Origin of the sequence: Pseudomonas sp. (assembly GCF_049590575.1) — a bacterium.
GTDB lineage: Bacteria > Pseudomonadota > Gammaproteobacteria > Pseudomonadales > Pseudomonadaceae > Aquipseudomonas.
The window spans coordinates 1-40,896 of sequence record NZ_JBAWDE010000238.1 but is presented as its reverse complement, the minus strand read 5'-3'; the positions used below and the strand labels follow the sequence as shown (position 1 = coordinate 40,896).

Annotated in this window: 34 protein-coding genes and 2 pseudogenes; 21 read left to right on the top strand and 15 right to left on the bottom strand. The window is 60.5% G+C overall.

Annotated elements, in window-relative coordinates:
- The 4 genes from WBR57_RS16435 to serC form a co-directional block, all read right to left on the bottom strand.
- On the bottom strand, positions 1-775 hold a 775-nt coding region (locus WBR57_RS16435; RefSeq protein ID WP_424084731.1), incomplete at its 3' end, for an aminotransferase class III-fold pyridoxal phosphate-dependent enzyme.
- A gap of 24 nt (positions 776-799) precedes the next feature.
- Positions 800-1,645: a YggS family pyridoxal phosphate-dependent enzyme gene (locus WBR57_RS16430; protein ID WP_424084730.1), complete on the bottom strand. Its 846-nt coding sequence runs from the start codon at positions 1,643-1,645 to the stop codon at positions 800-802.
- On the bottom strand, positions 1,645-2,898 hold the full coding sequence (locus WBR57_RS16425) for a benzoate/H(+) symporter BenE family transporter (protein WP_424084729.1): 1,254 nt from the start codon (positions 2,896-2,898) through the stop codon (positions 1,645-1,647). Before WBR57_RS16425 ends, WBR57_RS16430 begins: the two co-directional genes overlap by 1 nt.
- 122 nt (positions 2,899-3,020) lie before the next feature.
- Complete coding sequence (gene serC / locus WBR57_RS16420) at positions 3,021-4,103, bottom strand: 3-phosphoserine/phosphohydroxythreonine transaminase (RefSeq protein WP_424084728.1); 1,083 nt, start codon at positions 4,101-4,103, stop codon at positions 3,021-3,023.
- 136 nt (positions 4,104-4,239) lie between these two features.
- On the opposite strand from serC, the gene WBR57_RS16415 reads away from it, so the two are divergent.
- A complete protein-coding gene (locus WBR57_RS16415; RefSeq protein ID WP_424084727.1) occupies positions 4,240-5,736 on the top strand; it encodes a PLP-dependent aminotransferase family protein in 1,497 nt (498 codons plus the stop codon).
- On the opposite strand, the gene WBR57_RS16410 is transcribed toward WBR57_RS16415, so the two are convergent.
- Positions 5,733-5,909 (bottom strand): hypothetical protein, encoded by a 177-nt coding sequence (locus tag WBR57_RS16410; RefSeq protein ID WP_424084726.1) that lies wholly within the window; start codon positions 5,907-5,909, stop codon positions 5,733-5,735. The genes WBR57_RS16415 and WBR57_RS16410 overlap by 4 nt on opposite strands.
- Positions 5,910-5,940: 31 nt before the next feature.
- Positions 5,941-7,239: a serine hydroxymethyltransferase gene (locus WBR57_RS16405; RefSeq protein WP_424084725.1), complete on the bottom strand. Its 1,299-nt coding sequence runs from the start codon at positions 7,237-7,239 to the stop codon at positions 5,941-5,943.
- Positions 7,240-7,499: 260 nt separating this feature from the next.
- Between WBR57_RS16405 and WBR57_RS16400 the strand changes: the two genes are divergently transcribed.
- The 6 genes from WBR57_RS16400 to WBR57_RS16375 all read left to right on the top strand — a co-directional run bounded on the left by WBR57_RS16400 (position 7,500) and on the right by WBR57_RS16375 (position 14,078).
- The gene (locus WBR57_RS16400) at positions 7,500-8,714 is read left to right on the top strand and encodes an MFS transporter (RefSeq protein ID WP_424084724.1); all 1,215 of its coding nucleotides are present in this window, start codon (positions 7,500-7,502) and stop codon (positions 8,712-8,714) included.
- A gap of 147 nt (positions 8,715-8,861) precedes the next feature.
- Positions 8,862-9,824, top strand: a complete 963-nt coding sequence (locus WBR57_RS16395; RefSeq protein ID WP_424084723.1) for an AurF N-oxygenase family protein — start codon at positions 8,862-8,864, stop codon at positions 9,822-9,824.
- Entirely contained in the window at positions 9,821-10,888 is a 1,068-nt protein-coding gene (locus WBR57_RS16390; RefSeq protein ID WP_424084722.1) for a 2Fe-2S iron-sulfur cluster-binding protein, read from the top strand. The genes WBR57_RS16395 and WBR57_RS16390 overlap by 4 nt, the downstream gene beginning before the upstream one ends.
- 37 nt (positions 10,889-10,925) lie before the next feature.
- On the top strand, positions 10,926-11,672 hold the full coding sequence (locus WBR57_RS16385; protein ID WP_424084721.1) for a glutamine amidotransferase: 747 nt from the start codon (positions 10,926-10,928) through the stop codon (positions 11,670-11,672).
- 38 nt (positions 11,673-11,710) lie between these two features.
- The gene (locus tag WBR57_RS16380) at positions 11,711-12,079 is read left to right on the top strand and encodes an antibiotic biosynthesis monooxygenase family protein (protein WP_424084720.1); all 369 of its coding nucleotides are present in this window, start codon (positions 11,711-11,713) and stop codon (positions 12,077-12,079) included.
- Positions 12,080-12,314: 235 nt separating this feature from the next.
- Positions 12,315-14,078, top strand: a complete 1,764-nt coding sequence (locus tag WBR57_RS16375) for a sensor domain-containing phosphodiesterase (protein ID WP_424084719.1) — start codon at positions 12,315-12,317, stop codon at positions 14,076-14,078.
- 29 nt (positions 14,079-14,107) lie between these two features.
- On the opposite strand, the pseudogene WBR57_RS16370 reads toward WBR57_RS16375, so the two are convergent.
- The 3 genes and pseudogenes from WBR57_RS16370 to WBR57_RS16360 form a co-directional block, all read right to left on the bottom strand.
- Positions 14,108-14,542 (bottom strand): annotated as a pseudogene (locus WBR57_RS16370) (methyl-accepting chemotaxis protein); the annotation flags it as partial.
- Between the two features lie 153 nt (positions 14,543-14,695).
- A pseudogene (locus tag WBR57_RS16365) lies at positions 14,696-15,331 on the bottom strand (PAS domain-containing protein); the annotation flags it as partial.
- A 216-nt stretch (positions 15,332-15,547) separates the two neighbouring features.
- Positions 15,548-16,006: an Hsp20 family protein gene (locus WBR57_RS16360; RefSeq protein ID WP_424084718.1), complete on the bottom strand. Its 459-nt coding sequence runs from the start codon at positions 16,004-16,006 to the stop codon at positions 15,548-15,550.
- A 552-nt stretch (positions 16,007-16,558) separates the two neighbouring features.
- Between WBR57_RS16360 and WBR57_RS16355 the strand changes: the two genes are divergently transcribed.
- The 7 genes from WBR57_RS16355 (at position 16,559) to WBR57_RS16325 (ending at position 28,574) form a co-directional block, all read left to right on the top strand.
- On the top strand, positions 16,559-19,048 hold the full coding sequence (locus tag WBR57_RS16355; RefSeq protein ID WP_424084717.1) for a LuxR C-terminal-related transcriptional regulator: 2,490 nt from the start codon (positions 16,559-16,561) through the stop codon (positions 19,046-19,048).
- 176 nt (positions 19,049-19,224) lie between these two features.
- Positions 19,225-21,303, top strand: a complete 2,079-nt coding sequence (locus WBR57_RS16350) for a hydantoinase/oxoprolinase family protein (RefSeq protein ID WP_424084716.1) — start codon at positions 19,225-19,227, stop codon at positions 21,301-21,303.
- 12 nt (positions 21,304-21,315) lie between these two features.
- Entirely contained in the window at positions 21,316-22,974 is a 1,659-nt protein-coding gene (locus WBR57_RS16345; RefSeq protein ID WP_424084715.1) for a hydantoinase B/oxoprolinase family protein, read from the top strand.
- Between the two features lie 238 nt (positions 22,975-23,212).
- Positions 23,213-23,959 carry a hypothetical protein gene (locus WBR57_RS16340; RefSeq protein ID WP_424084714.1) on the top strand — a complete coding sequence of 249 codons (747 nt, stop codon included), beginning with the start codon at positions 23,213-23,215 and terminating at the stop codon, positions 23,957-23,959.
- A gap of 342 nt (positions 23,960-24,301) precedes the next feature.
- A complete protein-coding gene (locus WBR57_RS16335; RefSeq protein WP_424084713.1) occupies positions 24,302-25,636 on the top strand; it encodes an MFS transporter in 1,335 nt (444 codons plus the stop codon).
- 91 nt (positions 25,637-25,727) lie between these two features.
- Entirely contained in the window at positions 25,728-27,761 is a 2,034-nt protein-coding gene (locus tag WBR57_RS16330) for an avidin/streptavidin family protein (RefSeq protein WP_424084712.1), read from the top strand.
- Positions 27,762-27,986: 225 nt separating this feature from the next.
- Positions 27,987-28,574 carry a hypothetical protein gene (locus tag WBR57_RS16325; RefSeq protein WP_424084711.1) on the top strand — a complete coding sequence of 196 codons (588 nt, stop codon included), beginning with the start codon at positions 27,987-27,989 and terminating at the stop codon, positions 28,572-28,574.
- 79 nt (positions 28,575-28,653) lie between these two features.
- Here WBR57_RS16325 and WBR57_RS16320 read toward each other — a convergent pair whose 3' ends face one another.
- Entirely contained in the window at positions 28,654-28,980 is a 327-nt protein-coding gene (locus WBR57_RS16320) for a hypothetical protein (RefSeq protein WP_424084710.1), read from the bottom strand.
- 136 nt (positions 28,981-29,116) lie between these two features.
- Between WBR57_RS16320 and WBR57_RS16315 the strand changes: the two genes are divergently transcribed.
- Positions 29,117-29,326, top strand: a complete 210-nt coding sequence (locus WBR57_RS16315; RefSeq protein WP_424084709.1) for a hypothetical protein — start codon at positions 29,117-29,119, stop codon at positions 29,324-29,326.
- A 139-nt stretch (positions 29,327-29,465) separates the two neighbouring features.
- Positions 29,466-29,747, top strand: a complete 282-nt coding sequence (locus WBR57_RS16310; RefSeq protein ID WP_424084708.1) for a hypothetical protein — start codon at positions 29,466-29,468, stop codon at positions 29,745-29,747.
- A 16-nt stretch (positions 29,748-29,763) separates the two neighbouring features.
- Here WBR57_RS16310 and WBR57_RS16305 read toward each other — a convergent pair whose 3' ends face one another.
- Complete coding sequence (locus WBR57_RS16305) at positions 29,764-29,961, bottom strand: hypothetical protein (protein WP_424084707.1); 198 nt, start codon at positions 29,959-29,961, stop codon at positions 29,764-29,766.
- Between the two features lie 153 nt (positions 29,962-30,114).
- On the opposite strand from WBR57_RS16305, the gene WBR57_RS16300 reads away from it, so the two are divergent.
- A complete protein-coding gene (locus WBR57_RS16300) occupies positions 30,115-30,720 on the top strand; it encodes a cysteine hydrolase family protein (protein WP_424084706.1) in 606 nt (201 codons plus the stop codon).
- An 18-nt stretch (positions 30,721-30,738) separates the two neighbouring features.
- Here the strand turns inward: WBR57_RS16300 and WBR57_RS16295 are convergent, their stop codons facing one another.
- Positions 30,739-31,161, bottom strand: a complete 423-nt coding sequence (locus WBR57_RS16295; protein WP_424084705.1) for a hypothetical protein — start codon at positions 31,159-31,161, stop codon at positions 30,739-30,741.
- Positions 31,162-31,344: 183 nt separating this feature from the next.
- Here WBR57_RS16295 and WBR57_RS16290 point away from each other — a divergent pair, with 183 nt between their 5' ends.
- The gene (locus tag WBR57_RS16290) at positions 31,345-31,758 is read left to right on the top strand and encodes a hypothetical protein (protein WP_424084704.1); all 414 of its coding nucleotides are present in this window, start codon (positions 31,345-31,347) and stop codon (positions 31,756-31,758) included.
- Between the two features lie 102 nt (positions 31,759-31,860).
- Here WBR57_RS16290 and treS read toward each other — a convergent pair whose 3' ends face one another.
- From treS to WBR57_RS16275, 3 genes are all read right to left on the bottom strand, one after another.
- On the bottom strand, positions 31,861-33,924 hold the full coding sequence (treS, locus tag WBR57_RS16285; protein ID WP_424084703.1) for a maltose alpha-D-glucosyltransferase: 2,064 nt from the start codon (positions 33,922-33,924) through the stop codon (positions 31,861-31,863).
- A gap of 43 nt (positions 33,925-33,967) precedes the next feature.
- Positions 33,968-36,847 (bottom strand): hypothetical protein, encoded by a 2,880-nt coding sequence (locus WBR57_RS16280; protein WP_424084702.1) that lies wholly within the window; start codon positions 36,845-36,847, stop codon positions 33,968-33,970.
- Between the two features lie 204 nt (positions 36,848-37,051).
- Positions 37,052-37,834, bottom strand: coding sequence for a helix-turn-helix domain-containing protein (locus WBR57_RS16275; protein ID WP_424084701.1), 783 nt, complete (start codon positions 37,832-37,834; stop codon positions 37,052-37,054).
- A 187-nt stretch (positions 37,835-38,021) separates the two neighbouring features.
- Here WBR57_RS16275 and WBR57_RS16270 point away from each other — a divergent pair, with 187 nt between their 5' ends.
- The 3 genes from WBR57_RS16270 to WBR57_RS16260 form a co-directional block, all read left to right on the top strand.
- On the top strand, positions 38,022-39,647 hold the full coding sequence (locus WBR57_RS16270; protein WP_424084700.1) for an APC family permease: 1,626 nt from the start codon (positions 38,022-38,024) through the stop codon (positions 39,645-39,647).
- Between the two features lie 13 nt (positions 39,648-39,660).
- On the top strand, positions 39,661-40,587 hold the full coding sequence (locus tag WBR57_RS16265; protein WP_424084699.1) for a 4-hydroxyproline epimerase: 927 nt from the start codon (positions 39,661-39,663) through the stop codon (positions 40,585-40,587).
- Between the two features lie 40 nt (positions 40,588-40,627).
- The coding region (locus tag WBR57_RS16260; RefSeq protein ID WP_424084698.1) for a dihydrodipicolinate synthase family protein at positions 40,628-40,896 on the top strand (269 nt) is incomplete at its 3' end.

Genomic DNA, 40,896 nt, shown 5'->3' with positions numbered 1-40,896 from the left:
GGCACGCGCCGATGGGGTAGCCGTTGCCCAGCGCTTTGGCCAGGGTGATGACGTCCGGCTCGACGCCCGCATGCTCAAAGCCAAACCAGCTGCCGGTGCGACCCAGGCCGGTCTGCACTTCATCGATCATCATCAGCCAGTCGTGTTCATCGCACAGTTGGCGCAGGGCCTGCAGGTAGCCGGCAGAGGCCGCATGCACGCCGCCCTCCCCCTGCACCGGTTCGACCAGCACCGCGACGATAGCGGGGCACTGCGCCGCAACCTCGCGAAGCGCCTCGATGTCGTCGTAGGGCACGCGCACAAAGCCCGGCATCAGCGGCTCGAAGCCGCGATGCACAGCGGGGTTGCCGGTGGCTGCGAGGGTGGCCAGGGTGCGCCCGTGAAAACTGTTGTCCATCACCAACACTTGCGGCTGGGTTACCTGCCGGGCGTTGGCGTGCAGGCGGGCGAGCTTGAGCGCCGCTTCGTTCGCCTCCGCTCCGGAGTTGCAGAAAAACGCGCGTTGCATGCCCGAGAGCAGGCACAGGCGTTCGCCCAACTGCTCCTGCCATGGGATGCGAAACAGGTTGGTGGTGTGCAGCAACACGGTGGCCTGTTCGGCAATGGCCGCGGCAATTTCGGGGTTGGCATGCCCCAGGCTCGTCACCGCCACACCGGCGATGGCATCCAGGTATTCAACGCCCTCGGTGTCCCACAACGAGGCGCCCTGGCCGCGGCTGAACGAAACCGGTTGGCGGGCAGAGGTGTGCATGAGGTAAGCGGGTGCAGCAGACATTGCAGGTCTTCCTGTAGAGGGGTATCAACGGGTGGGCGTGATCGACGACAACGTGTCCTCACCGAGAGGACGGGCATCGGCGGTCGGCCAGTAGTACGCATCCGGCATGGCTCGGGCGCCGAAGATCGCTTGCCCGACGCGCACCACGGTCGCGCCCTCTTCAATGGCGATTTCAAAGTCACCGGACATGCCCATCGACAGCTCCTGCAGCGACACCCCATCAGGGGCGCCAGGCCGCAAGCGGTCGCGCAATTCACGCAGCCGCACGAAGCACGGGCGCACTCGCACCACGTCGGCCGAGAACAAAGCCAGCGTCATCAGCCCGCGAACCCGCAGGGTCGGGAACGCGGGCATGGCCTCCAGGAAGGCCGCCACGTCATCGGGCAGCAGCCCGTATTTGCTCGCTTCGCCGGAGGTATTGACCTGGACGAACACGTCCATCTGTCGCCCTTCGATGCGCAAGCGACGGTCCAGCGCCTCGGCCACCCGCAGGCTGTCCAGGGCCTGGAACTCGCTGGCGAAGCGTGCGACCTGCTTGGCCTTGTTGGTCTGCAAGTGGCCGATCACCGACCATCGCAGGTCCTGCAGATCGGCCATGGCTTCCCACTTGCGCTGGGCTTCCTGCACCTTGTTCTCGCCCAGCAGGCGGCAACCGGCGGCATAGGCCAGACGCAAATGAGCTTCATCAAAGGTTTTGCTGACCGGCAGCAAGCGCACACCGGCCGGGTCCCGCCCTGCTCTACGGCACGCCTCGACAATGCGTTGCTGCACCGCGGCCAGGTTGCGACGAAAGTCTTCGACACTGACGGCCTGCGGGTAACGACCATGGCGCGCGTGCAGGGCGTGGAGGTCTTCGGTTTGATCAGGCATCAGCGGGTCGCTCCTTTGGCAGGCACGGCAACCACTTCGGCCGGTAGCACTGCGGCCTTTTCACGGCGCGGCAACCGCCCATTGAGCACGGCGTAGGCCACCAGGCCGATGACCAGGCCCCAGAACGCGCCGCCGATGCCCAGCAGGGTGATATTCGCTGCGCAGGCCAGAAAGGTGATCAGCGAGGCTTCCCGCGATTTCACGTCGGCCATGGCGTTGGCCAGGCTCGCGCCGAGCGTGCCCAGCAGGGCCAGTCCGGCCAGGGTGGTGATAAAGGTCGCCGGGAAGGCCATGAACACCGCCGCCAGGGTCACGCCGAAGATCCCCACCAGGATGTAGAAGATGCCCGCGGCCACGCCTGCGATCCAGCGCTTGGAGGGGTCTTCGCAGGCTTCCTTGCCCGTGCAGATGGCGGCCGTGATCGCCGCGATGTTGAACGCATGGGAACCGAACGGCGCCATCAGCAGAGAACCCAGCCCGGTCACGCTGAGGATCGGGTTGGCACTGGTGTTGAACCCATCACTGCGCAGCACCAGCATGCCCGGCATGTACTGCCCCGTGAGGGTGATCAGAAACAGCGGCAACGCCACGCTCAACAACGCATTGATCGAGAACTCAGGCCGTGTGAACACCGGTGTCGCAAACTCCAGCGCCAGCCCCGTGAAGTCCACGCGCGCCTGCATCAGCAGAAAGCCAAGCCCCAGCAGCAGAATGCCGACCACCGCGTAGCGCGCACTCAGGCGCTTGAACAGGATGTAGGCGCCGATCAACACCCCGACCAACAACGGGTCGACGCTCATGCTGGCGAACGCGCCGATGCCGAACTGCAGCAGGATGCCGCCCAACAGGCCCGCCGCCACCCCCGGCGGGATCAGCCGAACGGCCTTTTCAAAGTAACCGGACACGCCCAGCAGCACGAACGCTGCCGCCGAAATCATGTAGGCCCCAATGGCCTCGGCGTAGGGTGTGGTCGCCAGGGCGACGATCAAAAATGCCGCCGCCGGGGTCGACCAGGCGGTGATGATCGGCTCGCGGCTCACCCAACTGAGGAACAGCCCGGTCACCCCGACCCCGATCGACACCGACCAGACCCACGACGCGGTCAACTCCGGGCTGAGCCCGGCGACCTTGGCGGCCTGGAACACCAGGATGAAGGTGCCGCCGTAATTGACGATCACCGAAATCAACCCGGCAACCACCGGGTGCAGCAGGTCCCGAAGTCGCAGGGACGAGGGGGATTGAGTAGATGACATAGGTCTTGGCTCCTTGCTGGACGATGTATCCGCCGCGGGTAAGCGGGCATTTATAGCGGTTCAATGGCAGGTTTTACCCCTACGCTTTAGCGCAGCAGACCAGACCACTTTGCGTGGTCGGGTCAGCCATGCTCGCGCGCAAACACGTTCATGAAATCGCACAGCGCCTCGACCGCCGGCACTGACACGGCGTTGTAGAGGCTGGCGCGCAGGCCGCCGACGCTGGCGTGGCCTTTGAGACCATTGAGGCCGGCTTGCTCGGCGCGTCGTAAAAAGGTTTTCTCCAGCGCCACATCAGCCAAACGGAACGGCACGTTGTTGATAGAGCGATACGCTGCCTGCACGCGGTTGCGATAAAACCCGTCACTCCCATCGATGGCGCGGTAAAGCATCTGCGCCTTGGCCTGGTTGCGCTGGTGCAGGGCCTGCAGACCACCGCTGTGCTTGATCCACTTGAGCGTCAGGCCAGTGAGGTACCAGGGGAAGGTCGCCGGGGTATTGAGCATCGACTGTGCATCGCTGATGCGCGCGTAGTTGAGAATATCCGGGGTAAAGGCGTGGGATCGCTCGAGCAACGCCGGGTCGACGATGACCACCGTCAAGCCGGCCACGCCCATGTTTTTCTGCGCGGCGGCGTACACCAGACCATGCCGGGCGATGTCGATCGGCTTGGACAGCAGGCTTGAACAGGCATCGCACACCAGTGGCGCGTCGGTCGCGGGCGTGTCGATGAACTGCACGCCGTGTACCGTCTCATTCTCGGTGTAATGCAGGTAGGCGGCGTCGGGGTTAAGGCGCCAGTCCGAGGCGTGGGGGACGCGGTCGAAACCCGACGCGTGGGCGCTGGCAACCACGCGCACATCGCAGTAGCGCCGTGCAGCCTCAATCGCCTTGCCCGACCAGAGGCCCGTGTGCAGGTAATCTGCGGTGCCTTTGTCGCCTATCAGGTTCATCGGCACTTGCGCGAACTGCAGCGAGGCCCCCCCTTGCAGGAACAGCACTTTGTAGGCAGGCGGCACCCCGAGGATATCGCGCAGGTCCCGTTCGGCCTCGCTGGCCACGGCCATGAACACCTGGGAACGGTGGCTGATTTCCATCACGGACATGCCGGTGCCGGCAAAATCGAAGAACTCCTCGTGCGCCTGAGTGAGAACATCTAACGGCACCGCGGTGGGGCCTGCGCTGAAGTTGTGGGACCGAGCCATGGTTGCGTAACTCCTGTTCAAGAACGCTCGCCCGGTGCGGCATCACCGAGGTCAAGCCCTGGGGTGGCGAGGGCCCGAGTCTACGGATAAACTGGCCTGCTTTTACCGGCCATTTCATGGAATGAGAGCAGACCACATGGCAAAGACCTTCGAGCTGGAAACCCTGAAGATGCGCCTCAACGACGCAGAATTTCAGCTGCTGGACCTGCACCAGCGGATCCAACGCGCACTCCGTGCGCTGATTCTTGACGGCGCCCTCGGTCCCGGCTTGAAACTGCCCGCCACGCGGGTGCTGTCCAAGTCACTGGGGTGTGCCCGCGACACCGTCGAGAACGCCTATGTGCAGCTGCATCGGGACGGGTTTATCGTGCGCCGCGAAGGTGCCGGCAGTTACGTCTGCGACACCGTGGGCGTCGAACTGCGCGGTGCCGGCCGCCGACGCCTCAAGGCTCAGGAAGTCAGGAGCAGCGTCGCTCCGCCAGGTGCCGAACTCAGCCAGCGCGGGCGGATGATCTTCGACACCGGCGGCGTGCGCGATCAGCAAGTCATCAAGGCCTTTGCCACCGGCCTGCCGGAAACCCGCAGCTTCCCCACGGATGTCTGGGAGCGCCTGCAACGCCAGGTCATGAAGGACTATCGCGCGAGCGTGCTGCTGCATGGCGACCCACAAGGCGCCGAGCCCCTGCGCAAGGCGATTGCCACCTACCTGAACCTCGAACGCGGCGCCAAATGTTCCCCCGACCAGGTCCTGGTATTGAGCAGTACGCGTCAGGCGTTGTATCTGTGTGCGCAATTGCTGGTGGACGCCGGCAAGCCGATCCTGCTGGAAAACCCCGGCTACTACGGCGCGCGCAAAGCCTTCCAGATCGCCGAAACCAAAGTGGTGCCGATCGATGTCGACGCACAGGGCATCCGCACTGACCTGCTATACGCCGACCGCAGCGGCGCCCATTGCGTGTATGTCACGCCTTCTCACCAGTACCCCACCGGCGCGACGTTGCCGCTGGAGCGGCGTCTTGAGTTGATCAATTGGGCGGCGCAAAAAGGCAAGTGGATCATCGAGGATGACTACGACAGCGAGTTCCATTACGACGGGCAACCCACGGCATGCGTGCAGGGCCTGGACAAGTACCAGCGCACGCTCTACATCGGCACGTTCAGCAAGACCCTCTACCCCGGCCTGCGCATGGGGTACATGGTGCTGCCCCCTGAACTGGTGAAGCCCTTTGCCTATGCGCGCAGCATGATGGACGGCCACACGCCGCAAACCCTGCAACTGACCCTGGCGCGCTTTATGGAGGACGGCCATTACAACGCGCATGTGCGGGCCATGCGCAAGCTGTATGCCGGGCGCCGTTCGATCATGCACGACGCGATCGGCAAGTACCTGAGCGCGGTGGTCAGCGCCGAACTGCCGCCGGGCGGGTTGCAAATCCCCTGCCTGCTGAAAGCCGGGTGGTCCGAGGAAAAAACCATCCGCCAGGCCGCCACGGCCGGCGTGCAACTGTCCGGCCTCAGCGGCTTGTACGCGGGCGAACCGAAGCAACAGGGCTGGCTGCTGGGCTACTCCTCCCTGACCGCGTATGAAATAGAAGCCGCCATGTTGCGTCTGGCCAACGCGCTGAAGATCTAATGGCCGAGCGCATAGTTCATCAGCAGCTGCTGGGCCTGGGCGGCCATGCGCGCATGCCGCGGCAGCTTGGGGTAATCCAGCGCAATCACGGGTTGCGGCTTGGCGCTGGCGAACAGCTTGAACCGTGACGGGCGGGTGGCCGCCGGGCGGCCGGTGGGGATGGTGCCGGGCATTGGAATTCCTTTTCGAAAAAAGCGCAGACGGTTAATACGGCAGCTTGAAACGCTTGGTCAGGTCGCTGATGCCTTCACGAATCGAGCGTTCAGTACGGGCGTCCAGGGCGCCGCTGCGCACGCCACCGAGCATGGCCAGAATCATGTCGCCGATCTCTCGGAATTCATCGACGCCCATGCCACGCGACGTACACGCCGCACTGCCAAGGCGAATGCCGGACGTCACGGTAGGCTTGACCTCATCGCCGGGTACGACATTTTTGTTCACGGTTATGCCGATGGCCTCCAACGCACGTTCGGCGACATTGCCCACCAGGCCCCAGGGCCGCAGGTCAATCACCCCCAGGTGACAGTCGGTGCCGCCCGACACCACCAATAGCCCACCCTCCGCCAATCGGCCGCACAAGGCCTGGGCATTGGCGACCACGGCGTGGGCATACGCGCCGAAGCCCGGTTGCAGGGCCTCGCCCAGCGCCACGGCCTTGGCCGCAACCGTGTGCATCAGTGCCGCGCCCTGCAGGCCCGGGTACACCGCCGCATTGATCTTCTGCGCAATGGCCTGCTCGTTGCACAGGATCATCCCGCCACGCGGACCGCGCAGCGTGGCATGGGTGCTCAGGGTGGTGACATGGGCGAACGGCACGGGCGACGGATACGCCCCGCCCGCGACCAGCCCGGCGACGTGGGCGATGTCGGCCATCAGGAACGCGCCCACCTCGTCGGCAATCGCACGAAACCGGGCGAAATCCAGCGCCCGCGAGTACGCCGAGGCACCTGCGATGATCAGGCCTGGGCGTTCCCGGCGGGCGATCTGCTCGACCTGATCCATGTCGACCCGGTGGGTCAGTGGGTGCACGCCATAGCTGAGGGCCTGGAACCAGCGCCCGGACAAGTTGAACGCAGCTCCATGGGACACGTGCCCACCGGACTTGAGGTCCAGGCCGAGGATCTTGTCCCCCGGCGCCAGCAACGCGAGGAACACCGCCTGGTTGGCCTGGCTGCCCGAATGCGGTTGCAGGTTGGCGTAGGCGCAGTTGAACAGTTGCCGGGCCCGCTCGATGGCGAGCTCTTCAATGGCATCGACATTGCAACAACTGGCGTAATAGCGTCGCCCTGGATAGCCCTCGGCATATTTATTGGTCAGCACCGACCCCTGGGCCTCGAGCACCGCACGACTGACCACGTTTTCGGCGGCGATCAGCTCGATCGACTGCACCTGGCGCTGACGCTCGGCGTCAATCGCGCGCCACACCTCCCCGTCCACCTGGGGCAGCGCAACGCCACTGACCCCGGGCAGCGCGTGGCCCTCCTGATAAGCGAAATGCGGCATGGTCACTCCCTGTGTAAACGCCCGATAACACGCCGCACTACCCTAGCCGCCCACGGGCCGGCCAGCCATACCAGTTCGTGCCGATGGTGCAGACCACCGCGCTGGATGCCGTTACCACAGGTCTACGCCGGGGCAGGCACGGGGAAAGCGCCGCCCTGCAAAGTGGTCTGGTGGCTTCATCGACAATGGACTATCGCGCAAGACCATCGCCTCATTAAGCTCCGCACCGATTTTGCCAAGCTCACTACACAGGTTTCGCCATGACGATTCGTATCGGGTTGTTGCCTCAGGTTGCCGCAGCGCACTTTGTCAGTCATTTGCACATCATGGTGCTGGCGGCGCTATTTCCTCTGCTTCCGGCTTTTTTCAACGTGGGTTATGTCGAGCTTGGCTTTGCTTTGAGCCTGTTCAATATCGTCACGGCGCTGGTCCAGGCCCCCATGGGGTTTGCCGTGGACCGCCACGGTGCCAGGCGCTTGCTGTTGGTCGCGCTGGCCCTGGGCAGCAGCAGTTTCCTGCTGATTGCACTCCTGCCCGGCTACACCTGCCTGTTGATTGGCATGGCGCTGGCCGGCGTCGCCAATGCGATTTATCACCCGGCCGACTACGCCCTGCTGTCGCGACACATTGACCCGGCGCACATCGGCAAGGCGTTTTCCGTGCATACCTTTGCCGGCTTCCTGGGCGCGGCCGTGGCCCCGGCGTTTTTGCTGGGGGTCGCGGTGGCGAGTGACCTGGCCATGGCCTTCGCGGCGGCGGCGCTGGTGGGCTATTTCGTGCTGGCGCTGCTGTTGATCCCTGGCTCCGCACCGGCTCGAGTCAGCCGCGTGCTTCCCAGCGTTGACCCGGCACCCAGCGGCGCCAGTCGCGTGGCATTGCTTTCGCCGATGGTGCTCAGCCTGACCCTGCTGTTCGTGCTGCTGAACCTGAGCACCGGCGCAATCGAGAAGTTCTCGGTCGCCGCCCTGATGCAAGGCCAGGGCGTGGCCTTGCCCTGGGCCAACTCGGCGTTGACTGCCTTCCTTTTTGCCAGCGCCTTCGGCGTGCTGGCAGGCGGCGCCTTGGCCGACCGGACGCGCCGCCATGGAGTAGTCGCAGCCAGCGCGTTTGGCCTGGCCAGCGTGCTGATGCTGCTGGTCGCCACGGCACGCTTGAGCGAGCCGGCGCTGCTGGTCGTACTAGGGGCTGCGGGTTTCCTGACCGGGGTGATCGCACCGTCCCGCGACATGCTGGTACGGGCAGCCGCGCCGAAAGGTGCCGAAGGCAAAACCTTCGGCATCGTCTCTACCGGTTTCAATATCGGTGGCGCCATCGGGCCCGTCGGGTTCGGCTGGCTGCTCGACCAAGGCCACCCCAACGCCATTTTCTGGGCCAGCGCCGCCTTCATGGGCCTGACCGTTGGACTGACCCTGATGCAGGAGCGGTCCATGGCCAGGGTGCGAAAAATGCTGGCACTGCACGTGGCATTCAAGTGACCTGGGTCAATCGCCACACGGCGTTTTTGCCGCAGACTTGAAGGGCAGCGTCCCGCATTTATTGCGCTGCACCTTCGCTTGTGCGGACTCGTTATTTTGCAAGGACTGCACGGTAAACCCGAACCCCTATTTCCTTGGAGTTAAAACATGGACCGTTTGAATTGTGGTACCGATGACGTGGTAAAAAACATGCTGGCCAAGCTCTCCACACTGTGGAAAACCCGCGCCGCCGTCAACAACCCGCAACCGAACTACTGGGGCCTCGCCTTTGATGCCGACAAGCACGACTTCAGTCTGTCGCTGCTGCCGTTCCGTCATCACCAGGCCTGGCTCGAAGCGCCTCAGGACCTGCAATCCAAATGCCTGTCCTATGCGTGGGGCATCTACAACCTCAAGACCATCTACATCGAATGCGATGTGGTCGTGCCGGCCTGCGAGGACATTATCAAGACCCCGCCGCCGAGCAATAACCGCGCCCTGCTGCAAGACGTGATGTCACAGGCACTGCTCGACGAAGCCTTGCATACACGGATGTCCATCATGGCCTGCAACTACATCTATGACATGCGCAAACTCACCCCGCTGGACTTCAGCGCCTTCAACCTGGTGACCTGGCGCGAAGCCCTCCTGGCCAACTGCACCGCCGAATGGGAGCGACGCCTGACCCGCTTCGGCGTCGCCTGTGCCAGCGAAACGCTGATCACCGACTACCTCAAGACCATGGCCGAAGACGCCAGCATCCAGGCGGTGTGCCATGAAGTCACGCGCACCCATGCCATCGACGAGTGGAGCCATTCCAGCGTCTTCAGCTTCGTCGCTTCCGACATCGTCAACGGCCTGAGCCGCAAGGAACGCGAGTACCTGCGCGCGATCATCCTGCGCACAGTGCAGATGTTCGCCAATAACGAAATGGGCGCATGGTCCACCGTGTTTTCAATGCTGGATTTCCCGCATGCCGGCGAGATCCTGCACGACGTGGGCGACAGCAACGAAATCAGCGTCTACACCGACTCGCTCGAAGCCCTGATAGACCGGATCGGCTTGACCGGCAACGGCCTCGGCAGTGCCGAGCATGCGCTTGAAACCTTGGGCGAGAAGGCCCGCGCATGAACGCCACGACATCTCTGAAGGCCCTGTGCGAACAGGTGAGCATTGAAACGGCCAGCGTCAAGGTGTTCACCCTGCGCGCGGTCGGCGCACCTGCCGACTTCCTCGACAGCCTGGAGCCAGGCAAACACGTGGCCCTGCACGCCGCCGACACGGCGGGCACCCACCACCAGCGGCTGTATTCGATCACGCGCAAACACGGCCCGGACCGGTTCGACATTGCGGTCAAGCGCGAAGGGCATGGTGGGGTTTCGGACCAATTGCACGCTACGCTGCACGCCGGTTCGAGCACCGCGGTGCAGTTTGTGGCAGGTGATATTTCGCTGGCGTCGATCTTGGATTGCCGACAGGTCGGCATGCTCGCCGGCGGCATCGGCATCACCTTGCCGATTGCGTTGCTGCGTGGCCTGGCCGAGCGCGCACGGCGCGGATTGGCGGTGCCCGATGTGAGCCTGCTGCTGTGTGTGCCGTCCATCGCCGAGGTTGCGTTTCTACAGGAGTTGCTGGCGCTTGAGCTGACCACATCGTGGTTCTCCTTGCAGGTGTTCATCACCCGCGAAGCCGTCAACGACAACGGACACTTCAGTGCCGGTCGCCCCCAGGCCCAGGACCTGAGCCGGCTGGGTAACCCCGACAGCGTGGTGATCTGCGGCAGCCATGGTTTCGCCCAGGGCATGCGTGAACACGCACTGGCCATGTTCCCCGCCAGCCGCCTGCTTATCGAGTCATTCACGCCACCGGCCGCGCCGGTCACCGCCGCACAGGCCGAGGTCGAGGACCGGGCCGACGCGACGCTGCGCCTGTACTTGAACCACAACGATCAAGTGCTGGAGCCAACCGCTGGCAAGAGTTTGCTGGAGATGCTCGAAACCGGTGGCATCGCGGTGCGCAGCCTGTGTCGCGCCGGTATCTGCGGGCACTGCAGGCTGAAGGTGTCGCAGGGGCACTACACCCTTGAGCCTGACTTTTGCCTGACGGACAAGGACAAGGCCGAAGGCTACGCCCTCGCCTGCTGCACCTTTCCGCAATCCGGGACGGTCAAGGTCGACCTCACAACCCCGGCATGAACACTTACCGCCTTTACTTCAACCATTGGTTTTTCCCATGAAGACTGCCATTGCATTGCGCCACATCCACTTCGAAGACGTTGGCACCCTGGATGCCGTCCTGGCCGAACAAGGCTATACGCTGATCTACCTGGACCCCACGGTCGACGCCCTCTATAGCGAACCCGTGCTGCAGGCTGACTTGCTGATCGTTCTCGGCGGCCCTATTGGCGCCTATGACGAGCCGCTGTACCCGTTTTTGCATGACGAGTTGGAGCTGGTGCGCCAGCGCGTTGCGTCCGGCAAGCCCCTGCTGGGCATCTGCCTCGGTGCGCAACTGATCGCCCGGGCCATGCATGCCAACGTCTACCCGATGGGGGTCAAGGAGATCGGTTTTTCACCGCTGAGCCTGACCGCGGCCGGTCAAGCCTCGCCGCTCACCGCGCTGCTGGACACCCCCGTGCTGCACTGGCACGGCGACCAGTTCGATGTGCCGGAGGGCGCTGTGCTGCTGGCCAGTTCCCAGGTGGGTGCGCACCAGGCGTTCGCCGTGGGCAACACGATTCTCGGCCTGCAATTTCACCTCGAAGCCGATACCGCCAACATTGAGCAATGGCTGGTTGGCCATGCCAGCGAACTGGCGCAAGCCGGCATCGATCCCGTCGCGTTGCGCAGCGAGGCCATGCACCTCGGCGACCGCCTGACCCGCGCAGCGGGCAACGTCATGCGGGCCTGGTTGAACAACCTGGGTACCCCGATACCCCAAGACCGCCGGGCCCCGGCCCAACGCATTTGCACCGTGTAAAACCACCTGAAAATACCGTCAAGGATGAGGAGTCAAAGATGATCGTTGTTTTGTTTGAGTTACAGGCACTGCCAGGCCAGGGTGAGACCTATGTTGACCTGGTCAACAAGCTGACCCCGCTGCTTGAACCCATGGACGGGTTTGTCTCCGTCGAGTGCTTTCAAAGCACGCTGAACCCCAAGAAAGTGATGTCGGTTACCACCTGGCGCGATGAGGAAGCCGTGGTGCAGTGGCGCAACGTCACAGCCCACCTGTCGGCACAGCGCGCCGGCCGCGACAAAATCTTCGACGACTATCGCGTGCGCGTGACATCGGTGATTCGTGATTACGGCCTGCGTGATCGCGAACAGGCACCCTACAACGTCGTGGTCGACGGCGAGCCCGCCACGGCGGCTGCGGCGGTGTAAGGCCATACGCCCGGCATAGTGCCGGCAAGAAGCTCGAAACGCAGCAAGAGTCTCGCCCCGCGATGTCGCGGGGCGAGCTTGTTTTAGTGCATCTCCCGGCGTCCTGCCGACTCACATGAAATACCCTGCGCATTGGCCCGCCTGGTACGCCCAGTTGCCGATAGTCAAATCGAGTCGAAACATACCGCCGGAATTTGATATCGTCTGTGAAGGCTATTGTTAAACGGAGCTAATCATGGACGACGGTGCGCCCCTTCCCGAGACGGAGTCAAAGCGGCTGGAACGTGTGGCGCAGTTATGTGCGCGCGACACTCAAGAAGACCCCGTTTTCAACAAAATCGTGGCGATGACGGCTGAATACTTCAAAGCGCCGATTGCCTTGATATCCATCGTCGATGAGCAAGAGCAGTGGTTTAAGGCGCGCGTCGGAATCGAAGCGTGCTCCACACCGAGGAGTGCCTCGTTCTGTGCCTACTCGCTGCTGGATAATCAGCCACTGGAGATCCTGGATGCGCGCAGCGACCCGCGTTTCAAATCCAACATTCTGGTGACTGGCGCGCCCTTTATTCGCTATTACGCGAGCGCCCCGCTCTTGACCGATGACGGTTTATCGCTGGGCAGCCTGTGCTTTATCGATACCGTTGCGCGTGAGCCCATGAATTCACGCGATGCAGCCATGCTCAGCCACTTGGCCGAACTGGTGATGATGCAGATCATGGGTGTACGTTCGCGCAATTATATTGACCAGCCAACCGGCCTGTTTAATCGACTCCGGTTTGAAGAGGACATACGCGAGGCGCTCGCCCGCGACGGCGCGATCACGATTTATGCGGTTGACGTCACCTCGCCAAAGTTTCTCAACGAGGTGGTCAAAGCGCTCGGTTACCGCTTTGCGGAGGACCTGATCCTTGAGATAAAACAGCGCTTACAGGGGCTCCTGCCGTCTGGATGCCTACTGTACAAAATCAGCCCGACCCGCTTTGGTTTCCTGCAGCCGCGAACCGTTGAAAAAGAGACCATCAGCACGCGAATCATTGAAAACTTCGAGGCGGCCGTCGAATGCCACGGCATTCCTATCCCGATGCAAGTCGGAATCGGCGCCCTGCCGATTGCAAGCAGCGAGGAGCAGGACTGGCTGCGCTTGGTCATCAGCGCTGCCGATGCAGCCAGGGACCGTGGCCTGGGCTACCTGCTCTATGACCCCACGTTCGATGCCGCGCAACGACGCGCCTTCACGTTGTTGAGCTCGTTGTCGGAAGCCCTCCACGTCAGCGACCAACTCAGATTGGTGTTTCAGCCGAAAATCAATTTGCCGGGTGGTGTGTGTGCGGCGGTAGAAGCCCTGCTCCGCTGGGACCACCCACAACTCGGGACCATCAGCCCAGCAGAATTCATACCGCTGGCTGAAAAAACCGCGTTGATGCCCTCCTTGACGTCATGGGTTCTCAAAGCGGTGCTACAGCAGGCCACTCTTTGGCTGGCGCAGGGGCGCGACTTGAAAATCGCGATGAATGTCACGGTTGGCGACCTGGAAAGCCCGGCCTTCGTCGACACCTTGATCGAGCACCTCAAGGCCCGGCAGCTAAGCGCGGATCGGCTGGAATTGGAGTTCACTGAAAGCACCCTCATGACCGATCCGAGTGAGGTCATTCGGCAACTCACGCGCCTTCGAAACCTGGGAGTGGTGGTCGCCATCGACGACTTTGGCACGGGCTACAGTAACTGGACCTACCTCACCACGCTGCCGACCAGCACGGTCAAGCTTGATCAATCGTTGATCAGCAACCTGGCAACCAATGAAAAAGACAAACGTCTGGTCAAAACTCTGATTGAACTCGCCAGCGGCCTGGGATATCGCGTGGTTGCTGAGGGCGTTGAAACCCAGGAGATTTTCAACCTGGTGAAGGCTTGGGGTTGCCACGAGGCGCAGGGGTACTTAATAGCCAAGCCAATGCCTGCCAATGAGTTGGAGGCGTGGCTGAGCAATTATTTACCGTAGCGCCCGCGAGCAGACGATGACGGCGCTTTTCAGATCAATTGATGCGCGAATTTACCGACCGCCTCCACTACCCGCTTCGCGCCATCCTGGATCTCCACGATGACCTCGCCTGCCTGAGTGGCCAATGCCAGGCCCTGTTCGGCTTGGGACTTGCTGTTGGCCATCTCACTCACGGTCTCGTCGACCAGCTTCTGGTTCTGCAGGACGACCGAAGCGATTTCTTCCGTCGCGCTGCTGGTGCGTCCGGCCAATTGCCGGACCTCGTCCGCCACAACGGCGAAGCCTCGGCCCTGTTCGCCTGCGCGTGCGGCCTCAATCGCAGCGTTCAAGGCCAACAGGTTGGTTTGTTGGGCGATGCTGCTGATTGTCTGGATGATCGAGCTGATCAACAATGACTGTTTACCGAGCGCTTCGACTCCACCAGAGGCAGCCTGCATATCCACAGCGATTTTACGCATGGTATGCATCGTGTCATTGACCACGACTGCGCCGTGCTGAGCGCTGACATCGGTTTGCTGGGAAATTTCAAAGGCAGTCCTGGCAGCCTCGCTGACCTCCTTTTCCCGGGCAACCTGGTCGGTCACCACCGTCGCAAACTTGACCACTTTGCACAGCGTCCCTTCAGCGTCATACACCGGGTTATAGGTCGCTTCCAGCCATATCGTCTGTCCGCGACTATCAATACGTTCAAATCGGCCCGCGACGAACTCACCCTTGTTTAACGTTGCCCAGAAATCCTTGTATTGCTGGGACGAGGCTTCTTCGGGTGTGCAGAAAATACGGTGATGGCTGCCTTTTACTTGGCCCAGGTTGTATCCCATCGCTTTCAAAAACTGGTCGTTGGCCTGGAGTACATGCCCGGAGAGGTCAAACTCGATGACCGCTGTTGAGCGAAGCAACGCATCGATGAAGGACGTATTCTCCGAAGCCTGTTCCAGGCGAAACGTGATGTTTGTTGCGCAGCAGGAAACCCGGCTGAGGTTGCCATCGACATCATTAATAGGTTGCCAATGCGCATGGATCCATACCAGGGAGCCGTCAGCATGCAAATACCGGTACTCGTCGGTAATCGATTGGCCTGACGCGACTGCGGCGCGGAAATTATGAAAGCAAGGCAGCTTGGCCACGTACTGCGGAACAATATCCGACATCGCCCGACCGAGAAGACGGTCTGGGGAATAGCCCAAGGCCGTTGCGAAGTTTTGGTTGCATGCGATGATTTTGAACGTCGGATCGATGCTCAGCGTCAGCATTTCACGGTTGATCCCGTCGCGCAGTTGGCGCAACTCCGACAATTCCGCTTGCTGGGAGATAAGCTGGTTTCTGAGCTTGGTATTGAACATGGACAACCGCCTCTTTGGTTATACGAGGCTATCGGCCTTGCGTGCTGAAAACTGAGGAAATCCGACGAGCGTGATGCGCGGTAAACGCTGAAGAGAAAGGCGCTCCGAAGAGCGCCTTTTACAGCGTTATTGCAGGCTGACTTGACGCAGGTCCGGCGTGCCAGCAGTACCGATCTCGATACGTTTTGGCTTGGCTTCTTCGGGTACAACGCGAAGCAGCTCGATGGCCAACAGACCATTGATCAGGGATGCACCCTGCACCTCGATATGGTCAGCCAGCCGGAAGGACAAGCGGAAGGCACGCTGGGCAATGCCTTGGTGAAGGTAAGTCACCGTCTGATCGTTTTCACGTTTTCCGCCGGAAACGCTCAAGACGCCTTTCTCAACCTGAATGTCTATGTCCTGCTCCGTGAGCCCCGCCACTGCAATCACAATGCGGTATTGATCGTCACCGTGCTTCTCGACGTTGTGCGGTGGGTAGGAATTACCCGCCTCACTGCGAAGCGCCGATTCAAACAGGTCGTTGAAGCGATCAAAACCCACCGACTGACGGAACAGAGGGGCCAAGGAAAGCGTAGTAGCCATAGTAAAATCTCCTGAGTTTTCTCCAAGTGATTTAAGACGCGACCCGATTGCGGCATCGCGTAAAACCCAAAATAGGTACGGCCAAAACGTTTTCAAGAGCACCTCGAAAAAAATTTCGCCGCCTCGAAATCTCAAGATGTAACCCTACTGCCCCCTCACGTGCACAAGCGGATCTTACCCGGCCTTGTAAAGCCGTCACCGTAATAACCTACAAAGCAAACCCAGAAATTCCTTACAGATATCGTAAGAAAAAAACTACAAGCTGCGACCCCATTGCATCAGCGGTCTGATTAATGACGAACCCCCACCCATAGGTGCTCGCGCTTTCTACACCGATCAACATTCCGTAACTCATCGATTCACTGCTACCCGGGGATTGCTGATAAAGCATCCTAGCCCCTCATCAACACGAGCCATCCCGCCGTGACCAAAGACCTATCACCCCATGCTTGGCGCCGAATAGGCAAACTGACGCCGCCGATAACACTCCAGACGTCGACCCCTCGTCATGCGTTGGTGGCCTCACTGCACACCCGACCACAAGGACCTTTGGTGTTGATCGTGGCTCCGCCCGGGTACGGTAAAACCACGCTATTGATGCAATGGCGGCAAGCGTTGCGCACGCCCACGGGCGCGGTGGCCTGGCTGTCTCTGGACGAGGCCGACGCCGAGCCCAATCGTTTTCTGGCCTACCTGATCCTGGCGCTTGACCATGCGGGGCTGAACCTCGGTCATTTGACCGGACTGGCGGAATCTCAGTCGCTGGACACTCAGCCGCAATACACGATCACCGCCCTGCTACGCGCGCTGGCTCAGGAAAATCGCCGCGTCAGTCTTTTCCTGGATGACTATCACACGGCGGCAAATGATCAACTCGACCACATTGTGCAAGACCTGCTTGAGCAAGCCGCGCCTTGGTTACAGTGGGTCGTGGCCAGTCGGACGCGTCCCGGCTGGCCGCTGGCGACCTGGAAAGCGAAGGGCTGGGTGCATGAAGTGTCGGCACGGGACCTGAGCCTCACCGAGGCCGAGACCGGCAGCATACTAGGCCCAGGCATCGCCGCTACAGAACTGCAATACCTGCATGACACCACAGAAGGTTGGGCTGTCGCCGTGCAACTGGCAAGGCTTTGGCGCGCCAGCGGAGACGGTTCGCTGTACGGCTTGAACGCGTTCTCCGGGCGTGCCACCGATATTGCCGAGTACCTGACAGAGCAAGTCTTCGAACGACTGCCTCAGACGTGCCAATCCTTCCTTCTTGAAACCGCATTGCTGGAACGCTTCAACGCAGAATTCGCCGATGCAGTACGTGCACGTAGCGACAGCGCGCAGTTATTGGTGCAACTCAAACACCTGGACGCACTGCTCGTTCCGCTTGATGCCGGGCGTCAGTGGTTTCGCTACCACAGGCTGCTGCGGGCCTTTCTGAGCCAGCGGATCGACGTCCATGACGCTCAACGTATACATCGCGCCGCGGCCTTATGGTTGGCTCAGGAAAAAGATTGGGTTAACGCCGTAGAGCATGCTTTGCAAGCGCGCGATACAACGCTGGCCGTGAGCCTGGTGGTACGCGCCGGAGGTTGGGAGTTGGTGCTTCGCCATGGCATCCGTTACACACAGAGCCTGCTGCTGCAGTTTGATGAACAGACACGACGCAGTGACCCTGACCTGTTGATGTTACAGGCGTATCTTCAGGCCAAACTCGGCGACCACGCGCTGAGCACTCAGTTGCTGCAGCTTGCGCGAAGTACTATCCATGAAGACCCTCGTTTAATCAGGGACCTTCACGTTATTCAAACCCTCGCAAACGCCTACGTCGATCATTTCGAACCTCACAACTCAAGCACCTATCCCCCTCACGCGGATGAAGTACTCACTCAAGCCACGCTGGAATGTGTGGATGCACTGGGCGCAATGATTCGCGGCGAGCTGACGTCGGCCTTGCACAGCATTCGCTCGGCACACATCAAGATGCGCCTGGTGGATAGCCCGCGCGGCGAAAACTACTGCCGTATTCACGAGGCCCAGGCACTGGCATTGGCGGGTCATATCGATGCATCACACCGCTTGGTCGATGAGGCGCTGAGCATTGCAGATACACAGTTTGGTCGCGAGAGTTCACTCAGGGCACTGGTCGGTTGCCTCAAGGCACAACACGGGTACTGGCAGGGCGCCTGGACCGAAGCGACTGCTTGGCTGCGGGACGGCTGGGCGTCGCTTGAGCAGGTGGATGGCTGGGTGGATATCATCGCCGCCACGGCTGACGTCACGTGGCGCATGGCACTACGCGACCAGGGCCAGCAACCGGCCCTGCGTGAATTGGAACGGGTAGCCAGGCTTGCGACGGAGCGTAATTGGCCGCGGTTGAGTCGGCTGGTAAACGCGTGGCGGGTCGATCTGCGGGTGCAGTGTGGCGCCCTCGTGCAAGCCCGTGATGAAGCGGCGCTCACCGACCTTGAAGGGGTTGCGGACCATCATGCTGACTGGCGCAACCACGAGGCGGCGACCCTGGCACTCGCCAGGCTGCAGTTGGCCAGCGGCGCTTCAAACGCCGCACTGACCCGCCTGCAACGCGAGGGTAAAGTGCTGCAAGATAAAGGCTTGTGGTTGCCTGCCAAGCGTCTGCAACTACTGGCGCTGGCGGCCCATGGCAAAGATCGCCACACGCTGAAACCCGCCGACCTGATTGCGGTTTTCCAGCATGCCCCACCCGGTCTGCTGCTGGAGGCGGGTCCGTGCCTGCTGCCCGCGCTCGAGGCCTGCGCAGAGACATTTGCCGGCCAAGCCGCAGTGCTGACACGCCTGCGCGGCTGGCGAGCACACCCGGTCCGGGCCAGGGAACCCTTCAGCGCCAAGGAAACGCAAATTCTCACCCTGCTTGCCAGCGGCCAGCCCAATAAGGGAATCGCACAGGCACTGGATATATCCGAGAACACCGTAAAGTTCCACCTCAAGCACGTGTACACCAAGCTGGCGGTAGACAACCGCACTGCCGCCATCGGCGCCGCGCTGCGCCTAGGCGTCATCGACCCGCAGTTTTGACCCACCCGCCTACCCATCCGGGTAGGCGAACCGACGGTAGCGCCTCAACCTACCCTCAGCGCCCCTGGAAAGCCTTCACCACTGACGCCTAGCATTCCTCCTGCCAGCGGGAAGTGTTAGCGGCACAGCTCGCAACTCCCAAAAAGAACAATCACATCAGGAGATACCCTGTGGGTATGGACGGCAAAACTGTACGCGTCGCGACGGATGTCGGTGGGACGTTCACCGATCTGGTTTATTTCGAAAGCAACCCGGCCACCGGCCAACAGACTATCCGTACGGCCAAGGTCGACACAACGCCACCAAACTTCGCACGGGGTGTGCTCAATGTGATTCACAAAGCCGGCATTGCGCTGGACACGGTGGACTTTCTCGCCCACGGCACCACCGTGGTCATCAACGCCCTGACCGAGCGTCGGGGGGTGAAAACCGCGCTGATCACCACCCAGGGTTTTCGCGACATCCTGGAAATTGCCCGGGCCAATCGCCCGGACTACTTCAACCTGAAATGGGCCAAACCCGCGCCCTTCGTAGCGCGCTACCTCAGGCGTGAAATCAGCGGCCGCCTGCATACCGATGGCAGCGAACGTGAGCCGCTGGACCTCTGCGGCCTGCCCGCAATTATCGACGCCTTTCGCACCGATGGGGTCCAGGCGATTGCCATTTGCTTGCTGCACGCCTATGCCAATCCAGCTCACGAACAGGCGGTGCTGGTTGAGGTGAAACGGCTGTGGCCCGAGGTTTCGGTGGTCGCCTCGCACCAGATCACACGCGAATGGCGCGAGTACGAACGCTCCAGCACCACGGTGCTTTCGGCCTATGTCCAGCCGATCGCCGCCCGCTACCTGGATGACTTGGAAGCCGGCTTGAGAAAAGGCGGCTACACGGCGCCGCTGTACATCATGCAATCCAACTGCGGAATCGACAGCGTGAGCCATACCCGCGACATCCCCATCACCATGGTCGAGTCAGGTCCCGCCAGTGGCTTCTGGGCTGCCGCGGAACTTGGGCGGCTGCTTGATGAGCCGAACCTGCTCGCCCTGGACATCGGCGGCACCACCGCCAAATGCTCGTTGGTGCGCAACGGCCAAGTGTCAATCAAGACTGATTACTGGATCGAACGCAACCGGCTGAATGCCGGTTATCCGATCATGGTACCGGTGGTGGACCTCGTGGAAATCGGCAATGGCGGCGGCTCCATCGCCTGGGTCGACGAGTTCGATAAATTACATGTAGGCCCACAGTCCGCGGGGGCCCTGCCCGGCCCGGCAGCCTACGGCAACGGCGGCACTCAAGTCACCACCACAGATGCCAACCTGGCACTGGGGCGGATCAACCCGGACTATTTTTGCGGCGGCGAATTGGTTGCTGACATGGCCGCCGTACAGGGCGCCTTCGCCGAGTTGAGCCGCCGTTTGAAGCTGTCCACCGCGGAAATTGCGCGCGGGATCGTGCGGATCGCCAACGACAACATGATCAACGCATTGAAACTGGTGTCGTTAAGCCGTGGCCACGATCCTCGTGACTTGACGCTCGTCGCCTTCGGCGGCGGCGGTGCGATGCATGCCGTTGCGCTGGCACAGGAACTGGGCGTTAAAAAGGTCATCGTGCCACGCGGAGCATCGGTGTTTTCCGCCTGGGGCATGACCATGTCGGACCTGCGCCGTGATCTGTTTATCAATCGCTTTGTCGAAACCGAACGCCAAGGCGCGCTGCTGCTTGCAGAGGACTTTTTGAAAGAGTTGATGTGCCAGGCAAGCGCCCAGTTCATCGGTGAATCGATTGCCCCGGAACAGGTTGAGCTACAGGTGCATTGCAAGCTGCGCTACCAGAACCAGGAACATGCCGTGGAAGTCGCACTAGGCAAGGATGAGTCACTGTCCGACGACTGGGATGCCATCGCCCAACGCTTTCACACGTTCTACGAGCGCCAATACACCTACCGCTTGCAAGCGCCGTTGGAAATCATCGGGTTTCACCTGGTGGCTGTCGCGCAAATCGGCAAGTTGAGCCTGCAAGCGCTACCCGTCACAGGCCGCCGGCTTGAGGATGCGCGCAAAGGCCAGCGTCTGGTGGACTTCGCCCTGGAAGGGATTCACGACAGCGTGATCTACGACTACGCCAAGTTGGAGCCACTGATGCGCTTCAGTGGTCCGGCGATTATCGAGGACGCCGGTTCCACCGTTGTGGTTCATCCCGGGAATCAGGTCCTCGTTGATCGGCTCGGTAACCTGCATATCAGCCTTGGCGCATGAAGGAAGAACACCATGAGCAAACTTGACGTGTTTACCTTGGACATCATCCAGAACTCGCTGCAAGCCATCGCCGACGAAATGTTCGCGGCCATGCGCAAGGCCGCCATGAGTCCGGTCATCTACGAAGTCCTGGACATGGGTACCGGCATCACCGACGCCGAGGGTGAAATTGCCAGTTCTGGAGCCGGTATCCCGGCTTTTGTCGGCGTGCTCGATAAAGCGGTTAAACAGATTTTGCTCCAACACCCGGCCCCTGGCGATATCGAGGACGGTGATGTGTTCATCACCAACGACCCCCATAGCGGCGGCGTCACCCACCTCAATGATGTGGTCTTGGCCATGCCGGTGTTTACCGAGGGCCGCCTGGTGGCCTGGACCGCCAATATCGCGCATTGGAACGATGTCAGCGGCATGGTGCCGGGGTCACTGTCGACGCAGGCGACCGACATTTTCCAGGAAGGCCTGCGACTGGCCTCGGTCAAACTGATCAGCCGGGGGACGCCGATCCGCTCGGTGTTGCAGATTTTGCGTTACAACACGCGGATGCCGGACTTCATGGAGGGTGACTTGTGGGCAGGGGTCGCCGCCGTGCGTGGTGGCGCGCTGCGTCTTCAAGCGCTCAGTGCAAAATATGGCACTGAAGTGTTCCTTACCGCCATGCAAACGTTTATGGACCTGGGCGAAAAAATCTCTCTACGTGCGCTATGCGATTTGCCCGCCGACAAACTGCACCATGAGGAACTGCAGGATGATGGCAACGTATTCAGGGTAACGATCCAGATTACCGAGCACGAATTGATCATTGACCTGCGGGATAACCCCGACCAATGCGCCGGGCCCACCAACCTGAGCCGTGATGGTGCGGTGGTTGCGGCACAAATGGCCTTCAAGGCATTGACTGCACCGCAGGCTATCACCAACGGCGGCACCTTCCGGCCATTGCAAGTCTTGACGCGTCACGCCTCGCTATTCGATGCACAACCACCCGCCGCCGAAGGGTTCTATTTCGAGAACCTGATCCGTGTCCACGACCTGATCCTGCGCTGCCTGGCCCAGCGTTTTCCTGAGCGTCTGCCCGCCGGCAATTTTGCTTCGGTGTGCGCCACCATCATTGGCGGCCGGCACCCTGATACCGGGCGGATATTCACCTTGGTAGAACCGGAGATTGGCGGCTGGGGTGCTCAAGCCGGTCGCGACGGCAACAATGCCGTCTACTCAGGCCTGCATGGTGAAACCTTTAACTGCCCTGTCGAGGTGTGTGAAGCGCGTTATGGCTTGTATGTCGAACGCGTGTCCCTCAATGACGAGCCAGGGGGGCATGGTCAGTTTCGCGGTGGCCGAGGTATTTGCATCGACTACCGCATCCGCTCCGATGAGAACTTTCTGACCTGTGGTTACACGCGTGCGGTTGTACCGCCCTGGGGCCTGGCGCAAGGACTGGACGGCACGCCTAATTATGTCGAGGTCATCCGCCAAGATGGCACGCAGGAACGCTATGCAATGGCCAGCAACATCAGCCTCGACGCTGGCGATCTGGTACGGGTACGCACCGGTGCGGGTGGTGGCTACGGCCCGCCTGCTGAACGCCGTCGGGAGGCTGTGCTGGAGGACCTGAAAAACGGCTATGTCGATGCTCAAAGTGCACTCGAAATTTATCGCGTCAGGGTCTGATCACGGATCCCGGAAATAGGCTGAAGCAGTCCTGATCAACACTGCTTCATCACGCTCCGACTGCCCCCCAAAACAACAAGAAGAGAGAGCCTTCATGAAACGGCACCACTCTGCGCGCTTAAGCGCATGGCTTTTACTCGCGCTGATTTTGACATCAAGCCCACTCATCCAAGCCGAACAGTTTATTGGTTTTGGCCAGCCGGGGCTGCCAGGCAAGTGGGCCCTTGAATCATTCCCAGTGCTTAACCGAACCGCCGAAGGCAACGTACGCGCCGGCGGCAATACGGTGTTGGCATACTTTTCAGAAACCGGCTTCACCGAGACTCAACGTGACCAATTGCAGTTCTGGGTGGGTGCGATTCCTGGGTACGCCAGCACCAATGGCGTGCGCGATACCAGCCCTTGGGGTATTGCCGCACCCAACCTTGGTTTTGCCTATTACTACAACGTGGTCGAACCCACGACCGACTTCGGCGCTGCGGACTTTACGACTTTTTGGACCAACCCGACGCTGATGCTCGAATTCCCCAATGGCAATGACGATATGGCCGGCTATGGCGCATTCGCCAATCGCTATGCGGTGAGCTTCAGTGTCGCCAACTACCTGCGCATCGGGCGCTTTGCCGTGACCTTTACCCCGGCCGGCATCCATTACGCCGCCCGCAACCGCAACGCTACTGACTTCGGCACCGGTGACCCGACCCGTTTACGCGCAGGCGTCAGCGTGTGGCTGGCCGATGTAGCTGCCGGCTACCTGGTAACCGAGGACCTGTGGCTGGGCGCCCATCACGTGTACCACATCAACAACACCTCCGCGTCGGACTTCGCTGAATCACGGGTTGGAAAGATCGGACCCTCCATGACCTACACAGGCTTTGCCGAACAAGGTCTGTACCTGTCTGCCAATGTGAACTTTGACTATTACCGCAGCGCCAATCTGCCGCGCTCCAATGAGCTGACCATGGCGCTGGTGAAGTTTTTCTAACCCCAAACACTCTTCGAGGAATCGCGTATGCACACCACTGCGCCGGCTACCCAACCGCAGGACGTACCGGTTTCGGTACGCTGGCTGAACCCCATCGTCGTCGCGCCTTGCCAGGCAAGCCTGCAAGTGGTCGAGCATCTGGCCAATCGCTTTTCGATCATCGTCGGACGCAACAAATGGATGGAACAAATGCATGGAAGCGTTTCGGATGGTCCCCCAGCCGGGTGGGTAGTTGCGAGCCACCACCTGAAACCGAGATCAAGGCTTTTGGCGTGTTTCAGGGGCCGGTGCCCATTGGTAATCGGGTCAAGGCGTAACCCTCACCCACCAGGATAAGCTGCCATGAATATCACCGAGACTTCGACACAGCCACCGGCCACCCTGCAGGTGGGCGATGTGTTCAGGGATGTTCCCTTGACCCGCGAGCATCTGAAATGCTGCCTCGCACTGTTCTTCGTGTTCGCGATCGAGGCCTGGGAGATGATGATCATTGTCTACACCGCGCCTTTGATCGCCAATGAGTTTTCCCTGGATGCCTTCGCCGTCGGCCATCTGATTGGCGCCATGTTCATCGGCATGTTGCTGGGCTCGCTGGCGTGGGGCAAAGTCGCCGAGCGCATCGGCCGCAAGCGCGCGATCATCTGGAGTCTCGGCTCGTACGGGGTGATATCCCTGGCCAGCGCCTTCGCGCCCGACTACGCCACGCTCTATGGGCTGCGCCTGCTCTCCGGCATTGCGGCCGTAGGCATGATGGTGGTGACCTTTGCTCACTTCCAGGAACTGCTGCCGGTTCGGCACCGCGGCGCGTTGACGGTGTATCTGGCTTCCGGATGGCCGGTCGGCATGCTGTTGGCACTGGGGGCGACGGTCTGGTTACTGCCGCAAGGTTGGCGCGCGATTATCGTGGTGAGTTCGCTCGGCGGCCTATGGGCGCTGGTCGTGGCGCGCTGGGTGCCCGAGTCGCCTTACTGGCTGGCGGCCAGAGGCAAACAGCAGGAGGCCAGATCGGTGATAAAAACACTCAGCCGTGGTTCGGTACTGTTGACCGCGGAATGTGAGTTACAAGTCGACCGCAGCACCCAAGGCAGGCAGCGTGACCTGTTCAGCCCGGCCTTGCTCAAAGTCAGCCTGCTCCAGATCATCGTCAACTTCACCTTCTCGTGGGGCTACTGGGGGTTGCAGACCTGGCTGCCGACCTTGCTCCAGCAGCGCGGGCTGAGCCTGCCGCAAAGTTATGGATTCATCGCCCTGTCGGCGCTCTGCATGATCCCCGGTTACGTGGCTGCGTCCTACCTGACGCAACGTTTCGGACGTAAAAAAATCATCATCAGCTTTATCAGCTGTTCAGTGGTAGCCGGCTACGCTTTTGCCAATGCACAAAGCCTGCAGATGCTCTACATAAGCAACTTCGCCCTGGCGTTTTTCAGCCTTGGAGCCTGGGGTGTATGGGCCGCCTGGATCGGCGAACTGTACCCTACTCCCCTGCGCACCCTGGGTTACGGCTGGGCCATCTTCGCCCAACGTGTGGCCAACGTACTTGCCCCTTCGCTGATCGGCGCACTGATTGCCCACGGCGCATCGTTCAACCTGACCACCACTGTCATCAACGGCTTCCTGTTGGTCACCGTACTTCTTGCGGCCTGCATACCCGAAACCGAGGGTGAAGCACTACGTTGAGCGGCCATGCGCTGTTGCTGATTCCGACAATGCGAGCAGCGTTGGGCTGATATTCACCACCCCACCCGTTGGATTGAATACGCGTTGGGGCATGGATGCTCTGCGTACTGACAACGCATCCTCCCAGGAAAAAACACCGCGCACTGCGGGGTATCCCACCGTTGAAACGGACTTCACCATGAGCATAAAACCTTCGGCACACGGGCTGGTATTTCCCATGCAGCGTGGCCCTTTTCAGAATAACGGCGCCTCGCCGTGGTACGCGACGTTGACCCTTGGCACGCCCGGCCAGCGGCTCAAGCTATCGATTGACTCCGGCACCAACATTACCTGGGTCACGTCCACGCTGTGCGCGCCGGATCAATGCGACCATTTTGGCGGCGGCCGGTTCGATTACCAGGCATCCAGTACCTTTGAGTTCACTGACTGCCTGCAACGCCCCTACAGCTTCGGCCCCTGGGGCACCATGCAGGTCGAAAGCGCGTCGGAGGTACTGACAACACCTTCGGGAGCCAGGCTCTCGATAAAGCTACTTCTCGCGGCCGCTTACAGCGGTGATCAGTTCAAACAGCTGGATTGGGACGGCGGTATCGGCCTGCCCTGCAGCAGCGCCTACGCAGAAGGTCGAAGCTCATTTCTGTTCCAGGAGCTACTGCGTAACGGCCAACTCGACCCGAATTTTCCCTACGTAGCGTTCGACTGGGATACCAAAGACCGCAGCGGCACCTGCCAAATGGGGGCTATTGACGCGTCCAGGATTCACGCCCCTCACCTATTTCTTCCATGGTCTGTGTATAGCCAATTACCGGGCGTGGAATACCTCTGGGCCACTGACCTTAAAGCCTATTCAGTGGGTGGTGAAACACTGGCCACCGACGTCAAGTTTGCCTTGGACTCCGGATCGTCGCGGTTCAAGGGCGACGATAAAATCATGGCGCAAACCCTGGCTCGTATCGCACGTGGCGGGCACCCCGAGGTCGTATTGGACTTTACCGATGGCCAAATCACGCTGGGGGCAGACCTGTACAACGTACTGATCGAAGAAGGCCCACAAAAAGGCCAGACACTCCCGCAGTTCGCGCCACTGGGGCTGCACGACCTGGTGCTGACGGGTTCATTGGTGATGGAGCATTGCTACACCGTCCATGAATATCAGGTGGTGCGATGTGGCAGTGAGGTCTATTCGCTGGCGCCGGTGGGAATATGGTTGTTCAACCGGCCAGAGGGGCCGCAAATCATTACGCGCAGCTCGTCACGTCGCTTCAACGCCGGCCAACGCCCGCCGACCCCGACAAAGGTCATCCTGAACGCCTCAACGGCCAAAGGTCCGGGCACCCCGTCGCCGTCAGTGGCGGGCACCTGGGAAAATGCCTACGGCTCGGTCATGAAGCTCACGGTAACCGGTGGACGGGTGTCCGGCACCTACCGATCTTCCACAGGCTCGACAGGCCTCTACGAGGTAACGGGCTATCAGTTAAACACTGTTGCACCTCCAGCTCTGAACCAGCCCGTGGCGCTGGCCATCGAATGGCATTCCATTGCCAGTGACCCAGCAGATCCTAGCTGGAATTGGTGCTCGGGACTCAGCGGTCAACTAGGGAGTACCGATAAGGGCGACACCCTTACCCTTTCTCACCTGCTGGTGGCGACCAGTGACTTCCCTGGACTTGCAGATCGGGGAACCTATATCGATAAGCTGGTTTATCGAAGAGTTGATACAACGCAACCGCACGACCAGCACCCTGTGTCTGCCATACCCTTGCCGCTCGACAACTTGCTGACTGGCACATGGGTAGCGCCAGATCGCACAACACTTGAATTAAGCGTTCACACATCCAGCCTGCGCAGGTTCGGATACGTGCGCGGGCGCCTATCCTTGGCTTCTGAACTGACTAAGGTTGAAGTGTCAGGTTTCACAGACATCAATGCCGTGGCGAGTAAATTGTCACTACAATCTGTGGCCCTGACTGCCGCGAAAACGTCGCAGGCCTTATCACTGTGTGGCTCTTTGGAACTTGACAGCGAAACGCTGAGACTGGTTGTGCTGACCAGTTCGCAGACTACGCCGGCACACGCCTATCTGGCGACAGGCATAGTGACTATCAGTTTCAAACGTCAGAGATAGTCAGGCGCCCCCTGATAAAAAGCGTTACACCCCGGCCCCGTTGGGGCCGTGCCTAAAAATCGAATCCATCGATGTTGACCATCCATATAATCCATACATGCAGGATGTGAAAATATCGTCAAATACGGCCTCATTTCAAAGACATAACGAATTGGAGCTGTTTTGCATCCCTACTTGCGTGAGTTAAAACCGGCCGCCTGCTCCTTGTTGTTGAGAGTGGGTTTTGTGTTGTTTTCCCTGGGCATGATCTGGCTGGACATCGCCGTGTTCCGCACGCAAATCCTGGAAATATCCTTCACCGAGATCAGCCAGGAAGTGATGCTGTTGGTCATTGCGCTGCTGTTCTGGACCGCGCCCGTAACCGGCGGTCGCTCCGGGTTCAAGGCCTTGGCCGGCGGCTTTTTCGCCTGCCTGTTGATGCGTGAGCTGGACGGTTTGTTTGACCCCATCAGCCACAGCGCCTGGTGCATCCCCTTCCTGGCGATCGCGGCCGTGTGCGTGGCAATCGCCCTCAACAAGACTGACCGCCGCGCCACTTGGGCGGACCTTGCGGCGTTCGCCCAGTCGCGGTTTTTCGGGGCGTTTGCCACCGGTTTTGGCGTGTTGCTGTTTTCGCGCGTGTTCGGCATGGGCAGCCTGTGGCACTCGGTGTTGGGCGAAGGCTATCAGCGTCTGGCCAAGACCACTGTGGAAGAAGGCGTCGAGTTGTTGGCCTATTCGATGTGGCTGGCGGCGACGATTGAGTATCGTCTGAGTGCACGCACCGCCCCCGTACTCAAGTCGCAGCACCTGAACAGCAACGCGCTTACATGACAGTGTCGGCCCACCCCAGCCGGTTATGCGCTTGCGCCAAGTCCGCTTGTAGACGGCATTTTGTCCAGTCGCGCAACGGTTACTCAGCGGGCGACTGAGCGCTTGGCGCTGGGTGCTTCAGCGCAAGCTTGGGGTCCGGTACTTCCAGCCAGCCCTTTTTCAAATATTCCTTAGCTACGATGTTGCGGATCAAAAAACAGTAGATGATCGGCAATGCTGCCGGTATAACCGCCCAGGGCGGGCCTGCGACGATGCCCAATCCTATCGCGACAGCCCATATCAGCAGGTGCTGCCAGAGGCCGGCGAAAAGAAGGTAGATCGGACCGAGGAAAAATACCGCCAACACTTGAAATGCGTCGACCTCTTCAATCTGGTCACTGTCTGGGCTTTTGAAGTAGCGGGCCATTTCACTGTCCTTGTGGGAATTAACCCGGCGAATTTAACACCCCATCGCACATGCCAAAAGCCCGGCATCCTGTCGACCTGAATCAAACCCTTCATTGCATAGGCTGCTAAGCTGTTTGCATCACGGAGAATCAGCCATGCCAAACTCAGACCTACTGCCGTCCCTGCTCTCAAAGCTCTATGAAAACCAGTTGGCCCTTGAAGCGTCTGTCATGGAGCTTTCCAACTGGGTCGAGCAACGCGGGTCCGCCGAGGTAGCGGAGAACATTCGCAGCGCGTTGCACACCATCGACGACAACGAGGAGTTTATCAAACTGACCCTGGCGGTACTGATGTCGCCGGAGTAATCCCGCCGGCTGCTTTCCTGTATGGCTGCTGTTGCTGGTGCAGGGCATTCGGTCAGCCGGATTGAACGATCATTGGCCCACCCTCCTCCAAACAACATCAACGCGGATACGTCCGCGTTCCACTGAGGAAGGTCAGCCAATGTCTTACGATTATCAGGGTATCGCCAGTGTCATCACCGCCTCGCGCCACATGGGCACGGAGTCGGATGAGCGCCTTAACGAGTCGGTGAACATTCAGCTCACCAGCAGCGGCAAGCCAACCATCGCACGCTTGAGTTTCGACAAGCCGCTGCAGTGGCCCGGCCACCCCAACTTCGTCGCCGTCAACCTGCCGGATGGCACTTCGGTGGGTGGCGTGATCGTTGAGATAGAACGCGCCACCGATGGCCCTGGCTGGGTGACCTTCACCGTGGACGATTGAAAGCGCGCAGCTTTAATCAGTTGTCCGGGTGTTCGCTGGCCACCGAATCGGCGGCGTCCACATCCGACATGTCTTCTTCAAGCGGTGCATCGTCATCCGCCGGCAGCGGGATTTGACCTTCACCGCGCTTCGGGTCCAAGCCGGTTTCGTTGTCGGTTTCGCGCGTTACAGCCTGTTGGGAGCGATTGCCGGGTGCATTTTCGTCAATGTGCATGCTATGTCTCCAGTCTGACGCGAGGAATGCCCGCGCATAATCATGAGAGACGGCAGCAGTTGGAGAGTGCCAGGCACTGGACGAACGGCAAGTATTGCGCGGTTGCCACTGATCTACGATTAACGCCTACGGCCCATCTATCGGAGAACCACCATGAACCCGCACACCACCGCACTGGTCCTGATTGAATTCCAGAACGACTTCACCACCCAGGGTGGCGTGTTCCACGAAGCCGTCAAAGACGTCATGCACAACACCGATATGCTTGCCAACGCCGCGACCACGGTGCAACAGGCGCGCGAGCTGGGGGTGAAGATCATTCATTTGCCGATCCGTTTCGCCGAGGGCTACCCCGAGCTGACCACACGCGACTATGGGATCCTCAAGGGGGTCGCCGACGGCCATGCCTTCATCGCCGGCACCTGGGGCGCCGAGATCAGTGAAGCGCTGTCCCAGGAAGCCGGCGATATCGTCATCGAAGGCAAGCGCGGCCTGGATGGCTTTGCCACCACCGGCCTGGACCTGGTGCTGCGCAACAACGGCATCCACACCCTGGTGGTGGCGGGTTTCCTGACCAACTGCTGTGTCGAAGGTACGGTGCGGTCTGGGTATGAGAAGGGCTACAACGTGGTCACCTTGACCGATTGCACCGCGACCTTCACTGACGAACAACAACAGGCCGCCGAAAACTTCACCTTGCCGATGTTTTCCCAGACGCTGAAACACACCCAGTTCCTGGGTGCGCTGGCGGCCAAGTGAAAAACGCCTTTACCCTGATCAAGGCGTCTTGGCCGCTTGGGGGATAAGGAAGGCGCTCTGCCCCGTCTCGACATCACGAATATCGTAGCCCCAGCGATCCATCAACATCTGGCCGTCCAGCCCATAGGTGCGGCCACCGACCAGGTTAACCGTGGTCTCAAGGGGCGCCGTGCTGGCTTCACCGAAGTACCATTTGACGCGAATCTTGTGGATGCCGGCGCCCAGCCGGTATTCGCTCTGGCGGCTTAGCCAGAACAGCGTCGTATCGTCATCGATCTGGGTAATCGTCAGATGTTTATTGAGCTGCTGGATGGTCACGACTTGCGCGACGGGCTGGCCCTCTGCGCTCTTGTGTTCGTAATGGATGCAACCGGTCAGCCCCAGGGCGGACAGCATCAGCGCAACGGAGCGCAAAACAACGGCGTGGCGTGTGGGGTGCATGGTTTCATTCCCTTGAAAAAGGCGGTGATCCTAGTTGCATTCATGCCCCGCATCAACCGGCGCTGCACGCACGCCGGACTTTCAGACCCGTCTTAAATCCACCCACACCCGTCATCGCTAAGCTGGGCCCTCAGCCACTCGCACATGGAACGCGCCCGGCACCCAACTGACAGGTACCCTCCAATGATCGACAAACACCTGCGGATCCTTATCGCGGATCCACTGCACGCGCATGTCATGCAGATTGAAAAGATGCTCAACCGCATGGGCTACTACTGCATTGCCACGGCGTCCAGCGCCTCGGAAGCCCGGCGGTTGAGCCGTGCAGGCATCAAACCCTTCGATGTGTTGCTGGCCGCCGATCATGTGGTGCGCAAGCCCGGCGCCCAGGGCGCATGGTTTGAAAGCTACGGGATTGAAAACGCCTTCATCTACAGCCGCCCTACCGACGCGCAAGCCGTACACCTCGCCCACGAGGGCGAGCGTTACTGGCGCTGTGGATTACCCGAATACCTGGTGCTGGAGTGGTTTATGGCGCGCTCCAAGCGCAGCCCGCGAATGGCGGTTGATGAACACCGCTATTGGCAGACGATTTGAGACGTCGCGACGAGGTCAATGGGGTGAGCGGGCTTATCGAATCGTCGCACCGCCCGCTCACCCCACAAAGCTTACAGGGCACACTAAGCGCACCCTCCGCCGTCAGATCGGCGCACTGCCGATCACGCGCAACGCCAGGCCCTCATACGCATCCAGCGTGATGGTGAACTCGCCCTCCGCCGTCAGATCGCCTTCCACCCGCTCATTGATGATGTCCACCACCATCCCCGCCGCAATATCGGGCAGGTTCAGGGTTTCCGTGATCGGCGTGTTGCTGAAGTTCAGCGCGGTGATTTGCGTACCTTTGCCGGCCGGCAGTTCGTGGACCATGATCAGCAACCCGGGGTGCTGCACATCCGGCACCTGGATCTGGCGGCTGGCGGCGATGTCGTAGGCACGGCGTACCGCGAGGATTTTCTGCAGCTGCGAGGCGAATGATTCGGGGTCCTGCAGCTGGCTGTTCAGGCTGCCGTAGAGGCTTTTCGAGCGCGGCATGTGTCCGGCGGACAGCTCGGCGTCGGGGTTCAGGTCGACCAGGTCATAGGCGCCGCGGTGAATCCAGCGCGTGTCGCCATCGCGCATCAAGTGCTCAACCTCTTCGGCGGCCAGCGGCAACGCCCCCACCAGGTCCCAACCCGACAACGCAAACACGCCCGGCTGCATGGCGTTGTACATCACCAGCAGCAAATGAATCTGGCGAATCTGCTGAATATCCGCCGCGGTGATCGCATCAAGGTCACGAATCCCCAGCGCCGCCGTGATGATGCTCGCCGTGGTGCACGACACGCCATTGGTCACGAACTTGAGGTTGTACGGCGCGTGCTCGCCGGCCAGGCGCTCGTACATCTGCTCGCGGATGTGCTCGCGCAGGATATTGCCGGGGAAAGTCTGGCCCTGGTACAGGAAGGTGTCATGCGCGTGCAAGGTCCAGAAGTGCACCAGTTCCAGGGTCAGCTCATCGTGGTTCTGCAAGGCGTGGATCAGCGAGCCTGGGTCGATGCCCTGGCGGTGCATTTCGCGCAGCATCAGGCGCAGGAATTCAGCATCGCCCATCAGCAGCGCGTGTTGATACGCGGGGCGCGTGATGAAGTCATAGGACAGGTCGGCGCCACCGTGGGACATTGACGCAATGTCGTCGACGGTGAGGTTCAACTCCTGGAAGCTGAACCCGCCCGCCTTGCGAATCGCCCCGCCGAGCAACTGGTTGCCGGTGATCGACAGGGGATGGCTCTCCGACCACGCAGTGCCATCGAGCTTGCGTTCCACACCGAGAAAACCATTGGCATCCAGGCGCAGGATTTTTGCGCCCATCACGTCGATGGCGTGCAACGCGTCGCCGATGATCATCTGCTGCGCGGCGAACGTCGGGTCCAGCCAGTTCAGCGATGGCTGGCCTTCCTTGAAGTAATGCAGGTACACCCAGCGCCGTGGCTTGCCATCCACGCCCAGCACCACCGGGGTTGCGCTCCAGTCGGTTTCCTTGACCCCAGGCTCGAAGAAGATCACCCGCTGCAACTGGCCGACGATGTAGTGCTTGTCGCGCAGGGCGTCCACCTCCGGCGGCGTGAGGTTCTGCGCATCGCGGCCCTCGGGCACCTCGGGCAGCAATGACCAGTCTTCCTCGCGGATTTCCACCATGTGATACAGGCCGGGATAGTCCTCGTAGGCCATCTCGGCCAGGCGAAAGTCCGCACCCTTGCCGGTGTGCGAAGGGATCACGTCGTCGATGATCACCGCGTTGTGCGCCGCCGCCATGCGCGTCAACGCCTGCAACTGCGCCTCGGTGCCCAGTTGCGGGTCGATTTCGAAGCTGATGCGGTCAAAATTGCCGTCGATGGTCGGCGTATGGGTGGTCCCGGTCAGGCCCCCGGATTTTTTCAGCGGGCCGTTGTGAATGCCCTGGATGCCGATCTTCGACAGCGCATGCCACAGGGCTTCGTCGCCCAGGGCCTCGAGCACCGTGCCGCCCTCGCGGGTCACGATCGACGCCGGGTAGGCGGTAAACCACACCGACGACAAGGCCGAAGCATCGCGGGGCCGGGTCTGCGCGTAAGGCTGCTGCCACAACCGGCCTTGCCCCGAATAGAGCTTGGCGCGCTGGCGTGCCGCGTGCAGCATCGATTGTTCCACCAGCCAGTTCACATGGTTGTTTTCAGCCGCCGTCATAAGCTCAGTACCTGTCGTCGTGAAAGAGTCCGACGCGGTGGAATCAAATGTCGAAAACACCGGGTCTAGTCATATGAGGCGTAGAGGTGCTATTCGTTGCATCGAATACCGGCTTGCGTCGTTCGAAATATTCAGCCTCCTCCGGGCTGGCGTTCTGTTGAACAATCTCACTGATTTGTTCCGAATAGGGCAGGAAGTCGGATGACACAAGCATGCCCCAGCGGGTTTGCGGGATTGCGACCAACGTTTCAATCGCTGCCAGGGTGGTTCCCGAGAAAAGAGTCATCAGCGTTTTATCCGAGATCGCCGACTCTCGAAGCAGATACGCCTGCAAGTCGGGATGACGGTCGGGATGAAGTGTCCAGAGCGTTTCAGCCAAGCGGCTTGCATGCCGCTCAATGAACCTGTTCAAACTCACTTTCTTAGGCTCCTCGGGTTTTACCAAATCAGCCAGAAGGGCTTTACGTCCTTGGATAGCCAGGAAGTAGGCCCAGGTCGCACCGGCCTTCTCACTGACTCTGTCGGCATCCAGCAGCCGCGTCCAGATTGCAACAGGCGCATTCTTGAGCTCACCCCAAGGGCAATCGGTTCGTTCGAGTAATGCGTTGACCCACTCAGGTTCACTACCGATTGCGGCAAGTAACGCGTTCAATGATTCTGCGCACTCATCCAGCATCCCCGGCTGTTCCAACAACACCTTAACCAACGCCGTCGGATCCTTCGCCAGCAACTTATCCGTACCGTCCAATTGCAACGCCAATAACCGACGAAAGGTAACAGGCGCTTCAGGGACGGGGTTTGTTTCAAACAATGAACACATCAGCGCCAACATACCCAGACGCGGCTCGATAAAGCCCAACCTCAGCAACTGCTTGAGGTCTTCTGCTTGGGTTGTATCGCTGAGGTTATGAAACTGCACGGGCTTTTCCTGCAGCCACTTCCATGCGCCTTCGCCTTTTGCAAGCAGCGGGAGTAGCTGAGTGACATCCGACAGTCCTTCGACACTGTGCGCAACGCCATAGTCGCAGTCCTCAAGCTCGGCGACCTGCTCGTAGGTCAGGCTACTGAAAATTGCGCAGAGCAACGCCTGCCGGGGGCCGCTTTGAGCAAAAGCTCTAGACGATATCACCAGCTTCTCCAATAGCATCGGATCTGAGTGGTAGATAGCCTGAATCAAGATGGGTGCCTGCTGGCTCGGTAGAATTGAATCGACCGTCTCGGCAAAGCGCTCCATGAACGCGGGCGCGGCGTTGAGGATCGTGGCCAGCTTCCCGGCATGGGGCCCCTCCTCTTCGGCAGTGTGTTGACTGCAAAGATACTCGACCAACCCAGAGATAAAGCCGCGGCCTTCTTCCAGGGCTTCATGCTCAAGTTTGGCAAGTACGCGCGCCGGGTCGTTGACGATGACCATAACCGGCGGGGATTCGCCGCGACGCAGGGCCAGGATCAGGTTCTTGTCATCCTGCGTGAGTGCCCCTTCATAGAAAAAGCTCAGGTAATCGTTGTAATCAGTGTCGAAGACGCCAGCCTGCATCAGGTCAACCACGGCTTCGAGCCCCACGAGTTTCACGGCCAGCACCTCACCGTACTTTTGCTTTGCGGCAACTCTAAAGGGCATTCGCTTGACGAGCAGGCTCTGACTCTTGAGTAATTCGATTTCTTGTTCGAGCGGCATTTGCCTCTTGTTGAACCGGGGAAGATGCGCTTCTTCCGCTTGGCGTTCAAGCCAACTTGCCTGATTAGCTCGCCACTCGCCAAACCCGATAAGTACCGAATAGATCGGCCCTCGTCGCTTGATCAGATCGGCAAACGCTTCAGGGTACAAATTGCGCACGACTACCATTGCAAACAGCTTGCTCGGCTCCAGCTGTACGCCACGACCGCCCAACAGGCTGGAGAAGATGTCGAACTCATTGACGATATTCTTGATCAGCCTCATGTCATCGATGTAGTTGCATACGGTCTCGATCAACCCAGGATGAAGGCGCCGGCTCACCGCTTCAAAGCGTTGTGTCTTCAACAAGTCCGTCATTTTTTCCCACGAGTTCTCCGAGTTGACGACGGGTATCACGGGAATGATGAGGTCAAAGAACTTGGTTTTTTCACCCACGGAAAACAGCTCATCACGTATGGCATAGATGAAATGGACGGGACGCTTGATCTGCGGAGCCTGCCGGATCGTGAAATTGATCTCGCGCAAGCGAAAAAACACATCCTGAATACCAAACCTGTCGAGGTCCTCAATCACCACGACATCGATATCGCTGCGTTCGAAACAGTAGATAATTTCGTCGACGTGCTTGTGCAATACGGACCCATGGTGAGTCGCTTCCAGTTTTCCGCCCTTGAGCGTCAGTCCATCAATGCTGAAGAGCGAGACGAACTTCAACAGGCTATGAAGAATGTACAAGCTCGAGCCCCCTACAAAAATCAGAGCACACCAATCGGGCAGGCGCATCAGTCCGGGGAAAAGCCAGGCAGGATCGATTTTGGGGAGCATGTTGACGGAGGGTAGATACATGCGCAAAACGCTGACAATCAACAGCGCGAAGAACACTGTATGCCACGTAATGCTGGATTTTGAGGCTTGCACGATACGTTTCAAGCGGGTTTTTGGCAGCTGCTTTGCCGGCACCGCGTACAACAGTTGCTGGACTATTGTCTCCTCAATGCGCGACATCAGATGGGTGCCTGCCTCGCCCTCTATCGGACTGTCCTTGCTGAAGGTCGCCAGTGAAACGAGTACGTGCTTGTACTCCGGGTGGCGATCAAAAAAAGTTCTGATCACACTGCTCTTGCCTGCGCCGTAACCGCCTGTGAGCGCAACATTGCGGACCTGCTCGTTTCCCAACGCGTTCAGCAACACGTCTTCATAGCGATCCGCTTGCTTGCCCTCAAGCAAGGCGGGCGTCAGGGGTTCCAAAGCCCCCTCACTCTTGGGCGTAGCTTTAGCAGCTCTCCACACCTTATGAAAGGCTTTCCAACTATGTTGAAACCTACTCACTAGTCCCTGAGTCACTGAATCGTCCTGCCTTCCAATCAACGGTGTCGTGCGAATGCGCGAGCAATGATAGCTTATCGCTACCACCCAAGTCCCAACGAAAAAGCGCCCCGCACAGTAAACCCGTTATGAATCGCGTCCCCCCGTCGCCTGCCGATATTGCCTCGGCGTAAACCCGGTCGACGCCTTGAACTGGCGGGTAAACGCGCTGTGGTCGGTGTAGCCGCACTGCAGCGCCACCTCGGTAATCGGCAGGTCGGTATGCAATAAGCGATGGGCATGCTCCAGGCGGACTTTCTGGATCATCTGCCGCGGCGTGAGGTGGAACACGCGCTTGCAGTAACGCTCCAGCTGGGCGACTGAAATACCGGCAATGCGCGTCAGCTCACCAAGGCTGACGCGGCGGTTGAAGTGCGCGCGGATGTGCTCGTCCACGGCGGCCAGGCGCTGGTAGGCCGGGTGCGTTTCGCTGGCGGTTTGCAGGTCGACGGAGATGCCGGCCAACCCGATGATGCCGTCCAGGTGGTTGTACAACGGCCACTTGTGGGTCAGGCACCAGCCGGGTTCGCGGGTGCCGTACAGGTGCAGTTCGAGCTGGTCTTCAAGCACAAACCCCTCTTCGAGGACGCGCCGGTCCTGCTCGGTGTAGCCCGGCCCCAGTTGCGCGGGGAACACTTCGGCGCTGGTCTTGCCCAGCAGCGGTTGCAGGTGCTTGAGGCCGCAGCGTTGCACCAGGGTGCGGTTGGCCAGCACGTAACGCGCGTCCAGGTCCTTGATGAAGATCGCGGCATTCGGGATCACATCGAACATCGGCAGCAACTGCGCCACACCGGCCAACAGGTGCTCGATGCTGTGCGGGCGATGGGCCTCGTTCCCTTGGCAAAGGGTCGCAAACGCGCGTTGCAGCATGAGTATTTCCCCGCACTTTTAACCTCGACGTCGAGCAGATTGCCGCATGCCCAGGACGCTGTCGAGCGTGGCGAATTGTGCTGAATTCGTCATCCAGAGCTGCGCAAAACATCAATCGGCGCCCTGGCGATGGGTTCACGATAGCGCCACTGCATGCCTATCCAATAACTCACAAGAAGGCGCCGCCATGTCTGCTCAAGGCAAATTCAAGAAGCAACTTTCACTGATGGACCTGACCTTTATCGGCCTGGGCGCCATCTTCGGCTCGGGCTGGTTGTTTGCGGCCAGCCATGTGTCGGCGATTGCCGGCCCGGCGGGGATTATCTCGTGGCTGATCGGCGGTTTCGCCGTGCTGCTGCTGGGCATCGTCTACTGCGAACTCGGCGCCGCCCTGCCCCGCGCCGGTGGCGTAGTGCGTTACCCGGTGTACTCCCACGGCCCGCTGCTGGGTTACCTGATGGGGTTTATCACGCTGATCGCGTTTTCCAGCCTGGTGGCCATCGAAGTGGTCGCCTCGCGCCAATACGCCGCGGCGTGGTTTCCCGAGCTGACCAAGGTCGGCTCCAGCGACCCGACCACCCTCGGCTGGCTGGTGCAATTCGCCCTGCTGTGCGTGTTTTTCGTGCTCAATTACCGCAGCGTGAAAACCTTCGCCATCGCCAATAACCTGGTGAGCGTGTTCAAGTTTATCGTGCCGTTGCTGGTGATCGGCGTGCTGTTCACCTTTTTCAAACCGGCGAACTTTCAAGTGCAGGGTTTTGCGCCGTTCGGGCTGTCGGGGATTGAGATGGCAGTGTCGGCCGGCGGGGTGATTTTTGCCTACCTGGGCCTGACGCCGATCATCTCGGTAGCCAGTGAAGTGAAAAACCCGCAACGCACGATTCCGATTGCGCTGATCCTCTCGGTGCTGCTCTCGACCGCGATCTATGTGCTGCTGCAAACCGCCTTCCTCGGTGGCGTGCCGACCGAAATGCTCGCCAATGGCTGGGCCGGGATCAGCAAGGAACTGGCGCTGCCTTATCGCGATATCGCCTTGGCGTTGGGTGTGGGCTGGCTGGCCTACCTGGTGGTGGCCGACGCGGTGATTTCCCCCAGCGGCTGCGGCAACATCTACATGAACGCCACGCCCCGTGTGGTGTACGGCTGGGCGCAGACCGGCACGTTCTTCAAGATTTTCACGCGCATTGATGAGAAATCCGGCATCCCGCGCCCGGCGCTGTGGCTGACCTTTGGCCTGTCGGTGTTCTGGACCCTGCCGTTCCCGTCCTGGGAAGCGCTGATCAATGTGGTGTCCGCCGCGCTGATCCTCAGCTACGCCGTGGCCCCGGTGACCGTCGCCGCGCTGCGCCGCAATGCACCGGACATGGCCCGCCCGTTTCGCGTCAAGGGCATGGCGGTGCTGGGCCCGCTGTCGTTCATCATCGCCGCGCTGATCGTCTACTGGTCGGGCTGGAGCACCGTGTCCTGGCTGCTTGGCCTGCAAATCCTGATGTTCGTGGTGTACCTGCTGTGCGCGCGCTGGGTGCCGACCGCGCACCTGAGCCTCAAGCAGCAAGTGCGCTCGTCAGCCTGGCTGATCGGCTTTTACGCGGTGACTATCCTGCTCTCCAAGCTCGGCAGCTTTGGCGGCATCGGGGTCATCAGCCACCCGTTCGACACCGTGGTGGTCGCGGTCTGCGCCCTCGGCATTTACTACTGGGGCGCCGCCACCGGTGTGCCGGCGCAGCTGGTGCGCCTGGAACACGAAGCCGATGAAAGCGAGGCGGTTGACGAGCCTCACCGCCATGCCCCATTCACCCCGGCGACTCACTAAATCGGAGCGTTTTATGAAGCGACTGCATGTGATCGACTCCCACACCGGTGGCGAGCCTACACGCCTGGTGATGAGCGGCTTTCCTGCGCTCGTCGGCAGCACGATTGCCGAGCAATTGGCGTACCTGCGCAGCGCGCATGATCAATGGCGCCGCGCCTGCATTCTGGAACCGCGTGGCAATGATGTGCTGGTCGGCGCGCTGTACTGCGCGCCGGTCACGCCGGGTGCCATCTGCGGGGTGATCTTCTTCAACAACGCCGGTTACCTGGGCATGTGCGGCCACGGCACGATTGGCCTGGTCGCGTCGCTGCATCACCTGGGGCGCATTCAACCGGGCGTGCACACCATCGACACGCCCGTGGGGCCGGTGGCGGCCACCTTGCACGACGACGGCGCGGTGACATTGCGCAACGTGCCCGCCTACCGCCATCGCCAACGGGTGCCCGTGGACGTGCCTGGTCATGGCGTGGTCTATGGCGATATCGCCTGGGGCGGCAATTGGTTTTTCCTGGTCGCCGAGCATGGCCACACGTTGCAGATGAGCAACGTCGACGCGCTCACCGACTATACCTGGGCCATGCTCAAGGCCCTGCAGGACCAGGGCATCCATGGCGCCGACGGCGCGCTGATCGACCACATCGAACTGTTCGCCGACGACAGCCACGCCGACAGCCGCAACTTCGTGATGTGCCCCGGCAAAGCCTACGACCGCTCGCCCTGCGGCACCGGTACCAGCGCCAAGCTGGCGTGTCTGGCCGCCGATGGAAAGCTTGCCGAAGGCGAAACCTGGACCCAGGCCAGCATCACCGGCAGCCAATTCGAAGGCCGCTATGAATGGGACGGCGAACGCGTACGCCCCTTCATCACCGGCCGCGCCCACATGACCGCCGACAGCGTGTTGCTGATCGACGAGCAGGACCCCTTCGCCTGGGGCATCTGAGCCCTGGCCTTATTTAACTGAACGCTGCAGGAGCTAGAACATGAGCGACAACATCTTTACCGGTTGCATCCCCGCCCTGATGACCCCGTGCACCGCCGCGCGCAAACCGGACTTCGACGCCTTGGTCGCCAAAGGCCGCGAGCTGATCGATATCGGCATGAGCGCCGTGGTGTATTGCGGTTCCATGGGTGACTGGCCGCTGCTGAGCGAAGCCGAGCGCCAGGAAGGCGTAGCGCGCCTGGTGGCAGCGGGCGTGCCGACCATCGTCGGCACCGGCGCGGTGAACAGCCGGGAAGCGGTGGCCCATGC

Bases quoted from the DNA above. Each gene is read 5' to 3' on its own strand.
- WBR57_RS16265 (WP_424084699.1), top strand. From the start codon at position 39,661: ATGAAGCGACTGCATGTGATCGACTCCCACACCGGTGGCGAGCCTACA.
- WBR57_RS16335 (WP_424084713.1), top strand. From the start codon at position 24,302: ATGAATATCACCGAGACTTCGACACAGCCACCGGCCACCCTGCAGGTG.
- WBR57_RS16400 (WP_424084724.1), top strand. From the start codon at position 7,500: ATGACGATTCGTATCGGGTTGTTGCCTCAGGTTGCCGCAGCGCACTTT.
- serC (WP_424084728.1), bottom strand. From the start codon at position 4,103: ATGGCTCGGTCCCACAACTTCAGCGCAGGCCCCACCGCGGTGCCGTTA.
- WBR57_RS16425 (WP_424084729.1), bottom strand. From the start codon at position 2,898: ATGTCATCTACTCAATCCCCCTCGTCCCTGCGACTTCGGGACCTGCTG.
- WBR57_RS16295 (WP_424084705.1), bottom strand. From the start codon at position 31,161: ATGCACCCCACACGCCACGCCGTTGTTTTGCGCTCCGTTGCGCTGATG.
- WBR57_RS16430 (WP_424084730.1), bottom strand. From the start codon at position 1,645: ATGCCTGATCAAACCGAAGACCTCCACGCCCTGCACGCGCGCCATGGT.
- WBR57_RS16395 (WP_424084723.1), top strand. From the start codon at position 8,862: ATGGACCGTTTGAATTGTGGTACCGATGACGTGGTAAAAAACATGCTG.
- WBR57_RS16270 (WP_424084700.1), top strand. From the start codon at position 38,022: ATGTCTGCTCAAGGCAAATTCAAGAAGCAACTTTCACTGATGGACCTG.
- WBR57_RS16375 (WP_424084719.1), top strand. From the start codon at position 12,315: ATGGACGACGGTGCGCCCCTTCCCGAGACGGAGTCAAAGCGGCTGGAA.
- WBR57_RS16390 (WP_424084722.1), top strand. From the start codon at position 9,821: ATGAACGCCACGACATCTCTGAAGGCCCTGTGCGAACAGGTGAGCATT.
- treS (WP_424084703.1), bottom strand. From the start codon at position 33,924: ATGACGGCGGCTGAAAACAACCATGTGAACTGGCTGGTGGAACAATCG.
- WBR57_RS16320 (WP_424084710.1), bottom strand. From the start codon at position 28,980: ATGGCCCGCTACTTCAAAAGCCCAGACAGTGACCAGATTGAAGAGGTC.
- WBR57_RS16385 (WP_424084721.1), top strand. From the start codon at position 10,926: ATGAAGACTGCCATTGCATTGCGCCACATCCACTTCGAAGACGTTGGC.
- WBR57_RS16415 (WP_424084727.1), top strand. From the start codon at position 4,240: ATGGCAAAGACCTTCGAGCTGGAAACCCTGAAGATGCGCCTCAACGAC.
- WBR57_RS16310 (WP_424084708.1), top strand. From the start codon at position 29,466: ATGTCTTACGATTATCAGGGTATCGCCAGTGTCATCACCGCCTCGCGC.
- WBR57_RS16330 (WP_424084712.1), top strand. From the start codon at position 25,728: ATGGATGCTCTGCGTACTGACAACGCATCCTCCCAGGAAAAAACACCG.
- WBR57_RS16315 (WP_424084709.1), top strand. From the start codon at position 29,117: ATGCCAAACTCAGACCTACTGCCGTCCCTGCTCTCAAAGCTCTATGAA.
- WBR57_RS16360 (WP_424084718.1), bottom strand. From the start codon at position 16,006: ATGGCTACTACGCTTTCCTTGGCCCCTCTGTTCCGTCAGTCGGTGGGT.
- WBR57_RS16275 (WP_424084701.1), bottom strand. From the start codon at position 37,834: ATGCTGCAACGCGCGTTTGCGACCCTTTGCCAAGGGAACGAGGCCCAT.
- WBR57_RS16345 (WP_424084715.1), top strand. From the start codon at position 21,316: ATGAGCAAACTTGACGTGTTTACCTTGGACATCATCCAGAACTCGCTG.
- WBR57_RS16380 (WP_424084720.1), top strand. From the start codon at position 11,711: ATGATCGTTGTTTTGTTTGAGTTACAGGCACTGCCAGGCCAGGGTGAG.
- WBR57_RS16405 (WP_424084725.1), bottom strand. From the start codon at position 7,239: ATGCCGCATTTCGCTTATCAGGAGGGCCACGCGCTGCCCGGGGTCAGT.
- WBR57_RS16305 (WP_424084707.1), bottom strand. From the start codon at position 29,961: ATGCACATTGACGAAAATGCACCCGGCAATCGCTCCCAACAGGCTGTA.
- WBR57_RS16410 (WP_424084726.1), bottom strand. From the start codon at position 5,909: ATGCCCGGCACCATCCCCACCGGCCGCCCGGCGGCCACCCGCCCGTCA.
- WBR57_RS16290 (WP_424084704.1), top strand. From the start codon at position 31,345: ATGATCGACAAACACCTGCGGATCCTTATCGCGGATCCACTGCACGCG.
- WBR57_RS16350 (WP_424084716.1), top strand. From the start codon at position 19,225: ATGGACGGCAAAACTGTACGCGTCGCGACGGATGTCGGTGGGACGTTC.
- WBR57_RS16300 (WP_424084706.1), top strand. From the start codon at position 30,115: ATGAACCCGCACACCACCGCACTGGTCCTGATTGAATTCCAGAACGAC.